Genomic DNA, 48930 nt, shown 5'->3' on the forward strand with positions numbered 1-48930 from the left:
TTTTGTAAAAAATGCTCTATAAACAAGTTGAAAGGTACAAATACATCAAAAAAAAACCGCAAGGGCAATGCGGTACAAAAACTTCAAGGAATCTGACTAAGTAATATACACACTTAATAAAAAGTATGCCTTAAAAAAACTTTGGTTAACCATGGTTCCAAAATTCTAACAGGGATATCGAAAATGAAGCCAGACAATCCCCTTTCAAAGTAATAGAAAGAATGATACTGCGTATTTGAACTTATTATGCTTTTTATCTTTTCTCTTAGACCTTCTTTTCTTAGTACTAAATGAATGAAGAAAGTATAAAATTTTAAATTAAAGTAGTTATAGCAATTCCCAGGCTTCTGAGCTATCTTGAAGTCACCACTTTTAACAAGAATTTTATCTATTTTAAGATTAAACGTTTATTTGTTTAAAGGGATATTAATAGAATAAAACCAATTAAAAAAATCGGAGAGAAATACAGAAATTCCTGAAATTTTAAAAGATGTCGTTTTGTTGTGGTGTTATCCAGGCCTCCGCATCCTTTTCCAGCCGAATAGGATATACTAAAGAAATCACTCGAACAAAACACAAGTTTTGTTGCGAATTACTAATAAATCTTCAATCGGGGTAAAATGAAAAATTCATTACTTTACTGCTTTATTAATTAACCTTATGTTTTTTGAGTTATTTGGTTCATTTTATTCTTTTTTCGTATTAAATCACCTTTTGAATTCTAATGGTGAATTTTGAATCTAATTTCAAACGCTATATCTGGTAGTAACTCAATCTGACTAAATCGACAAAAAGAAATTTTAATTAGATTATATTTTAATAGAAACCTGACCATACTATTTTTGCAGTTTAAAATAGATGGAGGTTATTAAATTGATAATACTCAGAATAAAAAATTCAAGAATAAGTAAATTACTTTCCATTATCTGCATTATGACATTACCTTTTATTCAACCTGAAAAAGATCAACCGGCTTATGCAAACGCCTCTTCTACACAGGGGACGGTTATTGCAACCGATCTTAATGTCCGGAAAGCTGCAGACAGTTCAAGTAAGATCATTGGCCTAGCTCATAAAGAAGACACTTTTGAAATCATTCAGACTCAGAATGGCTGGGATCAAATTTTACTATCAAATAACCAAACTGGGTGGGTTAATGATGCTTACATAATAACTGCTGAAGATACCGAAGCAATCGTCGTAGCTCCTGTTTTGAACATACGTGAAGAGCCTGGGCTATCTAGTCAAGTTGTAGGCCAATTAAAATCAGGAGAAAAAATCACCATCCATGAAGAACAAGGTGAATGGGCCAAAATTGTATCTCCTTCTGGTGTTAGCGGGTGGGTGAACGAATATTACATCACTAAAAATACACCTAGCAAACATCAAACTCAACCTGTTGGCCCGACATCAAAGACAACACCCAGTCATACAACAGATAAAAACAGTATGACCCAATCAAGGAATTCAACCAGTACGTCAGGTACACAAATGACGACCCAATCCATTAATACAGTTCTTAAGCAAAATAGTCAGGAGCCTCTTAAAGGGAAAACCATTGTGCTTGATCCAGGACATGGTGGGAAAGATGATGGAACAACAAGCTATGTTGGAACTCATGAAAAAACTTTAACCTTAGAAACAGCTCAAATTGTTAAACAAAAGCTAAAAAATGCAGGTGCCAATGTCATTATGACTCGGACCAACGATACTTTTATTCCTTTACAACAAAGGGCAGAAATATCCAACAAAAACCATGCGGATGCTTTTATAAGTTTTCATTACAATTGGTCAAACGACACATCGGTAAATGGTGTGACTGATTTTTACTATCAAAAATCGAAAGATAACGAATTAGCTTCGGATGTTTTAAATGAGGTTGTCAAAGCAACGAAATTAAATAACATTGGAACAAGATTCGACGACTTGAGTGTTTTACGAAACAACTTACAACCAAGTACCCTAATTGAACTTGGTTTCCTTTCTAGTAAAAAAGATGATCCTGTTGTTGAAAGCTCTACTTACCGTGAAAACGTAGCTAAAGGGGTTTACCTCGGATTGCTCGATTACTTTTCAAACAAGAAATAAGCAACTTTGGAACCGGAGATATTCTAAAGACTCACTTTGAATGGACCGGAAAAGGGCTCAGCAACTTTGCCGAGCCCTTTTTAAATATTTAATTTAAAATAGAGGTTTTCTGCCAAAAAAATAGAGCATACTAGCTCCCGTTTAATATCAGCTCCACCTACGCTGAATACCGTGATGGACACACTTACCATCCAACCCATTGTCATTATATTGGATAAGCGTTAAATAAGAACAAACAAGGTATTAACAATTTATGAAGATGTTATTAAAAGTAACATTCTTTTGATTGATCTGTTTTATGAGTTTTAGTTCAATGTTCCGAATAAGGCATTTTTTCTATTTCTGAAATATGGACTAGTTCAATATGGTGTTTACTTCCTTTTTCCTTTAATTCACAATAATCGCTGGTGTACCTAAAAATAATAACGTACTCTTTTCCATGAAATAAAACGTGATCGCCTACCATTTTGTATCACCTCATTTTTATTTACATACGAATACGGATAACAGGACAAAAAAGGACGGCTATTATAATAAGCCGTCTTTGTGAGCAGTAATTACATGACTTGACAGTAATTCTATTATAATAGAAATTTTCAAATAATTCTATTAATTTTATGTAAAATACAGGAAAAAACTATTAAATTATAGTTTTATTTATGACTCCCTTTAGTTTTTTGTGCTTTTTTGTCCTTTTTTATTAATTCTTGTACCTTTTCAAGACTAACATTCTATTGGTGAATTTTGAATCCAGAAACAAAATAAGGGCATACTAGCTCCCTAGTACCAGCCCCACCTACGCTGAATACCATGATGGACACACGTACCATCTGCCCCAATTTAATCATAAATGAAATCGCTTACATACGCAAATTATTTGCTCATGAAGGAAAAGGGAACATGTTAAGTCCTAGTGCAATTCCTTTCGACGAATGGATACCTCTTTCTAGACGTATAGAATTGCCCTGTATTGCAGCCTGATGGGTATTTGCCTAATTGTGTTATACAAAAGTGTTATACAAAGGAGTCCTTATGAAGAATAGGGATTTTTCCAAGTAATCCTTAGACTTACGAAATATAATAATTATGGGTCATAAGGTAAGACCATTCTTTCTTGAATAATTTGTACGGATTTAGAAAAGGACAGCTTGAGGGGAATACGATCCTGCACCAGAAGACGAAGAATAGTAAGGGGCTACACATGTTTTTCGCTGTTGTCCCTGTTTATCTTTGGGTTTCTGTAACTGCATGGACCCTTGTGGCAATGATTTTCTTAAAACAAGTTGTAAGCATTTTCACTTTCTCTTGCCGCTTGATAAAGGTACCCAGTGTAATCGCTTCAAATGCATGCGGTTAGAAAAGCATTTGAGGAAATTCCCGCAAAATGTTGTAGAACCAACCTTCCTTAATTTTATATTGATAATTATATCGTAGTACGATATAATTTTGAGTGTAAACCACCACCGATTCCTAGTGTTTCTTGGAATAGGGCATATGCAAGTAAAACATAAGAGGAATGATTGACAAGGGAGGAACGAAAATGCATTGGTTTAACTCTTCAGTTATCATCTTTTTTGCTGCAACCGCTTTTGACCTTGTGATTTACCAATCAATTGAAATTTTCCACGCTTTCATGCATGTTATTCAGAATAGACAATAGTTAATTTTGTATTTTTACAAATATTTTAAATGCAATCAGTGTTAAGCCAAATGAAAAATAGCAAAAAAACCCCTTTAAAGGGGCATTAGCTGGAATATAATCTTGTCTTTTCACCCGAATGTCAAACACTTCTTGTATGCGTTAGATACATGAATCATCCTAACACCAATTGACAAGTATTCTAATATGGAAATATATTACTGGATAGAAGTGTATTATTCATTTACATCGAATTTTTTTAAGAATTTTATACGATTAATTTCTTCGAGATGGGCTTCTGATAACCTCTCCAATATTTCTTTTCCTTTCTGAGTTACTTCAACAAGGACACTACGCCCATCTTCTGGATTCTTTCTTCGAGTAACGAAACCCAATTGTTCACACCGATCTATTAAGCCAACACATGCATGATGTGTGATTTGTAATCGTTCCGATAGCTCCCGAGGAGTTGCAAAGTCTTTTTCTGGAAGTCCCATGATTGCGAGTAGCAGCTGATGCTGTTGAGGTGTAAGTCCAAGTTCCCGAGCTGCGGTTTCACTAAAGTTAAGAAATTTACGCAATTGATACCTAAACTCTGACAAGAATATATAAACATCTTTCGACATCGTCGTCTTCATAAGTAATCAACCTTTCCTTTTTATATTGATAAATATATCTTAACACGATATACTTTTTAAGTGTAATCACTTCTATTTTGATGAATTTTCTCGGAATTATTCATTTTACTATTTTCACTAGGAGGAAAAAAGGATGGTTCTTAGTTTACCACATGGAGGAAAATTAATTGACCAAATTGTAAGGGATTCAATAGAAAAAGCACGATTAGTAAAAGAAGCTCAATCTATGGTTAAAATTACTATCGATTCTGCTAATTTAAACGATATTCAATGTATTGGCATTGGGGCATTTTCTCCACTTAATGGTTTTATGCAGGAAGAAGATTATTTGAGTGTTGTCACAAACATGAGGTTAAAATCTAACTTAATTTGGAGTATACCTGTTACGTTAGCCGTTACGGAAGAACAAAGCCAATCAATTCGTTTAGATGATACTGTAGCACTTGAGACAGAAGACGGAAAAATTCATGCGGTGTTAAAAGTACTGGATAAATATAAACCAGATAAAAAACTGGAAGCACAAAATGTATATAAAACAACTGATATTACTCATCCAGGGGTCAAAAGGATTATGGAACGTCCTAATGTATATCTAGGAGGAGAAATCAAAGTTCTTAATGAACCAACTGGAGAGCCATTCCAACCCTTTTTCTTTAAACCAAGTGAAACAAGAGAACTTTTTCAGAAAAAAGGTTGGAAAACAGTCGTCGGCTTCCAAACTAGAAACCCAGTCCATAGAGCCCACGAATATATCCAGAAAACAGCTTTGGAAGTTGTTGACGGACTGTTTCTTAATCCTCTAGTGGGAGAAACGAAATCAGACGACATCCCAGCTGATATTAGAATGGAAAGCTATCAAGTATTGTTAAAAAATTATTATCCATCTAATCGAAGTATGCTGGGAATTTTTCCAGCTGCAATGCGGTATGCAGGTCCGAGGGAGGCTGTGTACCATGCGATGATACGTAAAAATTATGGATGTACCCACTTTATTGTTGGCCGTGACCACGCAGGGGTTGGAAATTACTATGGAACGTACGAAGCGCAAGAAATTTTCAGTCAGTTTACTAAGCAAGAATTAGGAATTGAGCTTTTCTTTTTTGAACACAGTTTTTATTGTAAAAAATGTGAGGGAATGGCTTCTCATAAAACATGTCCACATGGTGATAACGATCGTATTATTCTTTCAGGAACCAAGGTAAGAAAAATGTTGGCAAAGGGAATTATGCCTCCTCCAGAGTTTTCTCGTCCAGAAGTAGTCAAGGTTTTAATTAATGGATTAAAACAAAAACACCACGCCTAAACCCAAAAAAATTATAGGAGGTTTTAGCAATGGAAAAAAAATATAATACGGGTAGCCAATTACAATAAAGGATTGGCTCAGCCCCACTAGTTTAGCTCAATAGAATAGTCGTTTCAGAGAGTGCCAATGTTTATTTAAAATTAGAATACTATACCCTGGGAGTAGTGTAAAAGATTGTATCGGGCTAGCCATGATTGAAGCACCTGAACAAAACGGTGATCTAAAACCAGGAGATATCATTATTGAGCCAACAAGTGGCAAAACGGTATTGGATTAGCTATGGTCGCTGCGGCAAAAGGTTATAAGATTGTTGTTTTGATGCCAGAAACAATGAGCTTGGAACGCCGAAATTTGTTGTATGCCTACGAAGCTCAGTTAATTCCTATTCCCGGTGCTGAAGAGATGAAAGGGGCAATTAAAAGGGCAGAGAAATTTTATAGATAAAGGATACTTTATGCCTTAGCATTTTGAAAATATGGCAAATCCAAAGGTTCATCGTGATACAACAGGGACTGAACTGGTTGAACAAGGAGAAACAATTGGTGGTATTGATGCTTTTGTTTCGGGGGTTGAAACAGGCGGCACGATTTCAGATGCAGGACCTGTACTAAAGGAAAAATATCCGAATATTAAGATTGTTGCTGTGGAACCAGCTACTTCCGCTATTCTTTCAGGTGGAAATCCTGGTCCCTATAAAATTCAAGGTTTAGGTGAAGGTTTTATCCCCAAGACTCTAAACACCTCAGCTTATGATAAGGATATTACTGTTGAAGATCAGCAGGCTTTTGAAACTTCACGGAATGTCGCAAAAATGGAAGGAATACTTGGTGGCATTTCTTCAGGTGCAGCCATTTATGCTGCCTTACAACTAGCTAAAAGAATGGGTAAAGGGAAAAATATCGTGGCCATCATTCCAAGTAACGGAGAAAGGTACTTGAGCACACCTTTATATCAATTGAAGAAAACAACTAAAGGCAAAACCAAACCAATCCTTTTTTAAGAAATTTACCTTTCGAAAGGGAGTGGTTTGGTACTAACTTGAAAACAAGAAAGGATGATTAAAATGGAAATAGAATGGAAAACGGTAAAGATTTATGATGAAATCTTGTTTGAAACATGCCAAGGAATTGCTAAGATTACTATTAATCGCCCTCATGTACATAATGCTTTTACACCTAAGACTGTTGTTGAAATGATTGATGCTTTTTCAAGAGCAAGAGATGATTCTAATATTGGTGTTATTATTCTTACAGGTGCAGGAGACAAAGCTTTTTGTTCTGGTGGGGATCAAACGGTTCGGGGTCATGGGGGTTATGTCGGTGAAGATCAGATTCCACGGTTAAATGTCTTGGACCTTCAAAGACTAATACGTTTTATTCCGAAACCTGTTATAGCAATGGTCAATGGATTTGCAATTGGCGGTGGTCATGTTCTACATATAATATGCGATCTAACAATAGCTTCCGAAAATGCCATCTTCGGACAAACAGGGCCAAAAGTGGGAAGTTTTGATGCTGGATATGGAGCAGGTTACTTAGCACGAATCATAGGTCATAAGAAGGCTCGTGAAATTTGGTACTTATGTCGTCAATACAGCGCGAAGGATGCGCTGGAAATGGGACTTGTTAACTCAGTTGTTCCTCTTGATCAACTTGAAGAAGAAACAATCAAATGGTCGAATGAAGTATTACAAAAAAGCGCAACAGCTATTCGTTTTTTAAAAGCATCTTTTAATGCCGATACCGATGGTTTGGCGGGCCTTCAACAATTAGGTGGAGATGCAACATTACTCTACTATACTACAGATGAAGCAAAAGAAGGAAGAGATGCTTTTAAAGAAAAAAGAATTCCGGAATTCAAAAAATTCCCGAAATTTCCTTAATTGAAGGCTATAAAAGAAGTAGATCCCTCAGCAAAAGCAGATGATTTCTTCGATATGTAAAAAAGGGTACCCCAAAATTGAGGTGCCTTTTTTAACGCATTTAAAGGTATATTTTAGACATTTCAAACTTTCAGGTATTAAAACATTACTTTATAAAAATAACAGCTAAATTGGCCCGTCTTTGCAGGTAATCCACCGCTTGCTGCGATACCTGTCTCAAGGAATCGGCTTTTTTGATTTTACTAAACAAAGTGTCATACCTTTAACAAACACTCTACCTAACTTACATTCGATAAATAAAAGATTTGTTGGTTTTTTTTCCAATAAGATAATAATCGAAGTCGAATTGGTAATCAGAAGTTCACTCTATTACATAAGGGGCAGATATAACCAAATATTCAAGTGTTCTAGGCATAAATCTAATCAGCAAATTTCCTTTTACATATAATATGGAAGTTTTGAGGAGGGATAATCAAATGGATAACTACAATTTGGAACCGTTGATTGGAAAAGAAATACAAGTTAATAACCATGGTCCCAATTCCCTATTCGGGAAATTGTTACATGTCGGCTCTGACTTTCTAGTGATTAACGTAAAAGATGATGGTGTTGTATACACAAATATAAGACATGTCACAAATATCAGTTTGAAAATGATGATTGAGGAGCCAAATACAGAAGAACAACAAACTTCATTCATTACTGCAGATAACTTTGCACAACTTTTGGAAAAATTAAAATATTCATTCTTACAGGTGAATCGGGGTCCTGAAGCAATTTTAGGGATGCTTTTGGAAACGCATAACGATTGGATTACTCTATCTGATACTATGCAATCATTATTTGTTATCCCAACTTTCCATATTAAATTAGTTACCATGGGTAGCGAAAGTCAATTAAATAATCTAAAGGCTGAAGGTGAAGAAAATAAACAAAGTGAATCTAGTAGTCAGACCAATGAAAACAACGATTCAGAACGAGAAGATAATCAGGAAACTCCGAATACTGACTCAGAACCTACTGAAGATAACCAGGAAACTCTGAATGCTGACTCAGAACCTACTGAAGATTATCAGAAAAGGTTAGAAGAGGAAAAAAGCATCAGTGAAGATTCATCCAGTTCACTACTAAAACTAGCACGGAGTAACTCAGTACCGCCAGGAACAAGGGTAAAACTACCACCGTTAGATCCAAAACCACCAAAACCAAAACCGCCAAAGCCCTAACTAGTGCTATAAGTAAAAACAGAATCAACCAGGTATACCGATATTTGATAACATATTTTCACACCACCAAGGTTCACAATTTCCTGATCCTTACATACTCCCTGCTCCAGTCCACTCTTCAGGCATATATACTTCGGAGTAACGTATACCTCAGCACGTTATAAGGTACGTTGACGACGCAGCTGGTAACTTCCTAGAGAGCTGTTTTATATTAACTGAGAATGAATATAATAGAGGTTTTGTTACATTCACCATATATGTTATATTTTATCCTTTTTTGTAAATTTCGGTTTTTTATTTTAATCTCTGAAAATACCGGTTATCCGTTACTAAACGGGATACAGCTAATACCTGTTAAACATTTACCCATTCCGTTTTATGCTAAATGCATATATTATATGGCATTTACCTTCTTTTGGTAAAACATAGGGCAGACTTTCAATCTGTCTTTTTTTCTGTGGGGAAATAATTGATGGTTTCATAGCAAAAAAAATGTAGAGGAGAATCGATGGTGAATCATATTTTTTATTATCCTCATTACTACCCTATCCCCCCTCAATGGAAAAATTGGAATAATGATTGGAACAATCATAACAGGAATAATCCTGGCCATCATTGCGGGAATAACAATTAGAGATTCGAGGGAAGAGGAACAGGTCTATAACTGAATGTAACATAAATGATATTAAGTTACATTCAGTATCCTTTAAAATCTTGGAATTAGCCAAAACCCTTATGAAATGTAACTTTACAAAAAATAAGTTACATTCATTTCATTGAAAATATTGGTATCATTCGTTCGGTTTTTTTGAATGTATCATAAAGAGAAATATGTTACATTCAAACTAATGACGATTTTTTCAAAGGGAAAAAGGGGGATAGTGACATGCGGACTAAAAAAGATGAAATAAAGGATGTACAACCCATCAGAGATTATGAAAAGATCACGGATATGAAGTGGTCCCTCAAACGATTTTGCGAGAAACGGGATTACATCCTTTTTCTTTTTGGAATCAATACAGGTCTTGTGATTTATTAAAGCTAAAGGTGAATAGCGTTCTTCCAACCAGTCACGGGCAAATTCATTTGGAGCTGTTAAAGCCCCGGACGATCTATTTAGATAACATCTATGAGGAACTGAATGAGTATATACAGTCTCTGAACGGCATAGAATAGCTTTTTCTAAGCCGAAAGGGGTACCAAACCGATTTCACGGATCCAGGCCTACAGGCGGCTCAATAAGGCTGCCGAGATGGTGGATATAGAGGATGGAATTGGAACGCATACTCTGAGGAAAACCTTTGGTTATTGGCATTATAAATAGTTCAGGGATGTGGCGGAGCTGCAGAAGATTTTAAATCATTCTCACCCGGAGATTACACTAAAATATGTAAGTACTTTGTGTGCTGTTAGGTTAACCCCTGACGGTCTTTTTTTGTTTATAAGGGATTTTTACCTGATAAACAACAAAAAGGACAGGGGCCCAAGCCAATGTACCTTATGACATGCTGAGATATGCGTTACTCCAAAGTATATATGCCTGAAGAATGGACAGACGGATAGGGTGTAGAGAATGATCTGACTGATTACAAATGTAACCCCGTGACTAGGCCTTGTAGTTAATGTTGACCATAGTTGGAATTAAAAACTACTTTATAGTATCCAATTTTATTTGTTAGAATTATTGAAAGATTAAGGGAATTGTTAATAGGACGCAAAGCTACAGTTCTAAGGTTTTTAAACTATGACGGCTGAATTGCCTAAAATTATTTTTTTTGGGAGGCTCGATTATGGCCGTTTTAGCTGATGAAGAAGAACTGGATGATAATGATTTAAATGAACTCATTGAAAAGTTAAGAAAAAAAATGATTTCAGTCGGGATGTCTAAAGGACTTACTTCTCAAGAAACAATTAATCTTAGTCGGAAACTTGATAATTTATTAAATCTGCAAAGACTGCGATCGACTGTTAAATAAACATATTTTGATAATGAGTGGATAGTCTCAAAAGGGGGAGTAAATGCTCCTTCTTTTTTATTGCTAAGACAAATATTGTGAATTTTTAATAGATTAAAAATTATCTTGACGAAAAAAAAGAAACCAGTGTACAATTTAATCATCATAATTGAGAAGGATTATCATTATCATTTACATAAAGGGGAGTAAATTTCTTATGTTGAAGAAATTCTTTAATCTTAAGGTCTTACTTATTACGGTATCAGTACTAGTGGTAATAGGAGTTGTTGTATGGCAGGGTGTATATTTTCAAGGAAACCCAGATCCAACTGCAAACAATATAACTCCGGGAGCAGCCATACTTAATACTGCTATTCTTGTTTTCAGGGAAGGATTAGAAGCTATATTAGTGTTAGCAGCCATTATTTCTGGTTTAGTTCGTAAAAAACAAGATACTTTATGGAAACCTATCTCATTTGGTGCTGGTGTTTCCTTTTTAGCTGTAATAGCCACTTGGTTTATTGTTGTAGCCATAATTTCTTCTGTAAATACTTCCGAATTAAACATTCAAGCTTTTACGGGAATTTTAGCCGTAGTTGTTTTACTTATTATTATGAATTGGTTCTTTCATAAAATTTATTGGACTGGTTGGATAAAACTCCATAATCAAAGGAAACAGAAAATCACTTCTAATAGTGGGGAAGTGGTAGAAGCTGCTACTTTTTGGTCACTTTTCTTAGTCGGTTTAACATCTGTCTATCGAGAAGGATTTGAAGTTGTTCTTTTCCTTCAAAACCTAAGATTAAAAGTAGGTTCCGAAATTATTCTCCAAGGAGCCTTGATTGGTTTAGCATTGACAATGATTGTAGGTGTCCTAACCTTTCTAGCTCAACGAAAATTACCTCATAAAAAAATGTTGGTATTTACAGGAGTTCTTTTAGTAATCATTCTAGCTGTAATGGTTGGTGAAACTGTTCAAGAAATGCAATTAGCTGGATGGATGAGCACAACTACAATTAAAAATCTTTATATTCCTGATTGGGCTCAAGTCTGGTTCTGTATTTTCCCAACAGTAGAGACTTTATCTTTCCAAGCACTAGCTGTTATTTACGTATTAGGCTCTTACTTCGCACAGCGTTATTTAACAAAAAGAAAAGCAATTAAACAAAAAATAATTGCAGCTTAAAAAAATTGGGGCAGTTATTTATGTTTTAGGCTCTTGTTTCGCTGCACATTATATTTCGAAGAGAAAAGCAATGAATAAAAAATTAAGTACTACCAGCAGAGGAGTAGACCGATAGGTTTACTCTTTTTTTGAGTATAAAAAAAGAATGCACTGGCTTAACACCAGTACGTTCATAGCAAAAATTATCATAAACAAAAAAAGGGGTCATTATCAAAATGTCCATGAAAAATAGGTAAATTCTCCTGATGGTAATCGCTTATCATCAATAATTATATGCTTATACAGTTTGCAAACTACACTTTTCATTTCTTCAGGAGAATTAGCTATTATGACAGCCTGTTCTTCCTGACCATTCCCCTTGATTGTTACATGGTATCTCTTTCTTCTTCTCATTTGTTGTAAGTATTCCATTTAATATCGACCTCCCAAACCCTTGATAGAGATAATCAATATTAAATACCCATTTAGCAAGACTTTTAAACAAAAGGAATTCGTTAAGTATTGACAATTATGTTACATAAAAAAAGTCACCCTCAGAGGTGACTTAACACAGTAATTAAAATGTCGAATAAACACTTTCACAGGTTTGGCCTGTCGGCTGGTAAAAACAGTGTTCCTTAAAACGAGAGACAAACGGCTGTCCGTACCATTCTCCGGGGCAACCACCGGGTGGTTTAAAATACCATAAACTATATTTAGCCGGCCAAAACCATTGCCCATTAATTACTTTACGAGCTAAACGCCTTTCTTTTTCCCGTGGTGCCTGATAAAAATAGCCATGTATAACGGCTTCAAACGCATGGGGCTGATAAATCATTTGCGGAATGGTGCGTAGCCCTTTAAAATCAGAACAATTTGCACGAAGCCGGTTAATTCCTACATTTCCTACTAGCAGCTCTCCCATCGGCCCTTCACCCTCGGCTTCAGCTCTAAGCAATCTGGCCATTAAGTTAACATCTGACGCACTTGCTCTCACAACCGCCATTAAGCACCTCCATTATTGTTCACCAATATATATTCCCGAATGGTTGTATGTTGACATGATTTTTAACTTCCTGCCAAGCCCTTAGCGTATAAAAACTTTAAAATGTGCGTGCTACCCCATCTAGGAAGGTCAAATGTAACTTAATATACGTTTTGTTACATTGGATAATTTTCAAATCTTTGTTTGTTAAGCTAACGTGGAAGAATAGTTCAACAAGTATTAGGAAATATGTGGTAATTTGTATTAAAGGGGGAATTTGAATGAGTGATAAAGAAACTCCAGAGCTACAAAGAGAAAAATTAAGACAACAAGAATTAAAAAACAATCCAACATTCAACTTGAACGACTTTTAACAGAGCGAACCTCAAAAATTAAGCCCTATTTTTGGGGTTCGCTGAGTTCGTTTTCTGCTTTGCAGGAACGGTTCTATTCTACACGTTCATTAATGTTTAGCTTGATGGACATGGGGTACTCCCCTTCTATGATTAATGTTATTGGCGTGTTTTTTGCTCACACTCATTTTTAAATTATTTTAACTGATTTTTATGGTGAATTAAATTCATAATTGCATGTACAATTTCGATGGATTGGAAGGACATTAAAGAAAGAGCTGTGAGGGAAAAGAATCCTATAATAACAAGACGGATCCACATGTTGTATTCCTCCTTTTTCATAAGTTCATCAACACCTATTAGAAGTATAGATAGTAAAACATTTGTATCGTGATACGATATAAATGTCAAGAAGCAAGCCCGCTGCTTCAATCCTTCAAATAATACTTGTCGAATTTTGAAATATTTCATCAGGATTCATATTCCCTTAAAAATTTAATACGCTTTATTTCCTCAATATGAATCTTCGATAATTTCTCCATCTTTTCCATTCCAAGGTTACTTAATTCCACTAGAACACTTCTTCCATCTTCGGGATTAGGCTTTCTGTAGACTAGACCTTGTTTTTCAGAGCGGTCAATCAATTCAACACAAGCATGGTGAGTAATCATCAACCGCTCAGATATTTCCCGTGGAGTTGCTGAATCCTTTTCCGGAAAGCCGATTATTGTCAACAATAACTGATGTTGTTGTGGTGTTATACCGAGATCCTTCGCAGCCGATTCACTAAAATTAATAAATTTCCTTAATTGGTATCTATATTCGGATAAAAAAACATACAAGTCTTTAGGCAATATGATACTCATAACCTAATCTTCCTTCTCCTTAAAATGTTATTTTCATTGTCTAGTTTATCATAGGATGAGAATGGATCGGATTAACGTTTATTTTCCATCAATTCCTCTTCGTTAGAGTATGTTAAAACTTTGCCAATTTTCTTAGCGTTTTTAAGAAAATTACTTCCGACAGATAACGGAGTACCTCTAAATGTCCCATGAACTGTAATCACTTCTACATCTTGGCCTACGAGACTATAAACGAGATCACGAAAATCTATGTGGTCCATTCTTTTCCCCTCCTTTTATATGTTGATTTATTAACGGTTTGACCCCTTGATTGGACGACAAAAAATTCAACACGTCCCTTCTTTATTAGTTAATGTGCAGAAGTAGAAAAAGAAATGGACAAGTATCTCAGAGTAATTGCGGATTTATCTTAAAAAAGCTGCTGGCTCCGGAGGATAAAGGTGAATATTTTATCAAGACAATATATAGAATGTTTATTCGGAATGTCGGACGTAAAAAATGGATCGGATAAACATCAAAAAGGACCCCTAAAAATTTAGGAATCCCCGCAAATTCTTCACCGGAACGCAGTCTAATACTTTCAGCTTCAATTGCACTACCTAATTTGCGTTCGTTCTGTATAATTGTATAGATATCGTTTAGTCCATTGACTTTTCTCATTATTGTCAAAACTCCGTGATAATAATTTTCATTATTGTCAAAACTAACAAATGGATAAGGCAACCAATGATAGCTGCCTTTGGATGGAATTAAATTTTTGGTTCAAAAGTTTTGCAATCCGTTTCTTCAGAAGTAGATGCATTTGCTCCCATTCGGTTAACAACATAAATGGAGGAAGCATTGCATAGATTTCCTGCTGCCCAATAGTTACAGTTATTTACTTCGCACTTTACATCTTTCGCCATCTTTGTCACCTCCTTCTTTTTAGTTTGTCCAAAAAAAGATAATTTTGAACATAAGATGAGTTTATGCCTAATTTATATCGTGGATGTTGTGTATATCGTATACATGCTTAGTTAACATAACATTATCGGTACTGAAAAAGGATCTTCCAACCGAAGATCTTTTTTAGTACTGATAGTTAACTTATTTTGCATAGAATATTCACCACTACATAAGGTTTGTATTATTTTTCGATAGATGGAAATTACATAATTGAGGAATTATGTGGAAACGGGTATGAGTGTAGAAAAAGTTATATTTCTATATATCAGCGATTTTCGTTAATAATGGTGATTCGAAAATATCCTCAGGAGAAGGAAGGTTTTGTTTCGTCAATCTTATTCCAACACTCGCATATGCAGCATTTACGAATGTTGAACAGACGTATCTTCCTTTTTCAACATCGTTATTAGGAATATGAAATACATACCTTAGAAACTGATCTATGGATTGTCAACATCAAACTAGACAACTTTTTTAAGGTGTGTAAGTTTGTATTCAATCGGGCTTAAATAGTCTAGCGTACCGTGAATACGAAGAAGATTAAACCAATGTATATAATCATGTAACTCACGTGTCAGATCTTCCAGTGAATCAAAAGAACGTCCTTTGACAAACTCTGTTTTAATGATTTTGAACGTGGCTTCAGCTACTGCATTATCATAGGGGCATCCTTTCATACTGAGGGAACGTTTTATCTTAAAAGTCTCTAGGGCTTCATCAATCAGTTTGTTTTTAAACTCATTTCCACGGTCTGTATGGAAAAGCTGGATCTTATGGAGGTCTGCCTTAATAGAGGCGAGAGCCCGATAAACTAATAAGGCATCTTTGTTCTGACCAGTGCTGTACCCAATGATTTTGGTGTCAGATCGTACTCTCGAATGATATCCTTTCTTGGTTTGCCATTTAGATAAAGTTGCACCATCTGATTTTTAAATTCTTCTGTAAATGTTCTTCGCTCTCTTTTAGTCATCGTAGATTCTCCTCAAATATATTATCTGTAGTCTACTTGACCTTAAAATATCTGTCTAGATAAGTGTAGCCGATCCAAAAGTTGCCAATCGATGTGGCAGCTTTTGACTTTTCTATTTTTCTTCTTCTCCAACTGATCTTGTAATTTTGAGATTTTCTCCTCATATTTCTTCCGTATGGATGAAATCTCGGCATACATTTCTTTTGGTCTTTATCACTACGTTCCTTTGCCTCATTATGTAAAAAAGAAAGGTCCTTCTGATAAAACAAAGCTGGATACATTGGTAGATAAAACCAAACTTCTAAATGGAATCCCATTTTATTAAATTTACCCTATAATGATAGTGGTATAAGATATCATATTTTAAATTTAAGGTTTGGTGAAGATTGTGAAAATGATGTATTGGGAGCTTGCAAAGTGGGGAAGGGTAAAGGCAAAGTTCGATAAATTCCCAAATTCTACTGTAATTTTTAGGTTAATAAGCTCCTATTATTTTGTTTATACAGTTGATTGGTCGGAAATGGATCACGTTATAACGAGAGTGGATCTAGAGAAGGCGGAATTATTAATCAACAGGGAGTTGGGATTGGAAGAGGAATTTTTAAATCGTAAAGGTGCCAAAACTTGATAACGCTGCAATGGAAAGCTTCTTTCACCTACTTAAATGTGAAACAGTCCACCTAAACGATTACAATCCACCGATGGCGGTTGCTTTTTCAGAAATGGAGAAATATCATATGCTGTTCGACTTGATTGCTGCAAATTGTTGACGGTAGGAATAGGTTTTTTGTGTATATTGCCAAGAACCCCCTACGGTTGATCGATTTAGACCGAGGGGTAAATAATAACAGGAGGAAATGTATGGATAATAATAAGGAGGATACGGTGTATTGGATGTTGCTAAACCATAAAATCTGGCATCTATACATTGCGGCGACGAATCATGGTCTTTTGTATGTAGGTTCACCAGGTGCGCCATTTGAAGAACTAGCCAAATGGGTTGAAAAGAAGCTTCCAAATCATAAACTTTTGGAGGATAAGAATGTAATGAAACCTTATGAAACGGAACTAATCGAGTATTTGGAGGGCCGGCGTAAGGAATTTGCATTACCGATGGATTTCCATGGTACGGACTTCCAACAGGCTGTTTGGAGGAAATTGGTGGAGATCCCATATGGTCAGACTGCTACGTACACAGATATTGCAGAACGGATGAATAGGCCTGATGCGGTACGGGCTGTAGGAACCGCCATTGGGGCCAATCCTATGTTAATCACGGTACCCTGTCATCGCTTGTTTGGGAAACACGGGGAATGGAGGGGCTACCGCGGAGGGCTGGAGATGAAGGAACGGCTGCTAAAATTGGAAAATATAAAGAACGGAAAGAAAATAAATGAATGATAATGTATCTATTGGTATGGTGGTAACCACTGGGTGAGCCTCAACGCAGGAGGAACCCCTAAAACATAATGTGAAAACCAATTAAGGTGAATAGGGTGCTTAAGATAAACAAAAAATCCGATAAATTAATTATTGTCGTTCACGAAATAGAAACAGAGGAGCGGATCTATTGTTTCGTTTTAAACCAGAGTAATCAACTCTGATTTATGAAAAGTAAGATACGTCCGAGACCACTGAAAAAGTCCAATTTTTTGGCTGGATTCTATTCATAATGTATGCAGAAAACAGTTCCCACTGCTTGCTATCCTCTTTAAGTTTACCGCTAAGGCGGTTAATTTTGCTTGTATGGTCATGCTTTTTAGACCGTACCCCCTGGCACGATCTAACCCGTGGAAATTCTTCATCTCGCCATTCTTCCATTCCTGACAAGATCTTTTTTTATATTTTTCCTTGAACTCGTCTGTCTTCTGTTCCTGGCTATGCCCATAAAATTCAGGCGTATTGATTCCTATTACTAATAGTTTACTTTTCCTTTTTTCCTTAATACAAATCTCTCTAAGCGGGCAATCGACACATAATTCTTTTCCAAAATAATACTTGTAAGACTCTACCCCGCGTTTGTCTTTATAGTATTTTTTTCTTTCTGTTTTATTTCCCTGAACACAGAACCATTCGTCAGAATCTTTGTTATAGCTGTATAAATCTTCATCAATTTTATAGACCATCGGATTGACCGGTATGTAGGGCTTAGCTTCGATTTCCTTTATATTATCCAGAATTGGTTTCTTGAAATAAGCTCTGTCTCCATAGACTTCCCCTATTTTAACTCCACTTTTTTGAATCAATTCCATCAATTCATTAAATAGCTTCCCATCCATGTATGCACCGGGTTTTACCCTGACAGCCGTAATCATTCTATCTTCTGTGGTTATCATATATTCTGTTTTGTATCCAAAGAAATCCTTTGTTCTACTTTTGTGACCTACTCTGGCGTCCTGGTCTACAATCGAACGAACTCCTTTTTGTTCGATAAACTTCGGATCACTGAGAATTTCCTTCGCATTTTCTATTACTTCTTTTGTTTCAGGACTAACTTCTAAATCAACGCTTTCTTCAACCTTTGTGATTGTTTCTTCCAGATAGGATTTTATCGTTGCTTTTGCTTCTTTATGATCTTCTATTTCTGTATAATCCGGTATGTCTTGATTGATGCCGTCAGGCACATTTCCATGCTTTTTTTCGTTCAATTCTGTGATGGAACACAATTTGACAGATAAACAACTTGAAATCCTTATTATTAAAGTGCTAAAACTGGCCCTATTGGAAATCCTAAAGGAGATTGTAAAAGCAGGAGGGGTTCAAATGTCTGAATTTGTTCCTAATCAATGGGCGGAAGAACAGGTTCCAAAAGCGGTTGAGGATTGCAAAGAATGCGGACTTTATAAGCATGGATCAAGAATGGTTTGGGGAGAAGGAAATCCGAATGCACCGATTTTAATTCTGCTTGATAACCCAGGCGCACGTGAAGACCGCGAAGGCAATCCATTCGTTTGCGGGACAAGGCAAGCTTTGCAGCAGGCGGCCTATGCGGTTGGGTTAACGGATATCGACCTTTACACTACCTACATTTTAAAAAGAAAGCCAACTCGGGCCTATGATAAGGAAACAGTAAGAAATATTTGCATGCGCCATCTGGAAGAACAGCTTCAGGTGAAGGAACCATACATAATTTTTTGTTTGGGGAACGTTGCCGTTCAATCGTTTTTTCATAATCCAAATGCAGAGGTGAAGTCCATGCGCGGAACCATCCAACAAGTAAAGGAATTTCAAACTTTAGTTTCCTATCATCCATTGGCTGTTCGGCGGCGGCCAAATTTATGGCCGCATTTTATAAAGGATTGGGAAAATCTTGCCGATTTCTACAGGCTATTTAATTGTTGATACTAACCTTTTGATGGGCATACTTTGGTATTCCCGATATAGTCATCTTCTGTTAAACAGAATCAAGATTCATATTAGCGAACGGATGGTAGAAGGAATTAAACAGATATTGATATTAGATTTTTCTTTGTTGTTCTTTTAGATGTTTTAAAACTCAATCATGTTACTCCATTAAAGTGCCATTATCTTGAATAAGTGAATGAAATATATCGCACTCCCATTAACGGTGCAGATTGAAATGATATAATAATTAATAATGTGAAAACCAATTAAGGTGAATAGGGTGCTTAAGATAAACAAAAAATCCGATAAATTAATTATTGTCGTTCACGAAATATATGGAATTAACCAACATATGGTGGATTTATGTGATTTACTTTCAGAACAAAACTTTGATGTCATTTGTCCCAATTTATTAGAACGAGAAATGCCCTTTGATTATTCTTCTGAGGTAAAGGCTTATCGTAATTTTATGGATAATGTAGGTTTCACAAATGGTTTCCAAAAAGTAAAAAATATATTATTAGATCTTCAAGATGAGTATTCGAAAATATTTATCATTGGATTTAGTGTAGGGGCAACGGTTGCTTGGTTGTGTAGTGAGGAAGATTGTGTTGCTGGTATCGTTGGATACTATGGTTCACGTATTAGAGATTATGTGAATTTGTATCCGAAATGTCCGGTGTTGTTATTTTTTCCGAAAGTGGAAAAATCATTTAATGTTGATGAATTAGTTTTAACTCTAGATAAACCAAATATAGATGTACATATATGTAGGGGTGAACACGGATTTAATGATCCATACTCTCCCAAATACAATGAAGAATTAACTCAAAATACATTTAGAGAAACATTGCATTTCCTCAAAAATAACTGAATTTTTTATTCCGCAAAAGACCGCCATTACAGAATAAAAATGCATTGATAACTGATCTTTTTTACAAAGTAAAAAGGTAGTACAAACGTTCTTGTAAGAGTATAATACTCTTATACTAATCAAAGGAGTCTTGCTTTATGAGTCAAAGAGTTCACTACTATGAAATTGCAGCTGATGGTATGAAAATTATGATGGATATGGAAAAATACACAAAAACGACGGTAATCGAACGAAAACTTCGTGAGCTTATTAAAATTCGTGTTTCTCAAATTAACGGCTGTGCATATTGTTTGAATATGCATACAACAGATGCACGAAAAATGGGTGAAACAGAACAAAGAATATACTGTGTTAGTGCCTGGCAAGAGTGTGAATTCTACACAGAAGCAGAAAAAGTAGCTTTAGAGTTGGCAGAGTACGTGACATTAATCCCAACAAAACGTGTTCCAGATGAGCTTTATCAACGAGTGCGTGAACATTATGATGAAAAACAGTATGTTGACCTCGTTCTGATAATTAATCAAATTAACAGTTGGAATAGAATTTCTATTGCAATGGGAAATATAGCAACTGAAAAATAATTATTCTAAATTGCATTTTGAATATTCAGCATTAGGGCACAATTCTTAAAGAATTATGCCCTTTTTTATGTTAAGGTCCATTAATGTGATTAAGGTCATGGGGTGAGATATGTTTTAAATGTAAAGCTATGCATGGAGGTAATAATTATGAATCAGGATGTTCAGGTGTACTGGAAAGAATATTGGAATGAACAGGATCAATATCAACCTTAGTCTGCTAGTGCATGGCAATTTGGGGCTGACCCTGATTACCTTGCACAATTGGTGATAGATGGCATTAAAACTGCAACATGTTCTGGATATATATTTTATGAATTGGAGAAGGAACCTCTTCCAACAACAGAGGATTACAGCATTATTTTAAGCAGCGTTAACAAACCCTTAGCTATCATTAAGACGCTGGAGGTTACGTTAACTCCAATGAATGAAGTTACTGAAGATTTTGCTGTTGCAGAAGGTGAAGGGGATAGGACTTATCAATATTGGTGGGAAGCTCACGAAAAATTCTTTAGAAATGAGTCAAATTCAATCGGACATGGGTTTACGGAGGATATGCTCCTTGTTTGTGAACGCTTTAAAGTGATTGATGTGAAAAACGGGTAAAAGCCCCATCTTTAAGCAATAGAACTTATTACGTGAACATCCGGGCTGCCATAGCCGACTGTTTATTTCCGCAACAAAATGGAAGGATAGCTTAAGAAAAAACAAAGGTATTAGGAGGGAAATACTTTTACAGAAAAAGGCTTCTAGCATTCAAATCATTATGAATATAAATGGGTAAAGGATCTTTTCTGAAACTATTCCTCAGAAGGGAGCTAGACAACAGGCGGGAGGGGAATTTTTGAAGATTATTGGAAAAAGCATTATTCGTAAAGAAGCGCTAGATAAAGTAACTGGAAGGGCAAGATATACGAACGATTATAATCTAGCTGGAATGCTTTCATGTAAACTGGTAATTAGTCCCTACGGGCATGCACGGATTGTTTCCATTGATACAACGGTGGCGGAAAAAATGCCTGGAGTTAAAGCGATTGTCAAAGGGGGAGCACATCTTCCCCTAATTGGTGAGTCAGTTCGGGATCGTCCGCCAGTCGCATATGAAAGGGTCCGCTATCACGGTGAGCCCATTGCACTTGTCGTTGCCGAGACCCCCGCACAAGCAAAAAGTGCTGCGAATCAAATAAATGTCCAATATGAACTTCTACCGGTAGTCAATTCACCAACCCAGGCTTTTCAAAAAGGCGCCCCACTTATTCATGAGCATTTAGGTGAATATAAAAAAGATGATGTTTCCTATCCAGTTCCCGGAACCAATATTGCGACCCACTATAAAATTCGCAAAGGAAATATGAATAAAGGCTGGGCCGAAAGTGAAATAACAGTTGAAGCAAGTTATTCCTTCGCCCCATCAGACCATGTAGCAATGGAAACAAGATGCGCAATTGCGGAAATTTTACCTGATGGGATCATAAACATTATCACCTCTTCGCAGGCCCCGTTTATGGTTAAAAGGCTGATTGCCGATTATTTTGGGGAAGATGAAGGGAAAGTGGTTGTCCATACCCCTCTTGTGGGTGGTGCCTTTGGGGGAAAGGCTTCAACACAGCTTGAATTGTTTGCTTATTTGGCGTCAAAAGCAGTCGGCGGCAAGCCAGTAAAGGTTTGGAATGATCGGGAACAGGATATCATTACTTCTCCAGGTCACATTGGATTGGATGCAAAAGTGAAATTTGGGGCGGATCACAACGGAAAAATTAAAGTGATGGAAATCGGATACTGGTGGGATGGAGGTGCCTATTCCGACAAAGCAATCGATGTTTCGAGATCGGGTGCGGTGGATTGCACGGGGCCTTATAATGTTGAAAATGTTTGGTGTGATTCGTATTGTATGTATACGAACCATCCCTATGCTGCACCATTCAGAGGCTTTAGTCACCCAGAGATTTCTTTTGCGATTGAAAGAACAATGGATTTACTGGCAAAAAAGATAGGAATGGACCCTCTTGAACTCCGCTATATCAATTCAATTATGCCCGGAAATACTACCCCGACAAGGGTTCGATTAAATAAAAGTAATGTTGGAAACTTACAAAAGTGCATTGAAAGATTAAAAGAAATATTTAATTGGGATGGGAAGCCAGTCAAAAGGATTAACGAGCGTATAGTTCGGGTAAAAGGGATTAGTTGTAGCTGGAAATCATCCACCATTGACCCGAATGCACCTTCCGGGGCCATTTTGACCTTTAATCGTGATGGAAGTATAAATTTAATGGCAGGTGTGGTTGAAATCGGGACGGGGACCAAAACGGTTCTGGCGCAAATTCTTGCAGAGCGGCTTAAAATGGATGTAGACAAAATCCATGTTCGTATGGAAGTCGATACCCAAACCACGCCTGAACATTGGAAAACCGTTGCAAGCAGGGGAACATTTATGGGAGGAAGGGCCGTTTTGAAAGCAGCAGATGACATCATTCGGCAGCTTAAGGAGATTGCAGCATGCGTACTAAGAGCACCAATAGAAGATCTCGAAGTGGCAGACAGCCGGGTTTTTTTACGGGACGATCCTTCTATTGGGCTGGATTTTAAAGACATTTGTTTTGGCTATCAATATCCAAATGGCAACTCTGTTGGTGGCCAAATCATCGGTAGGGGAAATTATATTTTACGCCATTTAACCCACATTGACCCTGAGACGGGTGAAGGGAAGCCAGGCCCGGAGTGGACTGTTGCAGCATATGGGGTGGAGGTAGAATTCGACCAAAGGGATTTTTCCTATCGATTGGTAAAAGCAGCGTGTGTTGTCGATGTAGGAAAAGTAATGAACGAAAAAGCTGCCCGGGGCCAAGTTATGGGCGCTATGAGCATGGGTCTCTCCTTTGCAGGCAGGGAAACTTTTTATTTTGACGAGTTAGGTCGGGTTTTAAACCCGCAGCTTCGGACATACCGCCCACTACATTACGGGGAAAATCCCGAATACTTGATTGCCTTTGTTGAAACCCCACAGCTTGATGGGCCATATGGTGCACGTGGCCTTGGCGAGCATGGAGTACTGGGAATGCCCGGGGCACTTGGGAATGCCCTGTCGCTTGCCGCAGGGGTATCACTGCATAAATTACCTCTTACTCCAGAACTAATCTGGAAGGCAAAGGAGAAGATACGGCCGTGATCCGTTTGACTGTGTATATTTTATATAAGGTAAGTAAGAGGGTATAAGTTTCTTACGTTTGTAGTGCACGGGGCTCAAAAATTATTTGGGAGGTTCGGTAACCTTGTCAAACCCAGTTCGGTAAATGGTTAGGTACGATTGGAATCAAGACTGGTAGGAAAACGTGGTCAATTTTATCAGACTTTTTGAATTTATTAGTGATCTCCTTTTTTCGGCTGGTGTACTGACCTGGTTTGGAGCAATCCTTATCATTATAGTAATGATTGACGTTATTTTTACCGCCCGTGGTAAAAAATGGGCTTTGAATATAACTTTATTTTGGTCGCCAAAATCCTTGGGTCGACACTAATTAGACCTGGTAATTATGTATTAATTCATATTGGTATGTTCACTAAAAAAAAGCACAAAATCATTATCTTGTGTTAAGCATATCCTTAATAGGAAGAGTGCCCAGTCCTTTGGATGATAGGGGAATATAGTATAGACGAAAAAGGGGAAATTTGGAGGAGAGGTTACATGCCAGCAATTGTTCGTGTATTACAAATAGTCAACATCACCGGAAATGGGATTGCTCACCTAGAAAATAGCTTGTTTACCAAAACATATAGTGGCTCTGGGGGATTTACAACCGGAGAAATCGCCGTAGCAAATAATGGTATGTGGTACGATGTTTTTGAATCAAATTTAATTGATCAGCCTGAAGTAGGAAATAATATAAACGTAATTTCTGTGCTTAAAACAATTTATAAATAAAACGGGTTATTTTATACCAATAGGGTTGCCTCCATGGCAACCTTATAGCCTTTATGGCAACGTAAAATTTATAACCAGTTAAATTTATCGAGTGCAGGAAAGATAAGCATTAATTTTAACAGGAAAGGAGTTACGTCATAATGCTTCGTTGGATACATAAGTACTTAATCATCTTGTTATTGTTCGTTTTTTCTTTTTCCGTTTATCCTAACGTTCCCTCGGCTGAAGTCAAATACAATTCAAAGCAGCAAGCATTTTTAAATTTTGAAGAAAAAGTCAACAAGATGGTTACAGCTAGTATGGAACAATTGAATAAATTGGATGGGAAAATTGATAAAAAAATGGATAAGGAAGGTTTATATTATATTGTTTTATTAACAAAACAAACATTCGCAGAAAGCTCCAAGGATTTTGCAAAACTTGAGATACCAAACATACTTCCGGAGAATATAAAGACATCGTTAATACAAATAAAAGGTGACTTTTCTTTTGGATTTAAAGCAAAAGTATGAATTACTATGCACAATATTTGGATACTCAAAGCCCAGTATTGTACTGGAAGTCCATTAAACAACGTGACATAGGTATTACCCATATTAACGGGGGATTTACCTCGTTAACTACCGTAAAAATGCAGCTAATTTTACCAGAGTATAAAGAGATACCTAGAAATACATGGGAATTAGGTAAAAGATATCTTTACAAACTACAAGGGCGTTAACGTGTTTAAATGGGCAGAGTGTTTTTTGAAGCCAAGGTTTTTGACCTTCTTTTAAATTGAGGTCTATTATAGATATGTGACAATAGCAGAAGGAATTTATTCCTGCCATGTGAATAAAGCGTTACCGGATGCTACTGAGAAGAAACGAAAGTTTGTTTTGAATCAAATAGGAACCTAATTGGGGAAGAATCACATTTGGCGGGCTCCACGTTGGAATTGGTTGCTGAATATGTCCCGTCATATAATTGTGTTTATGATTGTTATTTGGATGATAGTATTGGAGATAGTGGCTATGGATATAGTAGTAATTATAATGTGCAATAGCTGCCCCATAATGTCCAGGATATGGTCCAGTTGTAATTGTAAGGGTCAATTCACACACCTCTTTCAAAAGGTATATTTTATAATATGAGGTACAAGCAATTTCTTTACTTATATTAAATATATAGTTGAAAAGTAATTTATAAAAATAATTTGGAGTTAGATTTATTGGTCATTTGACATTGAATGTGGCGAGAATTTTTATATCACTATACTGTTGAAAATGCGTCGTTCGTTATGCATTCGGCTGATTGCTGAGGATGATTACATTTATGGATAGTAATGTTGGAATCAGTTTAAAAACTTATTAAACAAAAGAAAGGAATCGTTACATATGGAAGAAATGGGAAAGCCTCGCCTACCCGCTTTTGGTTGAATAAGTGGAAAAAACAAAAAAGCCTGACTGAGGTTATTGTTCCTAATTTGCATGATTATAGAAACCTTTGCTGATAATGGGACAATGCTAACAGTGGGAAAGTATAACGGTAGCTATGATAATGACGTAGAAATTGCCTGTCAATGCTTTCCCCTTCGGATAGTTAGTGATCCAATCAACTTTTTCGATAGAATCTAGTAAATAAATACGCGATTCCTCTTTGAATTGCTTCAGTTAATCCTTTCTTTAGTAGCAATCAGTGAATCCAGTGGTTTACCCTCTCATAAACGGACCGGAGTTTAAAAAGCCTCTTTAAGAATTAAAACAGGGTGACACCATGATTGTTACAAAATTAGATCGTTTCGCCTGGATAACAACAGACGGAATCAACACCATTAAAAGCCTATTTGAAAAAGGAATAAAGGTTCACGTTCTGAATATGGGACTTGTCGAGGATACACCAACAACATGTTAAAGGACGTTTCCACAAAGGGGACGTCCTTTAACATGTTACCAATTCAGCAGAACGTTTACATATTAAATTTAGTCAACGCCTTAGAACGGAATTGTCATAAGAAAATGGGCGGAGCATGTGAATCTACCCCTAAAGTGACTTTATACTTATTCTAGGTTTAGTCAGTAACCAGCCTTTTACATTTTTCCTTATTCAATACCACTGCAGGTCATGTACTGTACTATAAAAAGGAGGAGTATACCGATATTTTGTATATTGGCTAAGTTGCATTGCCATACCACGACATTCTTTGGCGCAGGTCAAACACTTTTGTCCGCATATTTGGGATTCCTGATCTAAGTGTTTAAGGCATTCATTTCCGCGGACTTCGCAAACATAGGCACAATACTCACAAATTGACTTCATGAGACTGCTATTTCCAACTATGAACTTTGCGCATATTTCACAAATAGTTCCACAATCGGCTAATAATTTAATTTGCTGCTTTCTTGAATGCACATCGTGTTTGCTTAGTAACATATCGCATGTTTTAAAACATATGCTTGCACACTCTTGAAGCATTCAAATCGTCCTTGTCGGCACCATCATTTGAGGTTGCACTATCAGATCTCCTTTATTTTTTCTTTACCTGATAAAGTATTCGTCTATATGGATGTCCTGTTATCGACATAGACTAAATTGGGTATTGTAAGGACTCTTAAATTAAATAAAGCAAGGCGCAAGAAAAACTACAGGAAGATTCAAGATAATAAGACATACATTATCGGCGTTTGGGTCGAGGTGGAGTTTTAATTCTATACAAGGGTTACATGGCTGTTTTCCATAAGGGAGCTTAAATTTGTGAAACTACTTTCTGAATGGAAAGTCCTACAATTAAACCTGGTATAACAAAGATCATTGGTAGCCAAACAGGACCGAATAAAATCCCGAATATTTGTAAACTCGAAGAATAGATCAAGCCAACTGTTACAAAATAAGCCATCATTACGAATGGAACATACGAATAAGCTTTTTTACCACCCCCAGCATCTCGATAAGCATCCCACATTGCAAAAAAGTACAGGCATGGATAGAACATAAGCCACTGGTAATTCGTTTGTCGTATCGCTGCTTGAATGTTTCCATGGAAACTTAAAATAATGATTTCATTAAAATTCGCTTGAACATTTACTAAAAACTCTAAAAAGACAAAAGTAAGTCCCTTAACAAACTTTCCATTTAAAAATTGACCAAATCCAGGAAGTGCAATGCTCCAAAGTAACCTTTCAATTGCCCTCATTACCTATATCCTTTCTCTTTTTATTTAATATTGAACGTAAAATTAGTTTTTACATTTTTTATAATTTCTTGACATTCTTTAAAAAAGAAACGGTGGTAGTAATAAAAGAACGGAATCGTGGAATAATCAAACTATTACTGTACTAGCGGGAGGGCTAATATGAATGACATAGCTTTAAGTGCTTCGGAGTTAGGGAACTTATGGCAGGCCTATCGAGAAAAATCAATGATGCTTAGGGCCTTGGAGTATTTTATTGAAAGGTCTAATGAGAAAGAGTCTACAGATATTTTGCAAAATGTTTACACAATTGAAAGCAAAAATGAAGAAAAAGTTAAAACGATTTTCAAGAATGCTGGAGCTGTTATTCCCACCGCTTTTATCGAAAGTGATGTAAATAAAAATGCACCGCAATTATTTGACGATAATTATGTACTTATGTATGTTCGAATGATGAGTAAAGTTTTAACAGGTCTTTATTCCTTACATTCAGGAATGTCATATAGACCGGACATTCGTGATTTGTATATGGACTTCACGACGGATACCCAACGTGTTTATTCCTTAACAACACAACATCTGTTAGATAAAGGAGTTTTAACGCGTCCCCCTATCGTTCCTATGCCTAAAGAAGTAGAATTCATCGAAAATACAAGCTATACGAGTGGCTTAAATCCATTTCGTAAAAAGCGGGCGCTCAATACGGTTGAAATCGGTTTGGTATACCAATCCTTGGAAGTGAATATTACGGGGATGCAATTGATGGAGGGCTTTGAACAAGTAGCCAAAGAACCAGATGTGAAAAATTATTTTAAACGAGGAAAAGAACTGGCAAAAGAAATAATATCGATAATGAGTAACCTTTTATTAGAAAGCGATATACCTGCTCCTGTTACCTGGGGAGGTATGATTACTAATTCGACCATTCCGCCCTTTTCTGACAAACTTATGATGTATAACACCAATTTATTATCGATGTTTGGTCTCGGAAGTAACTCGGTTGGGGCAGCTTTTAGTTTTCGAAGCGATTTGCTTTTAAAAATGGGCAGTATTATGACGAGTACGTTTGATTTTGCTAAAGATGGGGGAACGATTCTAATGCAACATGGTTGGATGGAGGAACCTCCAGGCAGTTGATAGAAATTGATAACGTAAAGTCCTAAAGGGGAATAGTAATGCGGAAAAACTAACAGAAACCTTATTATGGAATGCGCCTTTCCTAGTAGTTTTTAAATAAAAGCATCTAAAAAGCTATCCTTTGTCATCTTGAAAACTTAGGTAAATTCACAAAGCCATTTTGTGAGGTTCCCAATCGGTTGGGAGTGTATAAAATAAACACGAAACTGCTATTTATTTTAGTTTTTAGCTGCGGTTTATTGTTAATAGGGTTTAATAAATCTGAAGAGATAGGGATACTTTCGGTTGTTGAATCAATGATTACTGCAATAAATGAAAAGTATGCTGAAGGTTACATTCAAACTTTAAGCGATTATTTTATTAAAGTTAGATATGGAGATAAAGACTTCATAAAGCAAATATGAAGAACTTTGGCCATGTAGATTTGCTAGAAATTAAAGTCGCTGCAGTAAAAACATATTTGTCATTTGTAAATTATAAATTATTACATACAGATGATAGTAATAAGAAAACAACCTTTTATGGTGAAATAATCTTGGAAAAGACAAATGAGGGTTGGAAAATATACTCTATTTTTGAGCATAGCGACTGCCGATAGCCTTTTCAAAAATATGGTTTGTCTTAGTTTTCCTTCCAGAAGTCAATAAGGTACTCGACTTGCTTTTTGTCCACTATGTTTACAGCAAAATAAACGATATCCTTATATTTCACTTTTCTAATTGGATTTTTTACAACGTTATGCATTTCCCTAAAGACCATTATATCCGGTATTGTAAAAGCAACTAAAATAATGGCCCTCTTACCACTTATGCCCCAGGTACCCCTTGTTCCCATAACTAGAGGTACAGGGCTTTTCCTACTTTTTAGATAATTGTAAACCCACTCTTGTTCGCTTAAGGTTTTTTCGCTCATATAAATAGTCCCACCTTTATTTGAACAGTTTTCCGATATCCGTATTTTGCCTTCTAGCTAACCGATTAATTAACGCGTTTTTCACTCATAAGATCACTCACGGTACCAAGTTGGTACCCCTTTGCCTTGATACCAGTTATCATAGCGTCTAGTCCTTCTGCTACTGGCTTTGTTGGATGCATAAGAACCATTGACCCATTATCTACATTTTTTACAATACGCTTCACCATTTCTTCCGTTTGGGGTTTTCTCCAATCAACCGTATCAACTGTCCATAAAATAGTTTTCATGTTAAGTTTCTCTGCAACTTGAACGGTTACTTGATTGAAACTTCCGCTTGGCGGCGCAAACCACTTTGGTGTTATACCAAGGGTTGCCTTAATGACATCATTCGTCTTTTTCAACTCTACCATGGTTTCAGCCTCAGAACGCTGTTGGAGATTCGGATGACTATAAGCATGGTTGCCAATTTCATGACCGGCATCCATAATCTCCTGTGCTAAATCAGGATTTTTTTTAACCCAACTGCCATCAAAAAAGAATGTTGCCTTAACCCCGAAGTCATTTAGAATCTTAAGGATTGTCGGGATGTACTCATTACCCCAAGCAACATTAATTAATAAAGCTACCATTGGTTTTTGCGGATTGCCTCTGTAGATAGGCTCGGAGTCCAAATCCTCCAAATGTACGTTTGGCGATATTTCCTTAAAGACGACCTTTTTTTTAGAAAAATCACCGCTCTCCTTCACTTTTTCATAACTTGCCTTCACATCTACATCTAACCCGTTATATCCGGGTATCGCCTTCCATATTTTATCGACGCGTGCATCAATCGGTTCGATTTTATGCTCGTTTCTGTAAGCTTGAAATTTATTGTAAAGTTTATCATTGTTTACCTTTGAGGAAGATGTGTCGGTCCCTATAGCGATAGAGTGATATGGATTCATGAAGATTCCTAGTGTCATTACTAACATACTGATCATTGATATAAAAAATAGTTTATTTTTTATCCACATTAAAAACCCTCCATGAAACTTTAATAATTTGTCTTTGTGGAATAAGAGACGGACACCCAACATATGCTGTGAATGGCGACAACAGGGAACGGGGTGAAATAATGGGTTATACAGACAACTACAATAGGGATATTTATGGAATAATGGACTTTTGGGTCCGGAATAGTTATGATCACAGTCGATTTTTCGACAGGGAAATAAGTCACCATGAACTGGAATTAGCACGTGCAAACCAACAGTCAACCCAACGTATGGGGGCCGTTCTAAAAAAGATAGAGTCGAAAGCAGACGATATCGGATCTTTGATTCATGAAGCACAACAAGCTGTGCATGAATATCATGGTATTGTCGCCCATACGATGGACAAAGCTTTGCATTGTGAGGTTATTATTTCAACGCCGACGTCGCTTCTCGACCATATGGTAAGAGAAGCAGAAGAGTCCCAGAAGATCTTTAAACTATTACTGAGTGGCGGTGGACAATATACACAAGCGGATGCATCGATACATGAAAGTATATTTTGGTTAAGACAAATGGCTGATCATCTAGGCTATATACGTCATTATTTGGATGTATCCAATTATGATTTGAACTTCAAGGTAACAATGATGATGCAAAAGTTTGAGCGGCTATTTATGCAGGCAACTGCACTTAGAACAATGATCCGAAAACCGCGCAATGAGATGTTGCCGATTTTAAAGCAATTTAATAAAACGATTATTAAGGAAGCCAAGGATCTTGAAGCATTTAAATTAGAATTAGATGATTTAATCAAACAATGTGCAGCCGTTACAACTTCGCCACCAGATTTATTAGAACATATTGCCAGAGAGGCTCATCATCTCTGGAGAAATTTGGAGGATGGAATTATAACATAACTACCCGTTAATGACGATTCCCCCATTTACATGCAAAAATTGCCCAGACATATAAGAGGAATCCTCTGACGCTAAAAATACGTACGCAGGCGCAACTTCCTGGGGGTGGCCCGCCCGTTTCATCGGTGTCTTCGCTCCCCAGTTTGCCACTTGGTCGGCGGGAAATGAAGCCGGGATCAACGGTGTCCAAATATTGCCTGGGCATACACCATTTACGCGAATTCCCTTAACATGAAGCGACTTGGAAAGAGAACGTGTGAAAGCGACAATGGCACCCTTCGTTGCCGAATAGTCGATTAACTGTTCGTTTCCTTCGTAGGCTGTCAAGGATGCAGCGTTAATAATAGTACTTCCTCGTTTCATATGTGGCAGCGCAGCCTTCGTTAAATAAAAGATGGAATAAAAGTTAGTGCGAAATGTTTTTTCCATTTGTTCAGCTGTGATGTATTCCAGATCCATTTGGACATGTTGTTCTGCCGCGTTGTTAACAAGAATATCCAATTTACCGAATTCATTAACCGTTTGTTCCACTACTTGTTTACAAAAGGCTTCGTTTCCGATATCCCCTGAAATTAGAAGACAGCGGCGTCCCTTCTGTTCTACCACCTGCTTTGTTTCCTCCGCGTCATTGTGCTCATTAAGATAAACAATGGCAACGTCAGCACTTTCTTTAGCAAAGGCGACGGCAATCGCCCGTCCTTGTCCACTGTCCCCCCCAGTAATGATCGCAATCTTATCTTTTAGTTTTCCACTGCCCTTATAATTAGGGTTATCATAGGCGGGTCTAGGATTCATTAGTGATTCAATGCCTGGCTGCTGGCTTTGATGTTGTGGTGGAAAAGGTGTCGGCATGGTTTCCATTAATTTTATTTCCCCTTTCAAGAGTTTTGGTAGTTTGGATATTCAACTTGGGCAGTTGGAACATCTAATAAAACGGGCTTTTGACTTACTTGTCTAGTTTTTAGCCGTTTTTCTAATTCATCTTTAGATTGAATCTTGTAAGCATCCCATCCACATGCTTCCGCAAGCTTGATATAATCGGGGTTTGTTAATTCAGTTCCCTCCGGAATAAGTCCCTTTAACACCATTTTGTTCTGCTCCATTTGCAGCGTGCCATTATTCAAGACAATGACAGTGATTTGCAGTTGATATCGTACAGCGGTAAGCAAATCGGCCAATACCATCGCGAGCCCGCCGTCCCCTGTAATACAAACGACATGTTTATTTGGCATACATAATTTGGCGGTTAAAGCAGCCGGTAGGCCAAACCCCATTGTTCGCCAATGGCTAGAAAGAAGAACATATTCACATTGTGCCCGAAAATTTCTCATAAACCAAAGTGTAGAGTCCCCTTCGTCCAATGTGATGATCGTATTTGGTGAGGTACACCTTTCGATAGCTCTAACGATGCTAGAAGGATGCAGTGGGTAACCCGATTCATTTCCTTCTCTTTCATTTTGAATTGACCATGTTTGTTTACATAGACGAATTTGACCAATCCAATTTTGATTCATATCATGGGATTCTAATCCGCTAATTAGCTGCGAAATAATCTCCGCTATATTTCCGACAATCCCGCAATCCATCGGCATTCCGTTTCCCAGCTCCATCTGTTTATCTTGAACTGTAATGATGCGGGCATTTGTGGGGGTATGTCCCTCCGGCCACCACGATGCTCCAATTGACAAAACAACATCGGCTTGCCTAAACAAATTGGTTAGTAAAGGATTACCGCCTTCGCCTAATCCACCTAAGTTAAATGGATTATGGTCCGGTATGATTCCTATTGCACCATACCCGGTCACAATGCCGCTGCCCCAGCGCTCTGCCAATAGTTGGATTTTGGAATCCATAGGTCTTACACTGTTTCCAACCAATATCATCGGACACTTAGCGGAACGCATGAATTGCTGAGCTTGTTGGAGTCGTTCCATACTTGGGATCATTTCCGTAAGTGTGATTGGTTCGTTGGATGGTACAATTGTTTGCATAGTAAAAACATCAGCCGGTATTGAAAGTTGGGATACCGTGTCCATCGTAAGGGATGTATGTATCGCTTTTGTCAAGGAGTCAATAACTGCATCGGGATGTACAACTATTTGACTGTACTTTGTAATTGCCTGTACTAATTCTTGTTGGTTTATATACTGTTTATAGGAAGTGCCGATTTTCTTTAATGGAGCTTGCCCAGTGATGGCTAATACGGGAACCCCATCTAAATAAGCATCACCAAGTCCATTAATTAAATTAGCTAGGCCCGGACCCATCTGCGCGGCGCAAACCCCGAGTGCCCCCGTACATTTTGCTTCAGCAGAGGCCATCATTGCAGCGACAGACTCGTGCTTTACCGCAATAAATTGAATCTTTGTTTGCTTTGCAATCGCATCCATAAGACCAAAGATGGCATCACCAATAACCCCATAAATTCGTTTGACACCGTATAAGTCAAGTTGTTCAAGGATTGCCTCTGCTGCAGTTCGGGAGACGGGCCGCTTGCGTATAGAGTTTTCTGTTGTAGACAATCACCAACTCCCCTTTCAAATATTCTATTTTTATAGTATGAAAAATATATTCTCCAATTATCCCTGAATAGCGACTGTGAATTTTACGAATAATAGAATTGTATATATCAAAAATGGATGGTGATTGTTTTGGGTTGGAATGATTGGTCGTTGGCTCGTGTTTTTATTCTCGCGATGGGTTTACTATTTCTTGTAATTTTTGTACAAGTCACCTTATTTCATTACCGTCAAAACTTCCGTCATTGGTCGATGTGGATTCCCGTTCTAGGTACACCAATCTTTGGCCTTTGTTTAGTTCTGTTCACATTTTATAATGCCGGCTGGCTACTAAGCCTTTTAACCGTGTTGTTAGCTATTGGTATAATCGCGGGCTTATTTGGGTCATTTATGCATATCCGGGGAGTCGGACAGCGTGTGGATGGCTATAAATTACGAAATTTCATGATTGGACCACCTCTTACACTGCCGGCCATGGTCAGTGCCGTAAGCTTACTGGGGCTAATCGCATTGCATTGGGGGTGATTATATGTCAAAGGATCAGATTCATTATCCAAATTTTAATGTAATGGACGAAGAAAAACAGTGGGATTCACATACACGAAAAATTGTAAGTAAACGGACGGAGACGCAATCATTTTTCCCCTTTCAATATTTGACCAAGCAGGAATCAAATACATTATTCCAGTTATGCGCAGTTTTACTTGATGATGTACGTGAGTCGATTATTTCTTTCGTCGTTCATCACTTTGATTCAACTTTAACTGCAAGTATTGGGGAATCCCAACGAAAGGTCAGCGTCCCGAAACAATCTATCTTATTACGCGACGGGCTTGGTTTGCTTGACAAGGCCTGTACACAAGTCTATGGAAGTTCATTTGATGTTTTACAAATGGAAACGAAAAAGGAGATTGTCAGTAATTTGATGCAGGGAAACTTTACCTTACAATCCGGAAAGATTAATATTCCTGTTAAAGATTTTATTCAAAAAGTTTCAAGCGAGGCAACGGCTGCTTATTATTCCCATCCTGCAATTTGGTCGGAAATCGGCTATGCCGGTCCTGCTTATCCAAGAGGATATGTTCGTACAGAATTGGGCCTTACTGACCCGTGGGAGGCGAAAAGAGATGGCTAATGGCCAGGACCCTGTTAAGCATAACGTCAACCATTACAATGGATATCGTTATGATCACCTTGACAAGCGAAAATATAAAGAGGATGCAGATGTTTGTATTGTTGGAGCAGGCGCTGCAGGTGGAGTTCTAGCTTACGAATTAAGCAAAGCGGGGCTAAAAATCGTCATCATTGAGGCAGGACCATTTTGGAACCCGCAAACTGATTTTGCCAGTGATGAATTATCAATGACACGTCTTGGTTGGCAGGATACACGAATTGTCAGCGGCGCAAACCCGTTACAAATGGGGCATAATAATTCCGGCAGGGGGGTGGGCGGGGGAACAACTCATTTTACCGGGGTATTTTTACGTTTTCATGAAAGTGATTTTCGTACAAAAACGGAAGATGGTGTTGGGGAAGATTGGCCAATCACCTATCAAGACCTTGAACCCTATTACAATAAGGTCGAAAAAGATATAGCTGTGTCTGGACCGAAACATTTTCCATGGGGTTCATTTCATGGCCCTTATCCTTATCCGGAACGTGAGCCGATTAGTGCAAACGCGGAAATGTTCCGGATGGGATGTGAGAAGTTGGGAATCCGCAGTGTAGTATCGCCACTTGCTATTAATTCTGCGCCTTTTGACGGTCGGCCGCCTTGTATTAACCGCGGATTTTGTAACCAGGGGTGCATGCCAAATGCAAAGTTCAGTACACTGATACATCATATTCCTAAAGCAATTCAACATGGGGCCGAAGTGATTTCAGATAGTATGGTAACGCAGGTATTGGTCAATAAAGAAGGACTCGTAACCGGTGTGACCTTTGTTCATGATGGGCAAACGTACGAACAAAGAGCACGTATCGTAATCCTATCTAATTTTGTCGTTGAAACACCAAGGTTATTACTGAATTCAGCCAACGCACAATTTCCAGACGGATTAGCTAACTCCAGCGGATGGGTTGGAAAAGCGATTACGGTTCATAGTAGTAATGATGTATATGGTAAATTTCCGGAGGAAATCCGGCTTTACAAGGGTACTCCTGTTTTGGCAACAACGCAAGAGTTTTACGAAACTGATAAGAATCGTGGATTTGCACGAGGTTATACTTTACATGCACATGGTTCGCGACCGGTTGAAATGGCTAAGGGGATTTCAAAATCAGGCAAACTTTGGGGAACGTCATTACGGAAAACGATGCTAGATTACAATTTTTACGGACGAATCACACTTGTTGGCGAAGTACTTCCCAATCCATCAAACTGTGTTACGCTTTCCGAGGAAAAGGACGAATACGGTATGCCCATCCCAAATGTCTCTTTTTCATATGGGGACAATGATAATCGATTAATTGCACATGCTGTATCTAAGATGAAGGACATTATCCGTGCTGCGGGGGGTACCCCGGAATTTGTGACAGATGATACGGCCCACCTTATGGGCGGATGCCGTATGGGAAAAAAACCTGAAACATCGGTAACAAACTCGTTTGGTCAGACCCATGATATTCCTAACCTATTTATTAGCAGTGCCAGCCTTTTTGTTACTTCTGGGGGTGGTAACCCAACTAATACTGTTATGGCACTTGCCGCCCTTTCAGCTGACTATATCAAAGAAAATATGAAGAAACAGGACATCTAATATATTAGCTGACCGTTGATAGCAACTATTACTACCATTACTATATAAAGATTTGCCAAGACTTTGAATTATTGTTGGGACGTAGTTTGGTTTGAATTCATCTATGAATTTATTGGAGGGAAAGTTACATGTCGCTTTTTCCAAGACATCAAGTAGACGCGGCCATGAATTCGTAACCTTATTTGTCAACATCAACACCAAAACACGGTGATGTTTGCAACAGAGGATAAGGGAGGGTTAAAAGCCCTTTTAGGGGTATCGCTACATGTCAATCAAGCTAGGACAAATCATTGCCCAAATCTATCATCAAGGGGGTTAGTGCAAATGAAACCATGTTTCCGTGTCTGATGGATGACCTAAGCTTATATATAAAAGGCTATTTTATTCATCTTCTCAATCCTATATCCTATCCATCCGAAAATAAACCCACAAAGTAAACCACAAAGGATGGGACTTTTTAAGAAGTTTAAATACATGAATGCATCATAGACAAAAGGAATATGTCAATAAACTCCTATATTCATTCCAAAATTCGATCAGAAGAAGAATCCTGTTAACTCAACCTCTTTATGTTGTTTTCTTTATTCTGTGCATTAATCGTTTTGGCTTTGTTGTAAGCTTGCCACATGGAAAATGCCCAAACCGACGGGTAATACATTCCCCATTCATAGTGAATAACGTCATGAGCTTTCTGGAAATCCCCATCTGGACAGCCTTTTCTATTGCAGCTGTATTGGGAGCACGGAAAGGGAGATTTAAGTCTGATGGCAGCCCAAATGTCTTTGCCCCAAGTAGTATTCCTCTAGCTTCGGCCGGTGCTTTTATTCTATGGTTTGGCTGGTTTGGTTTTAAGGCAGGCAGCACACTGACTGCCTTCGACAGCAATCTATCTTCCATCGCATTAAATACGGCATTAGCAGCTGCTGCAGGCGGTACGTCGATAAAGAAAACAGGAGAGCCAATCAATGATCCTCTTCATTGTTTTAGGCATGGCTTGTCTTTAGTGGTATTTCGGCTTAATTATGGTGAACCGTACCATCTCAAACGAAGAGTGCGTATCACAGATAGCCATAAATAACGGAAGCAGGAAATCTATTAGTTAATGATTTCCTGCTTCTTTTGCAACTTTACAAAACTTCGATCTTCCACAATCGGGCGCCGTTCGACAAGTTCTGTTATAAGTGTTTTGTTACATGAAATACAGGGGGTTATCTAAAAGTAGTCCTAACTTTACAATGAAGGATGGGAATGACGGAACCATGTTTCCTGAAACCATCCCGTCAATACTCCTGCATGCGTTATGACTGACAGGTCATGAGGTCTGAAGTACAGGTGGATTCGGCAGAACGAAGGCTGAAGCCATTCTTTAAGAAAAGGTATGCCAACGGATATGCCGCACGGCTGAAAAACTAAATATGGTGAGAATTGTTCCAACCTATAGGAACTGACAAACTTCCGAAAGTAAGGGTCTAAAGATTGAACATAGGGAAACTTATGTCCCATCTCACGATGGGGTGAGTGGTGTTGAGTAAAAATGCGCCCTCTGAAATACGCTATACCGAACAATGGCGGTATCCAGCTCACAGGCTTACAGGAAGCACCTACGTTTAGAACGAATAGCTACGTTGTAAGGGACTTGGAAAGCAGGGAACGTTGAAACAAGGACTGTCATCCGAAACGGTTGCTATAAAGCATAGGCTGAAATGCATTCATCCTTGTGAGGGTAGGGGCATGACTGATGAATCTCCTGTAATGGGAGTGGAGGAACAGCCCCAAGTCTAGCGAAATTGAACAATTATTTTCCAAAAGTGTATTGCACCGATCGGGTATGAACGTGGGAACATCACCTCGAAGAGGAGGGATGCCACAGTGCAAACTCTAAGATATTGGGATTACTACGGCATGACGGAAACCTTTACGGATTTATACGATAGAGCTAGTAAACAGGAATCATTTATTTACTTATATGACATTATCACATCCAGGGAAAATATCCTGTTAGCCTATCGAACAATAAAGTCTAACAAGGGGTCAAGGACACCGGGAACTGATGGCAAAACCATCAATGACATTGAAAAACTATCAAATAAGGAATTAGTAACGGAGATTCAAAACAAACTAAAAAACTATCGCCCGAAGAAAGTCAGACGGAAACTTATTGAGAAAGATAATGGAAAATTGAGACCTCTTGGGATTCCTTGTATCCTTGACCGAATTATACAACAAAGTTTTAAACAAGTACTAGAACCCATAGTAGAAGCACAATTCTATAACCATAGTTATGGATTTAGACCTCTTCGGTCTACTCATCATGCAATGGCAAGAGTTCAATCACTTATTAATCAGGCTTCACTTCATTATGTCGTTGATATTGATGTTAAAGGATTCTTTGATAATATTAACCATACATTGCTTATCAAGCAACTATGGAATTTGGGCATCCAAGATAAAAAGGTGTTAGCGTGTATTGCTAAAATGCTAAGGGCTGAAATTGATGGAGAAGGCATACCAACTAAAGGAGCACCTCAGGGCGGTCTGCTGTCTCCGTTACTTTCAAACCTCGTACTCAATGACTTAGACCAGTGGGTAGCCAACCAATGGGAATTCTTCCCCTTGAATAAACCCTTTAAATCTAGGGTAGGTGAACTTCTTGCTAAGAAACGGACCAACCTCAAAGAGGGTTACTTGGTACGCTATGCAGATGATTTTAAAATTCTCTGTCGAGATTGGAAAACTGCTCAAAAGTGGTTTCATGCCGTAAGGCAATATCTAAAAGAACGTCTGAAATTAGATATTTCACCGGAAAAATCTAAGATTATAAATCTACGAAAACATGAATCTGAATTTCTTGGGTTCACTATTCGTGCGAATAAAAAAGGAAATAAAAGAGTAGCGCATACAGGTATAAAAACAAACAAGAAGAAGAAAATCAATGCAGAGGCTAAAAAGCATATTCTAAAACTGAAGGCTTCACCAACTGCACAAAATGCACTACTCTTTAATAGTTTTGTTTTAGGAATCCATAACTATTTCAATCGAGCAACGCATGTCAATATTGAGTTCTCACGTTTAGCCTACGATTTGCGAGCCTTTATGTACAACCGTCTTAAATCTGTCGGGAAATATGAACATCCCTCAAACCCACCACCAACTTACAAGAAATTTTATAGTTTGGGTTTCAAAACATTTAAAATAGCTAATGTATATCTATTTCCTCTTGCCAATGTAAAAACGAGGAACACCATGAATTTCACCCAAAGCTTGACTCCTTTTTCGGTATCTGGGAGAGAATGTATACACAAACAGCTTCAAATGGATATTAAACTTGAAGTTTCCATTCTGATGAAATCAACCATTCTGACACGGAGTGTCGAATATATGGATAATCGGATAAGTCGGTACAGTATGAAAATGGGGAAGTGTGAAATCACTGGTACCTTTCTTTCTGCTAGTAATGTTCATTGCCATCATTATATCCCGAAACATCTTGGTGGAAATGATAAATTTAATAATTTGCGTATTCTCCACAAAGAGGTACATAAATTAATCCATCAAACAGACAAACAGACGATTGATAAACTCATAAATAAACTTGGCATTACCATGCCAACGGTTCAAAAGATTAACAAATACCGTGAAAAATGCGGAATGGAATTAATCTAATAAACCCAATTATACGAGTAACATGGAACTTATAATTAAGTAAATATCGTTAGATGGAGCGCGGAATGCGGGGAAACTTGCACGTTCCGTGTGGAGCAGGGGAAAAGCCGGAGATTGTATCAAACGCTTACCTATTGCTGACGATTGTGGAATAAAACAAATCAGCCGATTCCTTAAAAATTGGAGGAATCGGCTTTTTAGTTTGAAAATCTTCTTAGTATACAAAATTCCTACATAATGTTTGTGCTCCTTTTATGCGTCATTTTTGATGACAAAAATACGACAAAACAAATGAAAAGTAACAAACAAACGGATGCTTGAATTCAATTAGTTGGTTGCTGGGGCGTTGGCTTTGTTATTATTATATTAGCGTTTATTGTGTTAAGAGGGATTTATATTGCGTTGCAATGCAAGGACCCATTTGGAAGTTTACTAGCCATCGGTATTTCAAGTATGATTGGTATTCAGGCTTTTGTTAATCTTGCCGGTATCTCTGTACTCATCCCACTTACCGGTGTTCCTCTACCATTTGTCAGTTATGGAGGATCATCTCTGATTCAATTAGCAATTGCTGTAGGAATTTTGGTCAATGTTTCAATGGTTGTTAATTACGAAAAGAAGTATAAAAACAAACAGGAACAAAACGTTAAAAATATTAAAGTTAATAAGAAAAATGTATATCAATTTACAAAATAGAGGGGACATTTTTTGTCCCCTTTTTATAATGCTGTACGCTTCTTAGGGGGGATGGTGAATCAGATGTTGCCCTCCTACCCGACAAAAGAAACAAAGCAATTGCAGCCTAACGAGGAGTAAAGAAATTACTAGGGATGTAGTTTATTTAGGAGCCAATATTGAATGCCTATGTAATTATGAATAAAAATAAACAAAATCCCTAAAATGTTAACTCCATGTACAAGATTGTGAGGAAATGCACTTAAAGTAAAGGGAGCACAATAAGAAATAGTGGTGAAGTATTGATTACTTTATATTAGGATCTTCCAAAATCGGGCGCAAGAATTGAACAAAAATGGACTGCAATCCATTTTTTATTGTTCTTACAAATAAAATTAGCTCGCCAATGCGCGAGCTTTTAATACTTAAATATCTTTATGTAACTTATGTGTCAACCTTTGTGCAAGTGAAAACCTTGTTACTTTGAATAAAAAAGTGATCTAAAGTGCTTCATTAGAAGGGCAAATCAATATCCTGTATAGGTGTATCATCCAGCTGCTTTACCAACTCAGTGATGTCATGCTCACCATTATAAATCACTTCTTCCAATATCACACGATAGGACATATTCTTTTTAATAAGCTTCCACCATTCGAATGTGACTCTTGCAGCTTCTTTGTGTGGATCACGTTTAAATTGATAAGTATTGACTGGAAAAGAAGCACTTTGCTGGGTTTTTGAATCTAAATCGCTTGTATAGAATATTTGGATGTTAATGTTCATTTACTTGCTCCATCATTTTTTAAATTTTTCATCGCTATCTTTAACCATAGCATACTTTAATTGAGAACCAGAAGAGTCTTGACCAGTAAAAATTTTATTAAAATTGTTTAAAAATGATTTTTATAAGCAAATTTGGCTACAAAAAATCATTTTTGAGGCCAAAAACCACTTTTTAAACCAAAAATAGGCCTTAAAATTGAATTTTGGTGATTTCACCTTTTTTTGTTTTTGAATTACTCTTTGGTTATCAATAACAAAGGAGTGATTCTAGTGAAGCAATTAGTAAATGGTGTCCAACTATTAGAGGTAGCAAAAAACAGTGGAGATTCTATGGAAGATAGGGAATTTCATTTAGTTTATGTGAATCATCAGTACTTTACTAGGCCAATTCATGTGCACTTTTTACAGGTTAATGTAATAGGGCATGGACCTATGTGGATGTTTTCAATTAAGGATGTAGCTTATGTTGATTTTGTAAAAAATCATACTCGTTATGCATTGGCTGTGGGTGAAATACATAATCGTATTTTACCTTATTTGGAGGAAAAATATGGGTTCGTAATTGAACAATGTATCCTTGCTGATCATGAGGATAAGATTTTTAGATAAATAAAATCCTATTTTTATAGTCCCTTTTATAAGTAGCTGATACGATCTTTTGATTTTCAATAAAAAGAGTTTAAGGATTTTTATAATAAGAACATGTTTCGGGTGGCAGTATACAGACTGATCAGAAAGCAAAGAACGCTTTCTGTCATTCTGTACGTGTCGCTTCGGCATTAATGGCCCGATAACTACGGATTGTAAAGAAACGATCCGTAGGTTCCTGTTCCATTTGCAGCTAACACCGCCATACCGAACGAGCCAAAAACCTAAGACCTTGGGCTCCTCGCCCAAACCCAGCCAACGGCAGCCCGTTGGATCGCTTTATTTGCTTGGGCCAGGTTTATCTCCTTCTTTGTTCTCCTCATTGTAATCGTTTGCTCATTAGGGCAGTCAAGGGTGCTACGCTACGCTTCGCAAAGTCGTGAACTTTTTTAAGAAGAGCGCTTAAAAAACTTCACAAACTTCAAGCCCGTTGGAAAGATTTAGAGTGGTCAAACAAAAAAGGAGTGATGGAGAATGAAAATAAGTTGTCATGAGTTGCAGGTAGCAAAATTAAGCACAGGTTATTATGTAGGAAGATTTTTTCAAGAAGATGAGGCCAATACACTATTTGTTCGACTCACTGATGATTTCATTGACAAACAAGAAGCCATCGAGTGGCTCGAATCCATCCTGGAAGAAATCACAGAGAGGAATGAGGGGGACTGAGTTCTCCCTTTTTCTTTTTTCGTTTAAAAAGTGTACCGTACACGCTGGAAAATTCCCGGCTAACGCCAGGAATCGTGTCGCTTGCTTCGCTTTGCTACTATGATTAGAAAGAAGTGGAAGTAGTCTGTCCTTTTTGCAATGGAACAATGCGTCAGGCGAGAAAAGATCCAAGTGAATAATCTTCACTTGGGTCGTGATTTAAGTTGCGTTAGCGATTTTGTTCTTTGCTAATGGTCTCTAATTAACAAGTAATTTAGACCCGAGTAATTTGCCGGATATAGAAGGAAAACGCCTCGAGGCTCTTTCTAGTCACTTGTGAGGGACTTGTGATAAAATAGGCAAAGTGTAATAATTCCTTGGAGGACGTTAACGTGAATAACCGTGTTTTAAAGAGTTGTATGGCCGGTGCAATGGCACTTGTTTTATTTTTCAGCATTTTCACCAGTATGGGTACAGCCCATGCACAAGTAGATTTAAATGTACATGCTAGTGGTGCTATATTAGTTGATGGAAAAACAGGAAGAGTTTTATATGACCAAAATGCTGACACTCTGCATGGAATTGCCAGCATGACCAAAATGCTGACTGAATATATGCTGTTGGATGACATTAAAAAAGGAAAGGTAAGCTGGGATCAGACCTATACAGTCGATGACCTGGTTTATAAAATCTCTCAAGATCCCAGTCTATCAAACGTTCCGCTGCGCCAAGGCGGCCAATACACCGTAAAGGAATTGTATCAGGCAATGGCAATATATTCCGCCGATGCGGCAGCGATTGCTTTAGCGGAAATCATGGGCGGATCGGAAACAAACTTCGTCAAAATGATGAATGCTGAAGCGCAGAAATTAGGATTAAAACATTATAAATTTGTTAACTCTACCGGATTAAATAATGCTGATTACAAAGGTATGCAGCCGGTAGTAGGTGGCCCGACTGATGAAAATGTTATGTCAGCCCGTGACGTGGCAACATTAGCTTTCTGCCTTATAAATGACTTTCCTGAGATTTTAAAGACATCCAGCATTCCGACATTGACATTCGCCGCAGGAACGAAAGATCAGATTGTCATGAAGAACTGGAACTGGATGCTGCCATCATTAATTTACGCCTATCCGGGTATGGACGGGCTTAAAACAGGCACTACCGATTTTGCGGGTTATTGCTTTACCGGTACGGCCAGCCGCAACGGTATTAGGTTTATTACCGTAGTCCAAAATGCTACTGATGCTAGCGGAAAAGGCGGCTATAAGGCCCGGTTTGCAGAGACAAGAAAAATGTTGAACTATGCTTTTAGCAACTATTCAAAAGTACAAATGGTTCCTAAGCATTATCAGATAAAGGGTGATGAAACTGTTCCTGTAAGTAACGGAAGCAGCAATCAAGTTCCGGTTTACACTAAATCAGCTCTTTCCATGGTAGTCCAAAGCGGTGAGAAAAAGGACTTTAAACCAGTATTAGTGCTTGATAAATCGAAAGTCGACAGCAGTGGGAAACTAATAGCGCCAATTAAAAAAGGTGAAAAGATTGGATATTTAACCTTTGTATCGAAATCGGGCCAATCCATCAGCTATTTAACACCACAGGGTCAAAAGAAAGCCGAGGTTGATGTTGTAGCTGCTCAGGATGACAACAAAGCTAATTGGTTCATCATGATTATGAGAGGAATTGGCGGTTTCTTCAGCAATACATGACATAAGATTTTTCACTAAAAAGAAGTTATTACTTACTATTCTCAGAAATTGACTTTTTAAAAGAAGGATTCCTGCCTTGACAGGAATCCTTTTTTGTTCTTTAGAATAACGATAAAAAGTCAAAGTTAAAAATCTAAAAAACATTGCCTTGGACGGCAGCACTACAAACTGATCAGGAAAGCAAAGAACGCTTTCTGTCATTCTGTACGTGTCGATTCGACATTAAACCAGCTAATAGTTTGTCAATATTTTTCAATAAAAACTTAAAATATTTCATGCTATACTAAATTTAGACATGCCAAATAACCTTCCAAGGATTTATATTTGGAAAGTTTTGGGATATTTAGTTGTATCTTTAAACTAGGCTAGATCTTGGAAAGCTGATTTGCTTTTTAAAAGTGCATAAATCCAATGTAAAAGTTTATTGGCACATGCTATTACAGCTACTTTAAAGGGTTTTCCTTCTTCACGTTTCTTATCATAAAACTCTCGTAATCGCTTGTTACGAGGAATGATTTCATCTGTCGTTTTCTTCTTGCGACAATCACGAATGGCACATTTAACAGCCATATACAAGGCGTGTCGTAGTCTGCTAGAGCCTCTTTTGGTAATTCGATTTAGAGTACCTTTGAATGTACCAGATTCGAATACACTTGGATCAATTCCGGCAAAGGCAACTAGTTTCTTAGGGTGATTAAACCGATCAATTTCCCCAATTTCAGAAATAATCGTTGCTGCGATTTTTTCACCGATACCGGGGATGGATTGGATAATTTTATATTCTTCAATACTTTTCGCTAAAGCATCTATCTCATCTTCAAGCTTAGATAGATGTTTTTTGTATTCAAGAAGCATTTTGATATACATATTTAGGCTCAGAATAAGGCTAGGATATAAGGCTTCCTGAAATGGGTTTTGAGTTGCGGCAGCTATCAGTTTTTCTGCCTGACTGTTTGCCCATGTTTGCGAACGGCTTTTACATAATTCTTTTATTTTGTTAGCGATTGTTTCTTCTCCAACCTTCAAGACTTCTTCTGAAGTAGGAAACGCTTGTAAAGTCAGTAATGAAACATCCGAATATAAGGCCCCAAAAACCCCGCAGTATTCAGGAAACACCTGATCTAGAACTGTCTGAAATTGTAGTTTAGTTTGTACAAACATGCCTGTAATATTTTCATGTTGTCTTGTAAGATTAACAGGCACATTTAAAAGAAGACTTTGATCACTATCAAAGAGCTAAAGACCTGTATGATCAGTGGGATATACTATATAAGGAATCACATGCTGCTCAGGAAGAAGATGAATTATCAAATTCCCAGAATTGGCAAAAAATCTCAAAGAAAGCAGGTGATCCCGACATAAGAGCCTATATGTATCAGCATTATGGAACAGGATATATGCCATATCCTTACGGAACCCATATTGGATACGGATACTCAGTCCCATTGTCATTGTACCATCACTACCATCCTCACCATCATCCTCATCATATGGCTCATTATCTTGGAAGCCCAAGTGGCCCAACTTTTGCCGTTCCCCTGCAGGCAGCGGTCCGGTAGCAAAACGCGGAATCCCAAACTTATCTTTTTTAATAACAAGAAAACCCATTCTGGTTCCTGTAAGAATGGGTTTTCCAACTGCCAAATTCCTAGGGGAAATTCGGCTAATCTTATTTTGGGCTAAAAATATTAAGAAATACATTCGATAAAAATCCTTTTTAATGGTTACTTTAGTCGAAAAAGTATCAGCTGCATTTCTTTTTTGTAGGATCGCAAAGCAGCTGATAAGTGAAGAGATAGTATGGGGACAAAGTTTGTTTATAGGTTTAATTTTTTAATTAAAACATCCATCCCGGAGAGTAAGGGTACTCCAGAATGGATGTGTGCCGTAAAGAAAGGACGTTAAAACATATTAAAAACACCTACACTTTTCTTAGTCATACGTATAAATATAAAATAACGTCTATCTATATTAACTACCCCTTATTTAACAGGGGTCTTAACTTTCTTTATAAAGGCTTTAATAATTCTAAACTGTGCTAAAAATCTTCTTGAACTATGGTTCTATAGTTTAAAAATATTAGCTTCGTCTGCGGCTTTTTTTTTTTGCCCCAGTTAAAAATTCAATGTAACATAATAGAGGTTTTGTTACATTGGACAAATTTAAAATTCCTTTTTCTTAAGCCTTGCGATTAACTCGAACACTCACACATGATTACTTTAATATAAAAAACCCATTCTGGTTCCTGTATGAATGGGTTTTCTACTGGCCAAATTCTAGGGGGAATTTGGCTGATCTTATTTTGGACTTAAGATATTAAAAGTATACAACAACAAAAAAATATTTTTTAACGGTTGCTTTAATTGAAAAAGTATCAGCTAACACGTATACTGTAGCTTTTTATGGAGAAGTGATGAAAAAACGAATAGAACTTAATACATAAAAAGTTACATTCAGCTTGTTCTTTGAGTAGAACGTTTATTAAAGGTGCATAACTTAAAAGTTTTGAGTGAAAAAGGCGAAGTACTAAAATAAGGACATCAACTGATGTCATAACTTAGATTCGAAAGTAAAGAAATACTGATATAGCTAGAAACATAATACCAAAGAGTCCACTCCACCAAGCTATATTGGTTCTAAAACGTCTATGACTACTTGTTTCAGAATGAAAATTCGCTCGTTGTTGATCTCCACTTGTCCATCCTCCTAAAAATATCCCAGAAACAACAATACAGATGATACCAATCCAGAAGCTTACTACCATCATTGTGATATCCCCTTTTTGTTGTATTTTACCGTGAAGGAGCCAGTAGATGTTTGAAGATTCCTTATGCATACTCCACACATTCCAGTTATGTTAATTGATTTTATCTTTATTAACTTTTAATATTTCCTTTAATGTTGAATGGATATTATTAAGGCTTATTAATATACCACCTAACATAACGAAGGATGAGATTGGAATACGATGGGGAAGTTCATACATATTTACAACCTTACGTTCCTGGCCAAAAAAGAGAAAAGTAAAAATGACTATGCATATAAAAAATGTATGTACATAATATGGATTGGAACAATCATGAATGAAATAAGACTTATAAACAAAAAATCTCCCCCTCAAGGTGAAGTGACCCAATGAGTTGTTTTTTCTAGTCCAACTTATTGGGGGTCAGATCACGGCGGGGGATTTTTTTTACTAGCGTTTTTGAAAAATGGGAAGGTAAAAAGAAATCAAAATGAATAAATTATACAAATCTAGTTTACATAAAGCCAACTCGGGAGTTAGACAAATTTAAACCCCCTTGGCGCTTAAGGGGGTTTAAATTTGTCTATTTTTCTGGTTGATGCATGGTTTTATACATTCCAGTTATATCAATAATTTGGGGGATGTTTTGAATCGGCTCCTATGGCTGATTTTGCATAAAATCCTGTATAAAAAAACGGATGGTTATTTGCTCACAAGAAGTTGTTCAAGAACACTATGATCAATTTGAATTTATCAGTATAGACCATATAAACATCCCACCGATGAAGGATTTTAGACAAGTTGAAGAATATTACGCCACGACCTTCCACGAGTGCATACACAGCACAGGCCATGTCAGCAGATTAAAAAGAATCGGAGTCACGTCAGCTACAGCCCATTTTGGATCAGAAGAATATACACAAGAAGAACC

45 protein-coding genes, 9 pseudogenes and 1 riboswitch are annotated in these 48930 nt (G+C 37.4%); of the genes and pseudogenes, 31 read left to right on the plus strand and 23 right to left on the minus strand.

Annotation, left to right across the window (positions count from 1 at the left end; all coding sequences use genetic code 11):
- Positions 1-873 precede the first annotated feature (873 nt).
- Positions 874-2088, plus strand: a complete 1215-nt coding sequence (locus JN080_RS22685) for an N-acetylmuramoyl-L-alanine amidase family protein (protein WP_256238257.1) — start codon at positions 874-876, stop codon at positions 2086-2088.
- Positions 2089-2398: 310 nt separating this feature from the next.
- On the opposite strand, the gene JN080_RS22690 is transcribed toward JN080_RS22685, so the two are convergent.
- Both JN080_RS22690 and JN080_RS22695 read right to left on the minus strand, forming a co-directional pair.
- On the minus strand, positions 2399-2554 hold the full coding sequence (locus JN080_RS22690) for a hypothetical protein (RefSeq protein ID WP_256238258.1): 156 nt from the start codon (positions 2552-2554) through the stop codon (positions 2399-2401).
- Positions 2555-3963: 1409 nt separating this feature from the next.
- Complete coding sequence (locus JN080_RS22695; protein ID WP_256238259.1) at positions 3964-4365, minus strand: MarR family winged helix-turn-helix transcriptional regulator; 402 nt, start codon at positions 4363-4365, stop codon at positions 3964-3966.
- Between the two features lie 133 nt (positions 4366-4498).
- On the opposite strand from JN080_RS22695, the gene sat reads away from it, so the two are divergent.
- The 7 genes and pseudogenes from sat (at position 4499) to JN080_RS22730 (ending at position 11917) form a co-directional block, all read left to right on the plus strand.
- Positions 4499-5668, plus strand: coding sequence for a sulfate adenylyltransferase (gene sat / locus JN080_RS22700; protein ID WP_256238260.1), 1170 nt, complete (start codon positions 4499-4501; stop codon positions 5666-5668).
- 104 nt (positions 5669-5772) lie between these two features.
- A pseudogene (gene cysK, locus JN080_RS22705) lies at positions 5773-6668 on the plus strand (cysteine synthase A).
- 63 nt (positions 6669-6731) lie between these two features.
- Entirely contained in the window at positions 6732-7550 is an 819-nt protein-coding gene (menB, locus tag JN080_RS22710) for a 1,4-dihydroxy-2-naphthoyl-CoA synthase (RefSeq protein ID WP_256238261.1), read from the plus strand.
- Between the two features lie 476 nt (positions 7551-8026).
- Positions 8027-8776 (plus strand): hypothetical protein, encoded by a 750-nt coding sequence (locus tag JN080_RS22715; protein WP_256238262.1) that lies wholly within the window; start codon positions 8027-8029, stop codon positions 8774-8776.
- Positions 8777-9662: 886 nt separating this feature from the next.
- Positions 9663-10169 (plus strand): annotated as a pseudogene (locus JN080_RS22720) (tyrosine-type recombinase/integrase); the annotation flags it as partial.
- A gap of 293 nt (positions 10170-10462) precedes the next feature.
- Positions 10463-10540: riboswitch (cyclic di-GMP riboswitch) on the plus strand.
- Positions 10541-10566: 26 nt separating this feature from the next.
- On the plus strand, positions 10567-10752 hold the full coding sequence (locus tag JN080_RS22725) for an aspartyl-phosphate phosphatase Spo0E family protein (protein WP_256238263.1): 186 nt from the start codon (positions 10567-10569) through the stop codon (positions 10750-10752).
- A gap of 196 nt (positions 10753-10948) precedes the next feature.
- Positions 10949-11917, plus strand: a complete 969-nt coding sequence (locus JN080_RS22730) for an FTR1 family iron permease (protein WP_256238264.1) — start codon at positions 10949-10951, stop codon at positions 11915-11917.
- Between the two features lie 210 nt (positions 11918-12127).
- Here JN080_RS22730 and JN080_RS22735 read toward each other — a convergent pair whose 3' ends face one another.
- Both JN080_RS22735 and JN080_RS22740 read right to left on the minus strand, forming a co-directional pair.
- Complete coding sequence (locus JN080_RS22735; RefSeq protein WP_256238265.1) at positions 12128-12328, minus strand: hypothetical protein; 201 nt, start codon at positions 12326-12328, stop codon at positions 12128-12130.
- Between the two features lie 145 nt (positions 12329-12473).
- Entirely contained in the window at positions 12474-12902 is a 429-nt protein-coding gene (locus tag JN080_RS22740) for a cell wall hydrolase (protein WP_256238266.1), read from the minus strand.
- Positions 12903-13162: 260 nt separating this feature from the next.
- On the opposite strand from JN080_RS22740, the gene JN080_RS22745 reads away from it, so the two are divergent.
- Positions 13163-13255, plus strand: a complete 93-nt coding sequence (locus tag JN080_RS22745) for a DUF6366 family protein (RefSeq protein ID WP_375141737.1) — start codon at positions 13163-13165, stop codon at positions 13253-13255.
- Between the two features lie 174 nt (positions 13256-13429).
- Here the strand turns inward: JN080_RS22745 and JN080_RS22750 are convergent, their stop codons facing one another.
- From JN080_RS22750 to JN080_RS22780, 7 genes and pseudogenes are all read right to left on the minus strand, one after another.
- Positions 13430-13555 carry a hypothetical protein gene (locus JN080_RS22750; protein ID WP_256238267.1) on the minus strand — a complete coding sequence of 42 codons (126 nt, stop codon included), beginning with the start codon at positions 13553-13555 and terminating at the stop codon, positions 13430-13432.
- Positions 13556-13704: 149 nt separating this feature from the next.
- Positions 13705-14100: a MarR family winged helix-turn-helix transcriptional regulator gene (locus JN080_RS22755; protein ID WP_256238268.1), complete on the minus strand. Its 396-nt coding sequence runs from the start codon at positions 14098-14100 to the stop codon at positions 13705-13707.
- Between the two features lie 71 nt (positions 14101-14171).
- Positions 14172-14360 (minus strand): hypothetical protein, encoded by a 189-nt coding sequence (locus JN080_RS22760; protein ID WP_256238270.1) that lies wholly within the window; start codon positions 14358-14360, stop codon positions 14172-14174.
- A gap of 127 nt (positions 14361-14487) precedes the next feature.
- On the minus strand, positions 14488-14760 hold the full coding sequence (locus tag JN080_RS22765) for a hypothetical protein (RefSeq protein ID WP_256238271.1): 273 nt from the start codon (positions 14758-14760) through the stop codon (positions 14488-14490).
- Positions 14761-14849: 89 nt separating this feature from the next.
- Positions 14850-15005: a DUF1540 domain-containing protein gene (locus JN080_RS22770; RefSeq protein ID WP_256238272.1), complete on the minus strand. Its 156-nt coding sequence runs from the start codon at positions 15003-15005 to the stop codon at positions 14850-14852.
- 501 nt (positions 15006-15506) lie between these two features.
- Positions 15507-15902, minus strand: a pseudogene (locus JN080_RS22775) (IS3 family transposase); the annotation flags it as partial.
- Positions 15857-16015, minus strand: coding sequence for a transposase (locus JN080_RS22780; protein ID WP_256238273.1), 159 nt, complete (start codon positions 16013-16015; stop codon positions 15857-15859). The pseudogene JN080_RS22775 and the gene JN080_RS22780, both read right to left, overlap by 46 nt.
- A gap of 388 nt (positions 16016-16403) precedes the next feature.
- Here JN080_RS22780 and JN080_RS22785 point away from each other — a divergent pair, with 388 nt between their 5' ends.
- On the plus strand, positions 16404-16643 hold the full coding sequence (locus JN080_RS22785; RefSeq protein ID WP_375141738.1) for a hypothetical protein: 240 nt from the start codon (positions 16404-16406) through the stop codon (positions 16641-16643).
- A gap of 233 nt (positions 16644-16876) precedes the next feature.
- A complete protein-coding gene (locus tag JN080_RS22790) occupies positions 16877-17416 on the plus strand; it encodes a methylated-DNA--[protein]-cysteine S-methyltransferase (RefSeq protein WP_256238274.1) in 540 nt (179 codons plus the stop codon).
- 296 nt (positions 17417-17712) lie between these two features.
- Here the strand turns inward: JN080_RS22790 and JN080_RS22795 are convergent.
- Positions 17713-18630 (minus strand): annotated as a pseudogene (locus tag JN080_RS22795) (transposase); the annotation flags it as partial.
- Between the two features lie 148 nt (positions 18631-18778).
- Between JN080_RS22795 and JN080_RS22800 the strand changes: the two are divergent.
- From JN080_RS22800 to JN080_RS22830, 7 genes and pseudogenes are all read left to right on the plus strand, one after another.
- Positions 18779-19357 carry a uracil-DNA glycosylase gene (locus JN080_RS22800; RefSeq protein WP_256238275.1) on the plus strand — a complete coding sequence of 193 codons (579 nt, stop codon included), beginning with the start codon at positions 18779-18781 and terminating at the stop codon, positions 19355-19357.
- A 283-nt stretch (positions 19358-19640) separates the two neighbouring features.
- Complete coding sequence (locus JN080_RS22805; protein WP_256238276.1) at positions 19641-20234, plus strand: dienelactone hydrolase family protein; 594 nt, start codon at positions 19641-19643, stop codon at positions 20232-20234.
- Between the two features lie 137 nt (positions 20235-20371).
- Entirely contained in the window at positions 20372-20815 is a 444-nt protein-coding gene (locus JN080_RS22810; protein WP_256238277.1) for a carboxymuconolactone decarboxylase family protein, read from the plus strand.
- 147 nt (positions 20816-20962) lie between these two features.
- Positions 20963-21418, plus strand: a pseudogene (locus JN080_RS22815) (ASCH domain-containing protein).
- Positions 21419-21656: 238 nt separating this feature from the next.
- Positions 21657-23981, plus strand: coding sequence for a xanthine dehydrogenase family protein molybdopterin-binding subunit (locus JN080_RS22820; protein ID WP_256238278.1), 2325 nt, complete (start codon positions 21657-21659; stop codon positions 23979-23981).
- Between the two features lie 516 nt (positions 23982-24497).
- Positions 24498-24734 (plus strand): spore germination protein, encoded by a 237-nt coding sequence (locus JN080_RS22825; RefSeq protein WP_256238279.1) that lies wholly within the window; start codon positions 24498-24500, stop codon positions 24732-24734.
- A 140-nt stretch (positions 24735-24874) separates the two neighbouring features.
- Positions 24875-25246, plus strand: coding sequence for a hypothetical protein (locus JN080_RS22830; RefSeq protein ID WP_256238280.1), 372 nt, complete (start codon positions 24875-24877; stop codon positions 25244-25246).
- A 330-nt stretch (positions 25247-25576) separates the two neighbouring features.
- Here JN080_RS22830 and JN080_RS22835 read toward each other — a convergent pair whose 3' ends face one another.
- Positions 25577-25828, minus strand: coding sequence for a hypothetical protein (locus JN080_RS22835; protein ID WP_256238281.1), 252 nt, complete (start codon positions 25826-25828; stop codon positions 25577-25579).
- Between the two features lie 643 nt (positions 25829-26471).
- Here JN080_RS22835 and JN080_RS22840 point away from each other — a divergent pair.
- Positions 26472-26618: pseudogene (locus JN080_RS22840) on the plus strand (recombinase family protein); the annotation flags it as partial.
- A gap of 201 nt (positions 26619-26819) precedes the next feature.
- Here the strand turns inward: JN080_RS22840 and JN080_RS30175 are convergent.
- Both JN080_RS30175 and JN080_RS22845 read right to left on the minus strand, forming a co-directional pair.
- A complete protein-coding gene (locus JN080_RS30175; protein WP_483861550.1) occupies positions 26820-27188 on the minus strand; it encodes a four-helix bundle copper-binding protein in 369 nt (122 codons plus the stop codon).
- A 271-nt stretch (positions 27189-27459) separates the two neighbouring features.
- Positions 27460-27906, minus strand: a complete 447-nt coding sequence (locus JN080_RS22845) for a hypothetical protein (RefSeq protein WP_256238282.1) — start codon at positions 27904-27906, stop codon at positions 27460-27462.
- A 159-nt stretch (positions 27907-28065) separates the two neighbouring features.
- Between JN080_RS22845 and JN080_RS22850 the strand changes: the two genes are divergently transcribed.
- Entirely contained in the window at positions 28066-29040 is a 975-nt protein-coding gene (locus JN080_RS22850; protein WP_256238283.1) for a DUF3231 family protein, read from the plus strand.
- Between the two features lie 621 nt (positions 29041-29661).
- Here the strand turns inward: JN080_RS22850 and JN080_RS22855 are convergent.
- Positions 29662-29952, minus strand: a complete 291-nt coding sequence (locus tag JN080_RS22855; protein WP_256238284.1) for a hypothetical protein — start codon at positions 29950-29952, stop codon at positions 29662-29664.
- 65 nt (positions 29953-30017) lie between these two features.
- Complete coding sequence (locus JN080_RS22860) at positions 30018-30968, minus strand: polysaccharide deacetylase family protein (RefSeq protein WP_256238285.1); 951 nt, start codon at positions 30966-30968, stop codon at positions 30018-30020.
- 101 nt (positions 30969-31069) lie between these two features.
- Here JN080_RS22860 and JN080_RS22865 point away from each other — a divergent pair, with 101 nt between their 5' ends.
- Positions 31070-31846, plus strand: a complete 777-nt coding sequence (locus tag JN080_RS22865) for a DUF2935 domain-containing protein (protein WP_256238286.1) — start codon at positions 31070-31072, stop codon at positions 31844-31846.
- Here the strand turns inward: JN080_RS22865 and JN080_RS22870 are convergent, their stop codons facing one another.
- Positions 31847-32707, minus strand: a complete 861-nt coding sequence (locus tag JN080_RS22870) for an SDR family oxidoreductase (protein WP_256238287.1) — start codon at positions 32705-32707, stop codon at positions 31847-31849.
- 17 nt (positions 32708-32724) lie between these two features.
- On the minus strand, positions 32725-34368 hold the full coding sequence (locus JN080_RS22875; RefSeq protein WP_256238288.1) for a thiamine pyrophosphate-binding protein: 1644 nt from the start codon (positions 34366-34368) through the stop codon (positions 32725-32727).
- A gap of 129 nt (positions 34369-34497) precedes the next feature.
- On the opposite strand from JN080_RS22875, the gene JN080_RS22880 reads away from it, so the two are divergent.
- The 6 genes and pseudogenes from JN080_RS22880 to JN080_RS22905 form a co-directional block, all read left to right on the plus strand.
- On the plus strand, positions 34498-34890 hold the full coding sequence (locus tag JN080_RS22880) for a hypothetical protein (RefSeq protein WP_256238289.1): 393 nt from the start codon (positions 34498-34500) through the stop codon (positions 34888-34890).
- Positions 34891-34894: 4 nt separating this feature from the next.
- Entirely contained in the window at positions 34895-35500 is a 606-nt protein-coding gene (locus JN080_RS22885) for a gluconate 2-dehydrogenase subunit 3 family protein (RefSeq protein ID WP_256238290.1), read from the plus strand.
- Complete coding sequence (locus JN080_RS22890; protein ID WP_256238292.1) at positions 35493-37124, plus strand: GMC family oxidoreductase; 1632 nt, start codon at positions 35493-35495, stop codon at positions 37122-37124. Before JN080_RS22885 ends, JN080_RS22890 begins: the two co-directional genes overlap by 8 nt.
- Positions 37125-37842: 718 nt before the next feature.
- Positions 37843-38064: pseudogene (locus JN080_RS22895) on the plus strand (ammonium transporter); the annotation flags it as partial.
- A gap of 929 nt (positions 38065-38993) precedes the next feature.
- Complete coding sequence (ltrA, locus tag JN080_RS22900) at positions 38994-40787, plus strand: group II intron reverse transcriptase/maturase (RefSeq protein ID WP_256238293.1); 1794 nt, start codon at positions 38994-38996, stop codon at positions 40785-40787.
- Between the two features lie 330 nt (positions 40788-41117).
- Positions 41118-41483, plus strand: a pseudogene (locus JN080_RS22905) (FtsW/RodA/SpoVE family cell cycle protein); the annotation flags it as partial.
- Between the two features lie 492 nt (positions 41484-41975).
- Here the strand turns inward: JN080_RS22905 and JN080_RS22910 are convergent.
- Complete coding sequence (locus JN080_RS22910) at positions 41976-42245, minus strand: hypothetical protein (RefSeq protein WP_256238294.1); 270 nt, start codon at positions 42243-42245, stop codon at positions 41976-41978.
- Between the two features lie 270 nt (positions 42246-42515).
- On the opposite strand from JN080_RS22910, the gene JN080_RS22915 reads away from it, so the two are divergent.
- The 3 genes from JN080_RS22915 (at position 42516) to JN080_RS22925 (ending at position 45253) form a co-directional block, all read left to right on the plus strand.
- Positions 42516-42854, plus strand: coding sequence for a hypothetical protein (locus tag JN080_RS22915; protein ID WP_256238295.1), 339 nt, complete (start codon positions 42516-42518; stop codon positions 42852-42854).
- Between the two features lie 513 nt (positions 42855-43367).
- Entirely contained in the window at positions 43368-43559 is a 192-nt protein-coding gene (locus JN080_RS22920) for a hypothetical protein (protein WP_256238296.1), read from the plus strand.
- A gap of 398 nt (positions 43560-43957) precedes the next feature.
- A complete protein-coding gene (locus JN080_RS22925) occupies positions 43958-45253 on the plus strand; it encodes a serine hydrolase (protein WP_375141739.1) in 1296 nt (431 codons plus the stop codon).
- A gap of 360 nt (positions 45254-45613) precedes the next feature.
- On the opposite strand, the pseudogene JN080_RS22930 reads toward JN080_RS22925, so the two are convergent.
- The 3 genes and pseudogenes from JN080_RS22930 to JN080_RS22940 all read right to left on the minus strand — a co-directional run.
- Positions 45614-46465, minus strand: a pseudogene (locus JN080_RS22930) (IS110 family RNA-guided transposase); the annotation flags it as partial.
- 24 nt (positions 46466-46489) lie between these two features.
- A complete protein-coding gene (locus JN080_RS22935) occupies positions 46490-46954 on the minus strand; it encodes a hypothetical protein (RefSeq protein WP_256238299.1) in 465 nt (154 codons plus the stop codon).
- A gap of 856 nt (positions 46955-47810) precedes the next feature.
- Complete coding sequence (locus JN080_RS22940) at positions 47811-48020, minus strand: DUF5316 family protein (protein WP_256238300.1); 210 nt, start codon at positions 48018-48020, stop codon at positions 47811-47813.
- A gap of 677 nt (positions 48021-48697) precedes the next feature.
- Between JN080_RS22940 and JN080_RS22945 the strand changes: the two genes are divergently transcribed.
- Positions 48698-48930: zincin-like metallopeptidase domain-containing protein (locus JN080_RS22945; RefSeq protein WP_256238301.1), on the plus strand; the 233-nt coding region annotated here is incomplete at its 3' end.

This window comes from Bacillus sp. EB600 (assembly GCF_024494385.1).
Classification (GTDB): domain Bacteria; phylum Bacillota; class Bacilli; order Bacillales; family Cytobacillaceae; genus JAEVLT01.

Excerpts from the sequence above, each read along its gene's own strand:
- JN080_RS22690 (WP_256238258.1), bottom strand. The coding sequence starts at position 2,554 with ATGGTAGGCGATCACGTTTTATTTCATGGAAAAGAGTACGTTATTATT.
- JN080_RS22695 (WP_256238259.1), bottom strand. The coding sequence starts at position 4,365 with ATGAAGACGACGATGTCGAAAGATGTTTATATATTCTTGTCAGAGTTT.
- sat (WP_256238260.1), top strand. The coding sequence starts at position 4,499 with ATGGTTCTTAGTTTACCACATGGAGGAAAATTAATTGACCAAATTGTA.
- menB (WP_256238261.1), top strand. The coding sequence starts at position 6,732 with ATGGAAATAGAATGGAAAACGGTAAAGATTTATGATGAAATCTTGTTT.
- JN080_RS22715 (WP_256238262.1), top strand. The coding sequence starts at position 8,027 with ATGGATAACTACAATTTGGAACCGTTGATTGGAAAAGAAATACAAGTT.
- JN080_RS22725 (WP_256238263.1), top strand. The coding sequence starts at position 10,567 with ATGGCCGTTTTAGCTGATGAAGAAGAACTGGATGATAATGATTTAAAT.
- JN080_RS22730 (WP_256238264.1), top strand. The coding sequence starts at position 10,949 with ATGTTGAAGAAATTCTTTAATCTTAAGGTCTTACTTATTACGGTATCA.
- JN080_RS22735 (WP_256238265.1), bottom strand. The coding sequence starts at position 12,328 with ATGGAATACTTACAACAAATGAGAAGAAGAAAGAGATACCATGTAACA.
- JN080_RS22740 (WP_256238266.1), bottom strand. The coding sequence starts at position 12,902 with ATGGCGGTTGTGAGAGCAAGTGCGTCAGATGTTAACTTAATGGCCAGA.
- JN080_RS22745 (WP_375141737.1), top strand. The coding sequence starts at position 13,163 with ATGAGTGATAAAGAAACTCCAGAGCTACAAAGAGAAAAATTAAGACAA.
- JN080_RS22750 (WP_256238267.1), bottom strand. The coding sequence starts at position 13,555 with ATGTGGATCCGTCTTGTTATTATAGGATTCTTTTCCCTCACAGCTCTT.
- JN080_RS22755 (WP_256238268.1), bottom strand. The coding sequence starts at position 14,100 with ATGAGTATCATATTGCCTAAAGACTTGTATGTTTTTTTATCCGAATAT.
- JN080_RS22760 (WP_256238270.1), bottom strand. The coding sequence starts at position 14,360 with ATGGACCACATAGATTTTCGTGATCTCGTTTATAGTCTCGTAGGCCAA.
- JN080_RS22765 (WP_256238271.1), bottom strand. The coding sequence starts at position 14,760 with ATGAGAAAAGTCAATGGACTAAACGATATCTATACAATTATACAGAAC.
- JN080_RS22770 (WP_256238272.1), bottom strand. The coding sequence starts at position 15,005 with ATGGCGAAAGATGTAAAGTGCGAAGTAAATAACTGTAACTATTGGGCA.
- JN080_RS22780 (WP_256238273.1), bottom strand. The coding sequence starts at position 16,015 with ATGACTAAAAGAGAGCGAAGAACATTTACAGAAGAATTTAAAAATCAG.
- JN080_RS22790 (WP_256238274.1), top strand. The coding sequence starts at position 16,877 with ATGGATAATAATAAGGAGGATACGGTGTATTGGATGTTGCTAAACCAT.
- JN080_RS22800 (WP_256238275.1), top strand. The coding sequence starts at position 18,779 with ATGTCTGAATTTGTTCCTAATCAATGGGCGGAAGAACAGGTTCCAAAA.
- JN080_RS22810 (WP_256238277.1), top strand. The coding sequence starts at position 20,372 with ATGAGTCAAAGAGTTCACTACTATGAAATTGCAGCTGATGGTATGAAA.
- JN080_RS22825 (WP_256238279.1), top strand. The coding sequence starts at position 24,498 with ATGCCAGCAATTGTTCGTGTATTACAAATAGTCAACATCACCGGAAAT.
- JN080_RS22830 (WP_256238280.1), top strand. The coding sequence starts at position 24,875 with ATGCTTCGTTGGATACATAAGTACTTAATCATCTTGTTATTGTTCGTT.
- JN080_RS30175 (WP_483861550.1), bottom strand. The coding sequence starts at position 27,188 with ATGCTTCAAGAGTGTGCAAGCATATGTTTTAAAACATGCGATATGTTA.
- JN080_RS22845 (WP_256238282.1), bottom strand. The coding sequence starts at position 27,906 with ATGAGGGCAATTGAAAGGTTACTTTGGAGCATTGCACTTCCTGGATTT.
- JN080_RS22850 (WP_256238283.1), top strand. The coding sequence starts at position 28,066 with ATGAATGACATAGCTTTAAGTGCTTCGGAGTTAGGGAACTTATGGCAG.
- JN080_RS22855 (WP_256238284.1), bottom strand. The coding sequence starts at position 29,952 with ATGAGCGAAAAAACCTTAAGCGAACAAGAGTGGGTTTACAATTATCTA.
- JN080_RS22860 (WP_256238285.1), bottom strand. The coding sequence starts at position 30,968 with ATGTGGATAAAAAATAAACTATTTTTTATATCAATGATCAGTATGTTA.
- JN080_RS22865 (WP_256238286.1), top strand. The coding sequence starts at position 31,070 with ATGGGTTATACAGACAACTACAATAGGGATATTTATGGAATAATGGAC.
- JN080_RS22870 (WP_256238287.1), bottom strand. The coding sequence starts at position 32,707 with ATGGAAACCATGCCGACACCTTTTCCACCACAACATCAAAGCCAGCAG.
- JN080_RS22885 (WP_256238290.1), top strand. The coding sequence starts at position 34,895 with ATGTCAAAGGATCAGATTCATTATCCAAATTTTAATGTAATGGACGAA.
- JN080_RS22890 (WP_256238292.1), top strand. The coding sequence starts at position 35,493 with ATGGCTAATGGCCAGGACCCTGTTAAGCATAACGTCAACCATTACAAT.
- JN080_RS22910 (WP_256238294.1), bottom strand. The coding sequence starts at position 42,245 with ATGAACATTAACATCCAAATATTCTATACAAGCGATTTAGATTCAAAA.
- JN080_RS22920 (WP_256238296.1), top strand. The coding sequence starts at position 43,368 with ATGAAAATAAGTTGTCATGAGTTGCAGGTAGCAAAATTAAGCACAGGT.
- JN080_RS22925 (WP_375141739.1), top strand. The coding sequence starts at position 43,958 with ATGGCCGGTGCAATGGCACTTGTTTTATTTTTCAGCATTTTCACCAGT.
- JN080_RS22935 (WP_256238299.1), bottom strand. The coding sequence starts at position 46,954 with ATGTATTTCTTAATATTTTTAGCCCAAAATAAGATTAGCCGAATTTCC.
- JN080_RS22940 (WP_256238300.1), bottom strand. The coding sequence starts at position 48,020 with ATGATGGTAGTAAGCTTCTGGATTGGTATCATCTGTATTGTTGTTTCT.